General features: G+C 60.2%; 22 protein-coding genes and 3 pseudogenes. 11 read left to right on the forward strand and 14 right to left on the reverse strand.

What is annotated here, in order from left to right:
- The first annotated feature begins 39 nt into the window (after window positions 1–39).
- The 3 genes from H6973_20000 (at window position 40) to H6973_20010 (ending at window position 9,202) form a co-directional block, all read left to right on the forward strand.
- Window positions 40–1,005 carry an integron integrase gene (locus H6973_20000; protein MCP5127805.1) on the forward strand — a complete coding sequence of 322 codons (966 nt, stop codon included), beginning with the start codon at window positions 40–42 and terminating at the stop codon, window positions 1,003–1,005.
- Between the two features lie 97 nt (window positions 1,006–1,102).
- Entirely contained in the window at window positions 1,103–8,206 is a 7,104-nt protein-coding gene (locus tag H6973_20005) for an SDR family NAD(P)-dependent oxidoreductase (GenBank protein ID MCP5127806.1), read from the forward strand.
- Between the two features lie 105 nt (window positions 8,207–8,311).
- Window positions 8,312–9,202, forward strand: a complete 891-nt coding sequence (locus tag H6973_20010) for a hypothetical protein (protein MCP5127807.1) — start codon at window positions 8,312–8,314, stop codon at window positions 9,200–9,202.
- Window positions 9,203–9,376: 174 nt separating this feature from the next.
- On the opposite strand, the gene H6973_20015 is transcribed toward H6973_20010, so the two are convergent.
- The 4 genes from H6973_20015 to H6973_20030 form a co-directional block, all read right to left on the reverse strand.
- Window positions 9,377–11,725, reverse strand: coding sequence for a DUF1566 domain-containing protein (locus tag H6973_20015; GenBank protein ID MCP5127808.1), 2,349 nt, complete (start codon window positions 11,723–11,725; stop codon window positions 9,377–9,379).
- Window positions 11,722–13,530: an RNA-directed DNA polymerase gene (locus H6973_20020; GenBank protein MCP5127809.1), complete on the reverse strand. Its 1,809-nt coding sequence runs from the start codon at window positions 13,528–13,530 to the stop codon at window positions 11,722–11,724. Before H6973_20020 ends, H6973_20015 begins: the two co-directional genes overlap by 4 nt.
- Window positions 13,502–13,978 carry an endonuclease domain-containing protein gene (locus H6973_20025; protein ID MCP5127810.1) on the reverse strand — a complete coding sequence of 159 codons (477 nt, stop codon included), beginning with the start codon at window positions 13,976–13,978 and terminating at the stop codon, window positions 13,502–13,504. Before H6973_20025 ends, H6973_20020 begins: the two co-directional genes overlap by 29 nt.
- Window positions 13,979–14,217: 239 nt before the next feature.
- Window positions 14,218–15,027 carry a DUF1566 domain-containing protein gene (locus H6973_20030; GenBank protein MCP5127811.1) on the reverse strand — a complete coding sequence of 270 codons (810 nt, stop codon included), beginning with the start codon at window positions 15,025–15,027 and terminating at the stop codon, window positions 14,218–14,220.
- An 88-nt stretch (window positions 15,028–15,115) separates the two neighbouring features.
- Between H6973_20030 and H6973_20035 the strand changes: the two genes are divergently transcribed.
- The 4 genes from H6973_20035 to H6973_20050 all read left to right on the forward strand — a co-directional run bounded on the left by H6973_20035 (window position 15,116) and on the right by H6973_20050 (window position 29,446).
- On the forward strand, window positions 15,116–15,355 hold the full coding sequence (locus tag H6973_20035) for a type II toxin-antitoxin system HicB family antitoxin (protein ID MCP5127812.1): 240 nt from the start codon (window positions 15,116–15,118) through the stop codon (window positions 15,353–15,355).
- A gap of 313 nt (window positions 15,356–15,668) precedes the next feature.
- Entirely contained in the window at window positions 15,669–15,857 is a 189-nt protein-coding gene (locus H6973_20040) for a hypothetical protein (protein MCP5127813.1), read from the forward strand.
- 251 nt (window positions 15,858–16,108) lie between these two features.
- Entirely contained in the window at window positions 16,109–17,659 is a 1,551-nt protein-coding gene (locus H6973_20045; GenBank protein MCP5127814.1) for an ATP-binding protein, read from the forward strand.
- A gap of 75 nt (window positions 17,660–17,734) precedes the next feature.
- Window positions 17,735–29,446 (forward strand): SDR family NAD(P)-dependent oxidoreductase, encoded by an 11,712-nt coding sequence (locus H6973_20050; GenBank protein MCP5127815.1) that lies wholly within the window; start codon window positions 17,735–17,737, stop codon window positions 29,444–29,446.
- A gap of 139 nt (window positions 29,447–29,585) precedes the next feature.
- Here the strand turns inward: H6973_20050 and H6973_20055 are convergent.
- A pseudogene (locus tag H6973_20055) lies at window positions 29,586–30,513 on the reverse strand (IS1595 family transposase).
- A gap of 202 nt (window positions 30,514–30,715) precedes the next feature.
- Here H6973_20055 and H6973_20060 point away from each other — a divergent pair.
- Window positions 30,716–31,892 (forward strand): annotated as a pseudogene (locus tag H6973_20060) (IS630 family transposase).
- Between the two features lie 376 nt (window positions 31,893–32,268).
- On the opposite strand, the pseudogene H6973_20065 reads toward H6973_20060, so the two are convergent.
- The 3 genes and pseudogenes from H6973_20065 to H6973_20075 form a co-directional block, all read right to left on the reverse strand.
- Window positions 32,269–33,443, reverse strand: a pseudogene (locus tag H6973_20065) (IS630 family transposase).
- A 547-nt stretch (window positions 33,444–33,990) separates the two neighbouring features.
- Entirely contained in the window at window positions 33,991–34,710 is a 720-nt protein-coding gene (locus H6973_20070; protein ID MCP5127816.1) for an IS982 family transposase, read from the reverse strand.
- Window positions 34,711–34,830: 120 nt separating this feature from the next.
- The gene (locus tag H6973_20075; GenBank protein MCP5127817.1) at window positions 34,831–35,004 is read right to left on the reverse strand and encodes a hypothetical protein; all 174 of its coding nucleotides are present in this window, start codon (window positions 35,002–35,004) and stop codon (window positions 34,831–34,833) included.
- Between the two features lie 57 nt (window positions 35,005–35,061).
- On the opposite strand from H6973_20075, the gene H6973_20080 reads away from it, so the two are divergent.
- Together H6973_20080 and H6973_20085 are read left to right on the forward strand one after the other, a co-directional pair.
- A complete protein-coding gene (locus H6973_20080; GenBank protein MCP5127818.1) occupies window positions 35,062–35,922 on the forward strand; it encodes a helix-turn-helix domain-containing protein in 861 nt (286 codons plus the stop codon).
- 368 nt (window positions 35,923–36,290) lie between these two features.
- Window positions 36,291–36,467, forward strand: a complete 177-nt coding sequence (locus H6973_20085; GenBank protein ID MCP5127819.1) for a hypothetical protein — start codon at window positions 36,291–36,293, stop codon at window positions 36,465–36,467.
- Between the two features lie 123 nt (window positions 36,468–36,590).
- Here the strand turns inward: H6973_20085 and H6973_20090 are convergent, their stop codons facing one another.
- Together H6973_20090 and H6973_20095 are read right to left on the reverse strand one after the other, a co-directional pair.
- Window positions 36,591–37,346 carry an ATP-binding protein gene (locus tag H6973_20090; GenBank protein MCP5127820.1) on the reverse strand — a complete coding sequence of 252 codons (756 nt, stop codon included), beginning with the start codon at window positions 37,344–37,346 and terminating at the stop codon, window positions 36,591–36,593.
- A gap of 16 nt (window positions 37,347–37,362) precedes the next feature.
- Complete coding sequence (locus tag H6973_20095; protein ID MCP5127821.1) at window positions 37,363–38,892, reverse strand: IS21 family transposase; 1,530 nt, start codon at window positions 38,890–38,892, stop codon at window positions 37,363–37,365.
- A gap of 450 nt (window positions 38,893–39,342) precedes the next feature.
- On the opposite strand from H6973_20095, the gene H6973_20100 reads away from it, so the two are divergent.
- The gene (locus H6973_20100) at window positions 39,343–40,110 is read left to right on the forward strand and encodes a hypothetical protein (protein MCP5127822.1); all 768 of its coding nucleotides are present in this window, start codon (window positions 39,343–39,345) and stop codon (window positions 40,108–40,110) included.
- A 160-nt stretch (window positions 40,111–40,270) separates the two neighbouring features.
- On the opposite strand, the gene H6973_20105 is transcribed toward H6973_20100, so the two are convergent.
- The 4 genes from H6973_20105 to H6973_20120 form a co-directional block, all read right to left on the reverse strand.
- A complete protein-coding gene (locus H6973_20105) occupies window positions 40,271–40,792 on the reverse strand; it encodes a chromate transporter (protein ID MCP5127823.1) in 522 nt (173 codons plus the stop codon).
- Window positions 40,789–41,346, reverse strand: a complete 558-nt coding sequence (locus H6973_20110) for a chromate transporter (GenBank protein ID MCP5127824.1) — start codon at window positions 41,344–41,346, stop codon at window positions 40,789–40,791. Before H6973_20110 ends, H6973_20105 begins: the two co-directional genes overlap by 4 nt.
- A 30-nt stretch (window positions 41,347–41,376) precedes the next feature.
- Entirely contained in the window at window positions 41,377–44,511 is a 3,135-nt protein-coding gene (locus H6973_20115; GenBank protein MCP5127825.1) for a multidrug efflux RND transporter permease subunit, read from the reverse strand.
- A 7-nt stretch (window positions 44,512–44,518) separates the two neighbouring features.
- The coding region (locus H6973_20120; GenBank protein MCP5127826.1) for an efflux RND transporter periplasmic adaptor subunit at window positions 44,519–45,211 on the reverse strand (693 nt) is incomplete at its 5' end.

The raw sequence follows: 45,211 nt of genomic DNA on the forward strand, positions 1-45,211 counted from the left end.
TTGAAGCTTCCATAATCACAATTATGGGTGAGGAAAATGATGGATGTCAAACCAAAGTTGCTTGATCAGGTACGTCAAAAAATCCGCTTTAAACATTACAGCATCCGCACTGAACAAGCCTATGTGGACTGGATAAGACGCTATATATTGTATTATAACAAACGTCATCCACAAAATATGGGAAAGCAGGAGGTTGAACAATTTCTCAATCACTTGGCAGTGGAACGCCAGGTTGCCGCATCAACCCAAAATCAGGCGCTCAGCGCGATCCTGTTTCTCTACAAGGAAATTCTGGAAAAAGATCTTGGCTGGCTTGACGATTTGGAGCACGCAAAACGCCCAGCGCGCCTACCCGTAGTGCTCACCGCTTCTGAAGTGCGTACCGTCCTGGCGCATCTGCAAGGTCGCCATCGACTCATGGCTAATTTGCTTTACGGCGCAGGCTTGCGCTTAATGGAATGCGTCCGGCTGCGCGTTAAAGACCTGGATTTCGAATATCGACAACTGACCGTGCGCGACGGCAAGGGACAAAACGATCGGTTGACGATGTTGCCTGTATCGGTCATCGAATCCCTGAAAACCCATCTAGCCGATGTCAAAATTGTGCATGATCAGGACTTGCGCGAGGGATTCGGCGACGTGTATCTACCTTTTGCGCTGGCCCGAAAATACCCGAATGCTGGACGTGAATGGGGTTGGCAATACGTTTTCCCCGCCTCGAAACGATCCATTGACCCACGTTCCGATGTGGAGCGCCGCCATCACCTCGACGAACAAACCCTGCAACGAGCCGTCAAGGAAGCCGTGCGTCGCGCGAACATTGCTAAACCTGCCTCCTGTCACACGTTCCGCCATAGTTTTGCCACCCATCTCCTGATGGCAGGCCATGACATCCGCACCGTCCAGGAATTACTGGGCCACAAGGATGTAAGTACGACTATGATTTATACCCACGTCCTCAATCGTGGAGGACGTGGGGTGCTCAGCCCACTCGACGCGATCTAACCGGCTCGTGTGTTCAGGAAAGAAACTCAAATCTTTCCAACTACCTGCTGCTGGCAAAATTTCTTTTCGACTGATTTTAATCACAGCGAGGCGAAACGTGAGCGAAGGGATTGCCATTATCGGCATGGCGGGACGCTTTCCCAGTGCAGCGACTATTGACGAATTCTGGCGCATCGCCCGCGAAGGCGGCGACGCCATGACCGATTTCAGCGAAACAGAATTACTGGCCGCTGGCGTGTCCCACAGTGCATTGGCCGATCCGCGCTATATGCGTTCCGCCCCGGTGCTGGACGATATTGCCGGTTTCGACGCCGCCTTCTTCGGCTTCGGCACGGAACAGGCGGAACTGCTGGATCCACAGCACCGGCTGTTCTTTGAATGCGCTTGGGAATCGCTGGAAATAGCCGGTCATCCGCCAGAATGCTTCAAAGGCGCAATCGGTGTTTTCGCGGGCTGTTCAATTAGTTCCTATTTACTGTTCAATCTGTTGCCTAACCTGCGCGCTGGCGCCGCGCCAGCAACACTGTTGGCGATGATCGGCAATGAGAAAGATTATCTAGCCAGTCATCTGGCTTATCTGCTGGGGCTGACCGGCCCCAGCATCGGCGTGCAAACCGCCTGCTCGACTTCGCTGGTTGCGGTGCATCTAGCCTGTCAAAGCCTGTTGTCCGGCGAATGCGATCTGGCGCTGGCGGGTGGCGCGAATGTGCGGGTTCCACACCGGGTCGGCTATCGCCATGAAGAAGGATCGATTCTGTCGGCGACCGGGCGTTGCCGCAGTTTTGACGCCGCAGCGGATGGAACGGTCTTTGGTTCAGGTGTGGGTGTCGTCGCGTTGCGTCGCCTGAGCGATGCATTAGCCGACAGTGACCCGATCCAGGCGGTGATTCTGGGTTCGGCGGTGAACAACGATGGCGGGCGCAAGGCCGGCTATACCGCCCCAAGCGTGGACGGTCAGGCCGCAGTTATTGCCGAGGCGCTGGCGGTCGCCGGGGTCGATGCCGCTACGATAGGCTATATCGAAGCGCATGGCACGGGAACGCCGATTGGCGATCCGATTGAAATCCGCGCCTTGAATGAAGTTTTTCGAGGACTTCCCCAAGGCGGCATTGCGCTGGGCAGCGTCAAAGCTGCGTTCGGTCATCTGGAAGCGGCGGCGGGCGTGACTGGATTGATGGCGGCGACGCTGGCGGTCAAGGAAGGTCTGTTGCCGCCCATCGCCCATTTTCGGCAGGCGAATCCGCTACTGGGTTTGGAGAAGACGCCCTTCACGCCGGGGAGCAAAGCGCGATCATGGCCGGCTAAGGGACCGCGCCGGGCGGGCGTCAGTTCATTCGGGATTGGCGGGACTAATGCGCATGTCGTGATCGAAGCGCCGCCCCTTACTCCCAACCCCTCTCCCAAAGGGCGAGAGGAGTCAAACGCTCCTCGCTCCTCGCTCCTCTGTCTGTCAGCGCGGGATGAGGCAGCGCTGACCGCCTTGCGTCAGCGTTATCGGGAAGCGTTGACCGATGAGGCAGACTTTCCTGCGATGTGTCGAATGGCGGCGTTGGGGCGACGGCATTTTGAACAGCGGTTGGCCGTTGTCGCTGAGTCAACGGCAGAAGCTCGCAACGCTTTGCAAGATGCCCTATCAGTACGGACGGCAACGCAACCCCGTTTAGCATTTCTATTCAGCGGTCAGGGTAGTTGGGTCGCGGGCGCTGGACGAGGGTTGACCGCGTTGCCGGTGGCGGGCGCAATTCTTGAGCGGGCGGAATCGCAGGTTCCCGGCATTCAGGCCACACTGTTTGACCCAACAGGCGAGGGAACCCATACCGAATTGGCCCAACCGGCGCTGTTTGCGTTGCAATGGGCGCTGGTCGCGCAATTACAGGCTTGGGGAATTAAGCCAGTTGCGGTGACTGGGCACAGTCTGGGTGAACTGGCGGCGGCGGCGACCGCCGGTGTTTTGGACTGGGAAGCGGGCTTGCAGTTGGCGGCGGCGCGAGGACGATTGATGCAGCGTCTCCCCGCAGGAGGCGCAATGGCGGCGGTGTTTGCCGTTGCTGACGTTACACAGGCCGCGCTCGGTGCAGAAACCGCTGCGGTTAATCTTGCCGCCTTCAACGCGCCCCAGACCGTGGTGTTATCGGGAGACAGCGCGGCGTTGCAGCGTGTGCTGGAACGGCTTGCCGCCCAGGGCATTGCCCATCAGTGGCTGAAAGTAGCCCACGCTTTTCATTCGCCGCGCATGGAGCCGATTCTGGCGGAACTGAACGCGGTCGCCACCAGCTTGACTCATCAAGCGTCTCAACTCCATTGGGTTTCTACCTTGACCGGCGGCGTGATCACTCAGCCATCCGTTGATCACTGGTCCCGCCATGCCCGCCAGCCGGTGCGCTTCACCAAGGCGCTGGAAACGCTGGATAGTTTGGGCTGCACCGCATTCCTGGAAATCGGTCCAGGCGCGACCTTGACAGGACTGACGCGCATCCAGAACGACCACGCTTGCATCGTTCCGACGCTGGCGAATGCGGACGAACCGCGTGCGCTGCTCAATGCGGTCGCAGCGCTCTATGCCCACGGATTGCATGTCGATTGGGCGACGCTGCTCGGCCCTGGTCCTCGCGCGCCCGTCCCGACTTATCCCTTTCAACATCGGCGTTATTGGCGTGATCCCCCTTGCTCCTCTAACCCCGCTCTCACGAAAGGAAAGGAGGGTGCCAGGGAGGATGGAATTCTGCCCGGCCAGGAATTTTCCACACCGCTGGCCCAACGCCTGTTCATGGCGACCGTGCGCCCCACCGCGCCGGATTGGCTGGAAGAACACCGGATTGATGAGCAGGTCATCTTGCCTGGCGCCGTTCACGCCGTTTTGGCGTTAGCCGCCGGATTGCCTGGACTCTGTGCGTTGACGATCGAGGCGCCGCTGACGGTTGGCCAGGATGGCGTCGAAATGCAGACGATTCTTCAAGACGGACGAGTGCAGATTCATGCCCGTCCTACAGGAACAACCGTCTGGCAACGGTATGCCAGCGCTGAACCCGGTCCCGCTCCCATTGACCTGGGCAGTGACCCTCTCGCCGACTTGATCGCCCGCTGCGGCACAACCGTTTCCCCGCAAACCCTTTATCAGCGCATGGAAGCGGGGGGCATCGTTTTGGGGCCGCGTTTCCGCCGCATCGTCGAAATCCGCGCTGGTCAAGGCGAAGCACTGGCCCGGCTGTGCGCTCCCGATGACCTAGAGTCGAACGATTTGCCAGTGCATCCGCTGGTGCTAGACGTCCTGTTTCAAACTCTGGGCGCGGCGTTGATCACCACCGATTTACCCGCACATTTGCCGGTGGCGCTGGATCAATTGCGGTTGGGAACAGGCGCGAATCCCAATACCGCCGTTTGGTGTCACGCAACGTTGCGGCCAACAAAACCTGGCGCTAACGGCATCATCGGTGACTTGAACTTGCTCGCCGCGGATGGAACTCGATTGCTGCAAGTCGAAGGTTTAGGTTGTCGGCCTTCGGGGAAAGACTGTCGCCGTCATCTTTACACCCCGGTTTGGCGGCCTTGCGATCCTGACCACTGGCCTAAGCCATCGACTATCGCCCTTCAAATCGCTTGCCGTGTCGATCTTTCCGATTACCTCGACTACTTGCCGCAACTGGATGCATTGAGCACTGCCTACGTGGCGCGGGCGTTCATCGCACTTGGCGCACGCTTTGCCGTGGGTAAACCCGTCCAGTTATCGGTTCCCACCGCGCCCCGATTTACGCGAGTGCTGCCGCGCCTGTGGCGGATGCTGAAAAAGGACGGTCTGATCGACGCCGATCATCGGACTCTGCGCATTCCCGACGCCAACCCCGAACGTCGGTTGACGGAGATTCGCGCCCGCTATCCGGCTCAAGCCCCGGAAACCGGAATGCTGGCCCGCTGTGGCGCGGCGTTGGCGGATGTGCTGACTGGAACCGCCGAACCTTTGAATCTATTGTTCGCGCCTTCGGAACCGGACGACGCCAGTGCGGTTTACACTGAATCGCGCTACGCCAGCGCCCTGAACGAACTTGCTGCAAACGCATTAACTCGCGCCCTGCCGTTGAATCGACCCTTGCGGGTGCTGGAAATCGGCGGCGGAACGGGCGGGACAACGCGCCATCTATTGCCGATCTTCCCGACGACTACGGCGGAATACCGCTTTACCGACCTGTCCCCGGCCTTTTTGCCATCAGCGGAACAGACCTTTGCCAAATACCCGTTCCTGCGCACCGCCCTGCTCGATATTGAACAGGAGTTGGCGGCGCAAGGTGTTGAAGCTAGCGCGTATGATTTGGTGATCGCCGCCAATGTACTGCACGCCGCCCGTGATCTGGGCGAAGCGGTCGCCCACGCCGCTGAGGCCCTGACACCGGGCGGATGGCTGCTGCTGATTGAGGGTCTCCGGCCTTCGCGCTGGCTTGATCTTACTTTCGGCCTGACCGAGGGCTGGCAACGTGGCACGGATCGAAAACTTCGCCCCGATGACCCGCTAATCGACGCCGGACAATGGCGTCAACTGCTGACTACGCAGGGTTTCGACGATGTCGCGGCGCTCACTCCCGGTTCCGGTCGATTGGCCGATCAAGGCGTCATCCTGGCGCGCAAGTCGTCTCCCGCGCCAGCGCAGACCGTAATTTGCCGCGCGGCGCTGGATACGCCACTTAACCCGGCAGCGGCGGTATTGCCCGTCTTGCAAACTGAGTTAGGCCAGACACCGCGCCTGTTGGTTGCGACTTATGGCGCGCAGCGCCTGCGGCTTTGGGAAACGCCGGATTCCGCCCAGGCCGCCGTGCTGGGCTTGACCAAGGCCGCAGCGCTGGAATATCCGGGGACTCAGGTTCGGCTGGTCGATTTGGACCCGCTGGATGACCACGCTGAAGCCACACTAGCTGCTGAATCGGCCATTGGCGATGGAGAAAGCGAAGTCGCCTGGCGTGACGGTCAGCGTTACGCTTTGCGGCTCACCCGGACTGAAGACGAGCCACTGTTACCGGAGCGTTTTCGCCTGACCGCAACGGAACCTGGCCAGTTGGACTACATCGCGCCGACGCCCTTGCCGGAACAAAGGCCGGGTCCCGGCGAAGTTGAGATCGCCGTCGCCGCCGCCGGTTTGAATTTCAAGGATGTGCTGACCGTGCTCAACCTTTCCCCTCGCTCTTTGGGAGAAGGCGTAAGTTTGGGCGGCGAATGCGCGGGAACCATTGCCGCTTTGGGCGAAGGCGTCACCGAATTCCAGATCGGCGACCGGGTGCTGGCGCTGGCTGGGAGCAGCCTGGCCAGTCATGTTATCGCGCCGGTAGGTCGCGTCGCCCGAATTCCGAAGAACTTGACGTGTGCGCAGGCCGCCGCGTTGCCGGTCGCGGCCAGCACGGCCTGGTATGCCTTGCGCGAACTGGGACGTGTGCAGGCCGGTCACCGTGTGCTGATCCATGCAGCGACTGGCGGCGTAGGCGGATTTGCCGTAGCGTTGGCCCGTGCGGTGGGCGCAGAGGTGTTGGCAACCGCTGGCTCCTCCTGGAAACGCGCTTGGTTGCAACAGATCGGCATCCAGCACGTTTTCGATTCGCGCAATCCCGGATTTGCCGCTGAAGTGATGGCCGCTACTGCGGGCGCGGGCGTGGACTTGGTGCTGAACAGCCTGACCGGCGATCTGATCCCCGCCAGTCTGTCTGTGTTGAAACCGGGAGGACGCTTTATCGAAATCGGTCGCGCCGGCATTTGGAGCGCTGAACAGGTCGCCGCCCGCTTCCCCACCGTCGATTACCGGATCGTCGCGCTCGATACCGCCAGCGAAGCGGAAGGCGGTCGATTGCTGCGGGCGGTGCTGGACGCGGTGGCTTCAGGCGAGTTGCCGCCGCCACCGTTAAACCTGTTGCCAATGAGCCGCGCCGCTGAAGCGTTCCGGCTGATGCAACAAGCCCGGCATCTGGGCAAGATCGTTCTCACGCATCATCAACCGTTCCATTTCCGACCGGATCGTGGCTATCTGATCACGGGCGGACTGGGCGGATTGGGATTGGCGGTTGCGCAATGGGCGGTCAGCCAGGGCGCAAAATATCTGGCGCTGGTTTCCCGCCACGCACCCGATGCACAGATGACTCAATCACTAGAGAAACTGCGCGAACAGGGCGCGACCGTGCAATGCATCGCCGCCGATTTAGCGGATGAGACCCAGATTCACCGAATGCTGGCCGAACTGCACACTGTCCTGCCACCGCTGGCGGGCGTTTTCCACGCCGCTGGCTTACTCGACGATGCGCCACTTGCTGAACAAACCCCGAAACGCCTCGCCAAAGTCGCTGGCCCCAAGCTGACGGCGATTCCCCACTTGGCCACCCTCAATGCGGATCTCGACGCCTTCGTCCTGTTCAGTTCCGCCGCCGGACTGCTGGGTTCGCCGGGTCAAGCCAACCACGCCGCCGCCAGCACCGGTTTGGATGCCCTGGCGCAACGCTACCAAGCGCAAGGGTTGCCCGTAATGACGATAGACTGGGGGGCTTGGCGCGACGTGGGCGCCGCCGCCCGCCGCCAGGTCGGTGAACGGCTGGCGGAGACCGGCATGGGCGCGTTGACCACGGATGAAGGGCTGGCAGCGCTGGCCTGGACTCTGGAGCGTCGACCCTCGCAAATTGCCGTGTTGCCGATTGACTGGCCCAAATTGCAGGGTCATTTTGGAACCCATTTGCCCGCGCTCTTTCGTGAGCTATCACTGACTACTCATCCTGCTCCCACCCAGGAAAAGGGAGGCAACCCGCCATTCGCTGCTCGCTGCTCGCCACTCGCTACTGAAGACTTGGCCGCATTGCCGCCTGCTCGTCAGATCGAACGTATAGCCGGATTGGTCGAAGCCCAGGCGCGGGGGTTGCTGTCCATTGGCAACGCGCCGTTGCGCCATGACCGTCCGTTGAATGAACTGGGGTTGGATTCCCTGCTGGCGGTGGAGTTGCGCAATCGGCTGGGGGCGCTGGCTGGAGCTTCTCTGCCAGCGACCCTGTTGTTCAATTATCCCACGATCGCGGCGCTGGCCGAACATCTAGCGATGCTGATGGCGCTGGATTCATGGCCTGAACCTGTTTCCACCGCTCCGACTGACGAAGCCGAAATCCTGGAAGATGAGGATATTCTCTCGCTGGATGAAGATGATCTCGACGCCATTCTGCGTAATTTGGAACAGCGACATTTGCAGTAAAAGAAGCTCGGAGATGGTTCAAGGCCATCAACCGCTGCGCCTGAAGAGGCGTATACTTTGGCGAAATCCACCCCTTTCCATTGCCCGTGCGCAAGGAGCTGGCTGATGGTTTCCCTGGTGATTCCCCACATTGAACCCCGGTTGCGCCATGACCGGGACGCGCGTCTGGCGCAGTTGATCCCGATCCCGCACCCCCCCGAGGCGATGGACGGTATCCCCTATTTTGACGAAGAATTTCAGATGGCCGCCTCCCACGCCCACCGCAAGACGATCTATTTCCTGGGCGCCCTGCTCGATCGCGTGGCGCAGCGCGCTGGTCTGCAAGGCGTAAGCGATTACCCCGTCTGGTACTGGTTTCCCAAACTGGGCGAGCAGCGGGCGCTCTACCCGGATTTTGCCCTGACGGCGAATCCTGACATTCGGTCGCTGACCGCCAAAGAGTTGCTCTTCGCCCTGGAAGTGGTCACTACCTCACGACGGGAGAAGGAACTCAAGGACACGGTGCGGATGCGCGAGCACAATCGGGTGCATGGCGTCCCGGAATTTGTATTGATCTACCCGGAGCCGGATGATGAGCGGTCGGTGGTCTGGTATCGCTACGATCCGCGCACCGACGACTATCAACTGATCTCCTTGCCACCCGACCGGCGGTATCGCAGTCGGGCGATTCCCGGCCTGGAGATTGAGGTGCTGGAGCGGTGGAACTGGACGGAAGGTCGCAAGGTGCGGGTCTATTATCGGGGCGAAGAGCTGCGCGAAGGCGCCGTGGAGGAACAGGCCCGGAAGGCGGCGGAAGGGCAAACCGCACGAGAGCGCCAGGCCCGAATCGCCGCCGAACAGCAAGCAGAGCAGGAACGCCAGGCCAAGGAGCAGGAATGCCAGGTCCGAATCGCCACCGAACAGCAAGCAGAGCAGGAACGCCAGGCCCGAATCGTCGCCGAACAGCAAGTCGAACAATTACTTGCCCGACTCAAGCAGGCCGGCATCGAACCCTAGTGGACCGCCTGTAACCGTTCAGTCCCCCCTTTAGCAAAGGGGGGTGAGGGGGGATTTTGGCCCCGTCGCTCGTGCGAAATCCCCCCCGACCCCCCTTTTTCAAAGGGGGGAGACTCCGCAGTAACGTCATTTAACACAATGGGAATTGGTATTAGAGCGTGAGGACATTTGCGCTCAAAACCCCAGATACCCCATGAAGTCGGTGAATTCCTGAGAGTAGAGGAAGAAGGTCATGACATCGTTGCGGGGGTTGCCGCGGGCCAGGTCGGCCAGCCAGAAGGCCAGTCCGTCCTCTTCGGGTTCGCGCTGGAAGAAGGTGCGGTAGAGGTTGCCGATGAAGGCGGGGTTTGTGGTGTGGCGCGCCAGGTATTCGGGGCTGTTGAAGAAGAAGTAGGCCATGTTGCGGAACACCGGTTTGGCGTCTTGTCCCTGGGCTTGTAGAGCGGTGATTTGGTCTTTCCAGAAGGCGACGCCGTCGTCCTCGGGGGCGCGGTCGAGGATGGAGCGGTAGTAGTGGGTGATGAGGGTGACGGCGGGGTCGTCGGCGATGACTTCGATGCGATAGTCTTGTTGGACGAAGACCTGGCCGTGGGTGGGGTCGATGACCTGGAGGGTGAAGAAGTAGACGCCGACCTGGGTGGGGATGCCGCTGAGCAAGGCGTCGAGGCCATCGGGGGTGGCGTTTTCCAGGGTGAGGCCGGGCGGCAATGCGCCTTCCGTCACACTCCAGCGGTAGGCGGGGTCGTCCGCTGCGGTGGCGGGTGGGGCGGGGCCTTCGTAGCGGGCTTGCAGGGTGGCGCGGTAGGGTTGGTTGACGGGGGTGCGACTGAGGATGCCGCCGCTGATGGCCAGGTTGGGCAGGCCGCGCCCGCCGGGGTCGGTGATGTGCGCGTCGGTGAGTCCGTCAGCATCGCCGAGGTGGCCGTCGATGAGGGTGAAGGTGGCGGTGTTGCCGGCCAGGTCCGCGCCGTTCAAGAGATACCAGTGCGGGTCGGAGTCGGTGGCGGTGGGGCCGTATTTCCAGTATTGCGCACCGGCGGGTAACGGGTCGCCATAGGCCAGGGTGACGGTGGCGGGGATTCCGTTGGTGGTGCAGTTTTGCAGGACGACTTGCAGTAGGCCGTCGGTCAGGGTGATGCCGTCGGGGCCGGTGGCCGGGGCATTGGGGCCACCGATGGGGAGGGTGAGAATGTTCGGCTCGTCCAGTTCGCAACTACTCCCGTCGGAGTAGTGGACGGCGGCGCTCAGGGTTTGGCCAGGTTTGACGGGATTATCGCGGGTGAAGGCGACTTCACGAATAGTCAACCCGACTGGTACCGTGATCGTTTGCTCGTCCTGATCCTGGACGGTGACTTGAATCGGGGCGTTGTAGGCTTCAGTCGGCGTGCCGCTGATCGCGCCATTAACTGCTAAGGTCAGGCCGGGCGGTAAACCGGTGGCGGTGAAGGTGTACGGCGGTTGGCCACCCAAGGCGGTGAGGGTTTGTTCGTAGGGTGCATTCCGCACGCCAATCGGTAAGGTGCGCTGCGCCAGCACGAGTGGGGCGACGGTGAGGGCGTAGTCGCGGGTTCCGGTGTGGCTTTGGGCGTCGGTGACGGTGATGGTGACGGTGTAGTCGCCGGCGGTGTCGGGCAGGCCACTGAGGACGCCGTCATCGGCGGTCAGACGGAGACCGGGCGGCAGGCCCGTGGCGGTGAAGATATAGGGACTTATTCCTCCGGCGGCATTGATCACCGTGGCATAGGGGACGTTCGTGACCGCGCCGGGAAGGTCGCGGGCCGTGGGCACGGGGAGGGTGGCCGTGGGGGTGGGCGGCGGCGAAGCGGCGTCCCCGGAATAATCGCCAAAAGACGGTCCGCCGCGCGCGAGTCGCACATGGTAGTAGTCCGCCTTAATGTAGTTGTGCACGTCGCCATAGCCGAAGCCCACGTACCACGCGTTGCTCGGACCGTCGGCGTAGGTCGAGGAGGACCAATAATTATTTGTTGATGTTACAGGGAAAACCGTCTCATTAATGGCTGGACTGTAGCATTGCTCCTCAACAATCGTCTGTAATTCCTTGTAATTCGGTAGACGCCAGTCGTTGCGCCCCGCGAAAGCATAGCCCTGTGCGGCTTGCAGAGCGTCTCTCCAAGTGTAACGGAGTGCGGAACCGCTACAGGTTTGCGTGGCGCTTTCCCAGGTTTGGCCCAGGCTACAGCGCATCCAGGTCAGGCCGGTTGGGGTGTGCGTCGCCACGCCATTCACATCGTCCAGAGTAAAATCTGCGGTGGGCGTCGTGGGCCGGATGTTCGGATGGCAGGTTGCGGCTATGCTGACTGGGGCAACGATCCACAGCAGCAGAAACAGTATCCATCCGGGCCAATCAGTCCCCCCCTTTAACAAAGGAGGGCTAGGGGGGATTTTGGAGAAGTCGCCCGTGCGAAATCCCCCCCGGCCCCCCTTTTTCAAAGGGGGGAGGTGATGGTGTCCCTTTAGCAAAGGGGGGAGGTGAATGCAGATGTTCCAACCGAACCGTTTCACTTCGTCTTCTCCTCTTCACTTTGATTAATCGAAATCTTTTGCAAAAGAGGGGCATAAACCGCCGCCAGAACGCGCCGCTTCAGGCCCCCTTTCAAGTAACCTTCTTCCACGACATACCGATACCCGACCCCGGTTTTGACCAGCCGCGCCAAGAACTTCGGCACAGCGCGCGGCGGTAGGGCGATGCACGGTCCCAGGCCAGGCCGCCGCCGCTCATCCAGCCGCAGGCCGAATAAGCGCCGCAACAACAGGGCGTCTTCGCCATACGCTTCCACTTGTCGTCCTACGCGCATCAGGACAATACCTGGTCCTTGCCGATGAAAGAAGCGCCATTGACTGACCAGGGAACTGACGCTGAGCGGTTGCCAGAGCGGGATGAGGCGGATGGATACAGGATGAGAGCGAAATTCCCCCCGGCCCCCCTTTTTCAAAGGGGGGAGTCTCGAATCTTTGCGGCGGCTGTTGACCAACGGGGGGAAATACGGTTTGGCGATCAGCGCGAGCCAGGGATACCGACACCATAGAGATTGTGTCAGACGGTGCGCATCCGCGTGGCTGAAGTGGCCGAGATAGCTAGCCAGCACCGAACGCAATTGTTCACGCTGGCGACGTGGCAAGCGAACGAGTACCGGCGAGTGGTCAAAATCCCCCCCGGCCCCCCTTTTACAAAGGGGGGAGTTCTTTAACAAAGGAGGGTGAGGGGGGATTTTGGCCCCATCGCCCGTGCGAAATCCCCCCCAACTTCCCTTTTTCAAAGGGGGGAGTTTGGAATGCGGGGGGTGAGGGGGGATTTCGCCAAGGAGGCCATTCAACCGCTCATGCAGGTTGCCGATCACCCGCCGCCGCACCAGGCGATGATGGACATGCACGATGTAGCCGAGAAAATCGACGCCGTTGCGTGCCGGACGCGGTTCAGCCACTGCTTTTAAGGTCAGACGCAGCCGCGCCGCCAGAAAATCCATAATGGCCGCACGCCAAATAAGCAGTTGTTCCGGGTCTTCATGCACCAGCACAAAATCATCGACATAGCGGACATAGCCACGCACCTTGAGCTGATGTTTGATGAATTGATCCAGTTCGTTGAGATAGACATTAGCGAAGAACTGGCTGGTCAGATTGCCAATGGGAATGCCACAGCCCGGCGGGGCGTTCGCCAGGCGCTTGTGCGGCGGTACTTGCTGGTGCAAGCGTGGATCACCCCGATACCGGACGTTGGCTGCCGGGTCCGGCTCCAGGATTCGCCGCACCAGCCAGACCAGCGCACGGGCGTCTTCCGCCGGAATGCGGCCACTGCGCACCGCCTTGGTCAGCCGGCGCAACACCAACCGGTACAGGGTCGGCCGGTGGATGGTGTGAAAGAAGTTGCGAATATCCAGTTGCAGAAACCACGCCGGGCGACTGCCATTGCGGCTGACCTGGCGCAGAAACTGCTGCAAGCGATCCGCCGCCGCATGGGTGCCCTTACCGGGGCGGTTGGAATAGCTGTCGTGGATAAAGATCGGCTCAAACAACGCTTCCAACCGGGGTACCAGCAGGTGATGCACCACCCGGTCACCGAAATCGGCGGCATGGATTTCCCGGAGTTTGGGCCGAACCGTGACAAAGCACAGGGTGCGAGAGGGGCGCCAGGTGCCGCTCATTAAGGCATCACGAATCTCGATCAGGCGATCCAGCGCCTGAATCTCGAATCGCTGGGCATTGCGGGTGTGGCGCTTGCGCCGCCGACAGACCTCGTAGGCCCGCCAGAGGGCGGCAAAGCTGAAGACACCCGCCGCATCACTTTCCACCGCGCGCGAGACGCACATGGTTGTTGTTCGCCTTATTGTTGGCGTTCACGTTCCAAGGACTCCCCCCTTTGAAAAAGGGGGGTTGGGGGGGATTTTCACCCTCACACACCAGTCGCGCTTTCACTTCGGCAAAGATCACTCCGACCACTGCTTCCAATTCTTGCAACACTTGCCGGTTGTCAAAGCGTAGCACCCGTAGCCCCATCACCTCCAAGGTTTGTGTACGCATTGCGTCATCGTGTTGCGCGTCTCGGGTGTAATGCTGTGAACCATCAAGCTCGATGACCAACCGGGCAGCAGAGCAGTAAAAGTCAACGATATAGCAACCCAGTGGTTTTTGCCGGTAAAAGGACACACCTAAAATCTGCTTGCGGCGCAACCGCTTCCACAAAATCTGCTCGACATCCGTCATGTTATTACGTAATTCGCGGGCCAGTGGTTTGTGTTTAATGGAATAAGGCAACATTTTGGTCTCCATTAAAATCCCCCCCAGCCCCCCTTTTTCAAAGGGGGGAGTTTGTAGTGCGGGGGATTTGGTCAGTCCCCCCTTTAGCAAAGGGGGGTGAGGGGGGATTTTGGCTCCAGCACCGCCAGCAACCGTGTTGCGTCCCGCCAAATGGGCAATTGGCCATAATGAGTATGCGCCATCCCAGGTTCTCCAGAAAATTTATTGAATCAAATATGAGCTTGTGTCAAAAATCAAAATCACTGTCCACCGCGCGCGAGACGCACATGGTTGTACCTCGCCTTACTGTAGGCGTCCACGAAGCCAGGGTAGAAGCCCACGTAGCACGCGTTGTCCGGATAGTGGGCGTAGGTCGAGGAGGACCAATACCATGACGAACGAGTGTTCGGAAAATAGACACTCTCAATCGTCGGCCCCGGAGAGGGAATTTCAACATCCACCAGTTGGAGCAACTCCTTTTTCGTCGGCAGACGCCAGTCGGTGAAGCCGCATAGCCCTGCCGCATTCACCGCCGCCGTGTAGGCCTGGGTGTTGCATTGATTGTTAGGCAAGGTTCCGCCGCAGGTGTTGGAACCCAATGAACCGGGGTTGCCGCCGTTGTTGTCGATATGAATATCGTCGTACCAGGTATAACGCCAATCCCGGTCCCGCAAGCCGTCGTCATCGGTTTTCACTTCCCAAAGTATTCCCGTCACATTGTCGCGGGTGCAGGCCCAGTCGCCGGGGCCAGAACCAAGTACGGCATTGGCGGGCAATTCCCGGCCATCGTTAGCGATCTTGGTGTAATCAAAGCCCGCGCGGCCACCCCCCACCTTGGTCAACGCGCCTGCCGCTGCCGCCGCATCCCGCCCAATCGTACAATCCTGGCGGGGGTGAGTGCTGGGTTCCGGAGTCACGGCCTGGGTTTCGTCGTAACAAGTGGTCTGGCCAGTGTCGTTCAGGCCGGCAGCGTGGGCGGGGGTGTTCAGGCCCAGCCCTATCAGAAGGCTCAAGCTGAGGGCAAAGGTACGCAGGGCGTACTTTGCGAGAATAGGTTTCGATACAAACATTAGGTCAATACTCCAGATGGAAGGTGTCGTTGTGTCTCAGTCGTTGAACGACTATATTGATCATCCGAATCTATGCGAGGTCCATCACATGCTCTGTAGCTACACCGCTAAATATACCCGACTTGTAGAGGGTTACATGGGTCAGCTTGTCGAATGGCCGGAAGTCGTCACCGAAGGTGCTGATCTCGATGAATGTAGAGCCATGCTGCGTGATGCCCTCCACGAAATGGTCTTGGCGTATCGTGATCTGGGTAAAGAAATTCCTCCTCATAATGCCTTGATTGAGCAACTCCCTGTGGAGATCGACCTTGTCAGTGAATCGGCGTGACTTGGTGAAATATCTCGAATCTAATGGATTCCGTCTACTCCGCGGTAAGCGTTCACTTCCCCCCTTTGAAAAAGAGGGGAGGTGAACGCTTACACCACGACATCATTGAATATAGTCACCGAATCCAGCAATGAGAAGGAACCTTATCTCACTCGATACAATCCTTTCTACCGTCAGCGTTTTCTCAATCACGAGGTCTATCAAAGCACCTGCATAACCTGCTCACCCTCCATCATCAGCGGCATGAGGAGGCAGTGGAAGCGGAACGATGAGAACAGGGACACCCTATAACGATCCTGCTGGAAACGCCCCCATGAACATTCGCCTGCGAGACGATCTGCCCTTTGTTGAGGTCACTCTGGATCACCAGAATCCGCTGCGCCGGATTCGCGGCGTGGGCGGCTCCGAATTTGTGTTCATCAAAACGCTGGATCGTTTGACCGTCGGCGCATTATCGGCGTCGGCCTTTACGGTCGAAGTCGGCGCACTCGATTACGGGTAACCGTTCAGTCCCCCTCTTTGGCAAAGGGGGGTGAGGGGGGATTTTGGCCCCGTCGCCCGTGCGCAATCCCCCCCCGGCCCCCCTTTTTCAAAGGGGGGAGGTGAACGCTTACGATTACGGTTTCTCCCTGCAGGGCATTCTCGGTATGGATTTTTTGCGGCACACCAAAGCCCTCATTAATCTCGATGCCTTGACTCTGACCTAAAGATACAATCCTTCCTTGCAGAAATATCCACCGAGGGACCCCGCCCATGCCCGACACCCGCCGCAAACTGCCGATCGGCATTCAGACCTTTGCCCAAATCATCAGCGAAGGCTACTACTACGTAGATAAGACGCCGTTGGCTTGGCGTCTCGCTGAAAACGGCAAGTATTACTTCCTTTCCCGTCCGCGCCGCTTTGGCAAAAGCCTGTTTCTCGATACCTTGAAGGAACTGTTCGAGGGTAATGAACCTTTGTTCCGGGGTCTGTACATCCATGACCGCTGGGACTGGTCGATTCGACACCCGGTCATTCGTCTGAGCTTCGGCGGGGGCGTGCTGAAATCGCCGCAGCATTTGCAGGAATCCCTGCATCGTCAACTGGACGAACAGGAGCGCTGGCATGAACTCCCCGCGCGCTATCCCGACTTGCGCAGTCGTTTCCATGACGTGATCGCGCGCCGCTGCGAACAAACCGGGCAACGGGCCGTCATCCTGGTCGATGAATACGACAAGCCGATTCTCGACAATCTCACGAACCGCGAAACCGCCCTGGCCATGCGCGAAGGCTTGAAAGACATTTATAGTGTGATCAAGGATTCCGACGCTTCGATCCGTCTGGCTTTTCTCACCGGCGTCTCCAAATTCAGCAAGGTGAGTCTGTTTTCCGGGTTGAACAACCTCAATGACCTGACGGTGGATCCCCAGTACTCCGCCATTTGCGGCTACACAGAAACCGACGTGGATACGGTGTTTGCGCCAGAGTTGAACGGGCTGGATCGGGATGAAATCCGGTCTTGGTACAACGGCTATCACTGGCTGGGCGAATCAGTCTATAACCCCTTTGATCTGCTGCTCCTGTTCGACAAGCGCCAGTTCCGCCCGTGGTGGTTCGAGACCGGCACACCCTCCTTTCTGATTCAATTGCTCACTGAACGGCAAACCTGGTTGCCGATGCTCGGGCAACTGGAATCGGACGCCGAATTACTGGCTACCTTTGACGTGGACGACATGCCCACCGAGGCGTTGCTGTTCCAAACCGGCTATCTGACGATTGACCGGGAGGAACTATTAGGCAGCACCTATTTCTACCGCCTGCGCTTCCCCAATCACGAGGTCTATCAAAGCACCTACAACAGTTTGTTACGGGCGTGGACCGCCAACCCCCAAGCCGAGGTGCGCAACCGGAAAACCCTGTACCGCTTGCTTCAGGCGGGCGACCTGATGGGATTAAAAGACCTGTTTCAGGCGTTCTTTGCCACCATCCCGCATCAGTGGTGCGACAACAACCCGATCAGCCGTTACGAAGGCTACTATGCCAGCGTGTTTTACACCTACTTCGCCGCGCTCGGACTGGACATCATCCTGGAAGATGCCACCAATCACGGACGGATTGACATGACCGTGCGCTTTGAGGGACAGATTTATCTGTTTGAGTTCAAAGTCGTGGAGTTGACCGCCCAGGGGAGCGCTTTGCAACAGCTCAAGGACAAAGGTTATGCCGAGAAATACCGGGCGCCCAGTCAACCGATTCATTTGATCGGCGTGGAGTTCAGCCGCGAAAGTCGCAATATCGTCGGGTTTGCGGTCGAGGCGGCGTGACCATTCATCAACGGCGCAGGATGGCGATCCATTCGGCTGTTATAGTTATTAAAAACATAGCGCGTCTGCGAACTAATGAACGAACAAACATTAACCGACAAGCAACGAACCGTTCTGCTGCTCAAGCAGATGCAAGCCAAGCTCGATGCGGCGGAACGCAAGGCTCGGGAACCGATTGCCGTCATTGGGATCGGTTGCCGGTTTCCCGGCGGCGCGGATTCCGCAGACGCCTTCTGGCAATTGCTGGAATCCGGAACCGACGCCATTACCGAAGCGCCGCCGGAACGCTGGGACGTTGACGCCTGGTACGACCCGGACCCGGACGCGCCGGGCAAAATGAATACCCGCTGGGGCGGTTTCCTGCGCGATATCGACCGCTTCGACGCCGAATTCTTCGGCATTTCCCCACGCGAAGCGGTCTCCATGGACCCACAACAACGGCTGACGCTGGAAGTGGCCTGGGAAGCGCTGGAACACGCTGGCATTCCTCCGCTCGCCTTGAGCGGCAGCCGCACTGGCGTGTTTCTTGGCATTTGCACCAGCGACTATGCCCGACTCGGCGAAGCCGTCAGCGATAGCAGCGCGCTGGATACCTACTCCGCCACCGGCGGTGCTTGCGGCGTCGCCGCCGGTCGCCTGTCTTACACCTTGGGCTTGCAGGGTCCCAGCCTGGTGGTCGATACCGCCTGTTCCTCCTCGCTGGTCGCTACCCACTTGGCAGTGCAAAGCTTGCGCCTCGAAGAATGCCGGTTGGCGCTGGCTGGCGGCGTGAACCTCGTCCTGCTGCCTGACGGAACCGTGTCTCTGTCGCGCCTGCGGATGATGGCCCCCGATGGACGTTGCAAGGCGTTTGACGCCGCCGCCGATGGCTTCGTGCGGGGCGAAGGTTGCGGTATTATCGTTCTGAAACGCCTGGCGGATGCTTTAACCGATGGCGACCGGGTGCTGGCGGTGATTCGCGGGTCGGCGGTGAATCAGGATGGCCGTTCTGCCGGTTTGACCGCGCCCAATGGCTTGGCCCAGGAAGCGGTGGTGCGCGATGCTTTGACCAATGCCGGTCTGAAGCCGGCGGAAGTCGCTTATGTCGAAGCGCACGGCACCGGCACCGCGCTCGGCGACCCTATCGAAATGAATGCGCTGGCGCAGGTAATGGCGGCTCATCGCACCCAGCCGTTGCACGTCGGTTCGGTCAAGACCAACCTCGGTCACCTGGAAGCCGCCGCAGGCATTGCCGGTCTGATCAAGACAGTGGAAGCGTTGCGTCATGGCCGCATCCCGCCCAGCCTGTATTTTCGCCAGTTGAACCCCCACATTCGGCCTGGCGACTGCCCTATCCAAATACCGGCAACGCCTGTCGATCTGCCTGCGGATTGCCGACGGATTGCGGGCGTTAGCTCTTTTGGGTTCTCTGGAACTAATGCTCACCTGGTGCTGGAGGGACCACCGGCGCCGGTTCGCCTTTCGCCTTTCGCTTTTCATCTTTCGCCTCGCGCTTTTGAGGTCTTGCCACTGTCCGCCCGTGATGCGAAAGCGTTGGACGCGCTCCGCGAGCGCATGAGTCATGCGGCAGCATTGGATGATTACCCCAATGCCTGTTTCACCGCTGGTGTGGGGCGCAGTCACATGGAATGCCGTTTGGCTGTGGTCGCTGCGGATGGGCGTGAGGCGCGGGAGCAGCTGACTCGTCCGGCAACGGGGCATATCGTTACGGGGCGACCGCGCATCGCATTCCTGTTTACCGGCCAAGGCAGCCAATTTTCCGGTATGGGCTGCGGACTGTACGAAACCGAGCCGGTGTTTCGTGAAACGCTTGATCATTGCGCGACAGTGTTGGACCCGCTACTGGGCCGGTCACTGACCGATCTCTTATTCTCTGGCGGTTCCGACCTGGATCGCACCGAATTTGCGCAACCGGCGCTATTGGCCTACGAGATCGCCATGACCGCATTGTGGCGGAGCTGGGGCGTGGAGCCGGACGCCTTGCTGGGTCACAGTCTTGGCGAATATGCGGCGGCGGTCGTCGCGGAAGCGGCAACGCTGGATGAGGTATTACGGCTGGTCGCCCAGCGCGGCCAGTTGATGCAGGCGCTACCCGCAGGCGGCGCAATGGCTGCAGTCATGGCCGATGCGTCGCGTCTGACTTCATTGTTGAATGCTGATCCACGATTAGCGCTGGCGGCGGACAACGGCCCGAACGCAGCCACTCTTTCCGGCCCGGAAACCGCCGTGGAAGCGGCGCGCGCCACGCTGGACGCGCAAGATATTGTCAGCCGCCGACTAGCGGTGAGCCATGCTTTCCATTCTTCGCTGCTGGACCCGATGCTCGATGCTCTGGAACATGCAGCGACTCGGGTGAATTGGCGGAGGCCGCGCCTGCCGGTCATCGGAAATCTTACCGGTGGGAAAATCGAGCATTTCGACGCCGACTACTGGCGTCGTCACAGTCGGCAACCGGTCGCCTTCGCCGCTGGCGTCCGGCAACTGGCGGCGCTTGACTGTGAAGCGTTTCTGGAAGTTGGTCCACAAGCCGTATTACTAAGCCTGGGCCGGAGTTGTATAAAAGGCGGTGAATGGCTTGCTTCGGCCCGCCGCGATGACGACCGCGCCCTGATGGCGGCGCTGGGCCGGTTGTTTGAACTCGGCGTCAACATTAACTGGCGCGCGGTTCACGCTGGGCGTGATCGACGCCTGATCACCTTGCCGAGTTACCCTTTTCAGCGTCGCCGTTACTGGCGGGCCACTAAGAAGACGACGGGGGACGATGCCGCCGCAATCCATCCCTTACTGGGCGAACGGCTGGATTTAGCCGATGGTTCGGTGGTTTTCCACAGCCGTCTGCCTGCACCCGGCGCCGCTTATCTCATGGAACATCGGGTTGGCGGTCAACCGATGGTTCCCGCCGCCGCCTGGCTGGAAGCTGGCGCTCATGCCGCCATGCGTTGTGGCCATGCCCCGGCGCTGGCGGCGATCCGCTTTGAAGCGCCATTGATTCTCGATGTCCCTCATGAAATCCAGATCGTGTTGAACGATGCTGAAATTCGCATCCATAGCCGACCGCTTGACCAGGAGACTTCCTGGACCCGCCATTTTTCAGCGCAATGGGCCGAAATCCAGTCCCCTCCTTTGGCAAAGGGGGGTGAGGGGGGATTTTGGCCCCGTCGCCCGTGCGGAATCCCCCCCGGCCCCCCTTTTTCAAAGGGGGGAGGTGAACGCTTACCAACGGACGTTCCACCCGAGCCGGTTCAATCGGAGCAATGCCCGGAATCGGTTGATCCCACCGCGCTCTATGCCTGGCTGACGGCTGGCGGTTTGGAATACGGCCCGGTTTTTCGCCGCATCGCTGCCGCCTGGCGCGGACCCAACATCGCAGTAACTCGTCTGATTCCCATAGAAGCCGCCGAATATCAACTCTATCCAGCGCTGTTGGACGCCGCCTTACAAACCCTGGCGGTAGCGACTTTCGAGCAGGGCGATGGCGTGATGCGCATTCCCGTCGAGTTGGAAAGCTTCCATTTGGAGGTTGCCAGCACTGAAGCCAGCGAGTGGTGGGCGCAGGTTCGCTTGCAGGGTGCGGGTGATGATCTGAGCGCCGATTTGCGGCTGGTCGATGCCGAAGGCCGCTTACGGGCCTGGGCGCGTGGCCTGCGGCTGGCGCGTCAGGCTGGTGATGAACCGTGGCGTCATTGGTTATTGGAGCCGGTCTGGCGCGCTAGGCCGCTGCCGTTAGCACCCGCTGAAATCATTGAACAATTGGCGGCGAACCTCCCGGCGGCGCTCGCTGCCCCGGAATTGATGGCCTTAACCGGCCTGGGTGAACGACTCGATGCAGTGGCGGCGTCCTATGCGGCCCAGGCGCTGACTTCCCTGCCGCACGAAGCGGTTGCGCCGCGTCATCTTGCCCTCTATGACCGGCTGGCCAGTATTCACCTATCCAAAATCCCCCCTGACCCCCCTTTGTTAAAGGGGGGAACTGTGGATACTCCTTTATCAAAGAGGGGAACTGTGGATATTCCTTTATCAAAGAGGGGAACTGTGGATACTCCTTTGTTAAAGGGGGGAACTACAGACACTACCCCCCCCTTTGAAAAAGGGGGGCCGGGGGGGATTTTGGACGCACTGGCTGCCGAGTATCCGCGCAGCGCTACGGAAATCGCCCTGCTGCGGCGTTGCGGCCAAGCGCTAACTGAAGTGTTGCGCGGCCAGCAAGACCCGTTGCCGCTATTGTTCCCCGAACGGGAAGCAGGCAATGTTTACCGTGATTCCCCGGTTTCGCGGTTATTGAACCGATGCATCGAAGATGCCGTTCTCGCCGCGCTGCCGGTTGATGGGCCGTTGCGCCTCCTGGAAGCAGGTGCGGGCACTGGCGGGACCACTGACGGTCTGTTGCCCCGGTTGCCGACGGAACGCATGGCTGAATACGCCTTTACCGACATCGCGCCTAGCCTGTTAGCTCAGGCGCGCGAACGCTACGCCGATTATCCGTGGCTCGAACCTCGACGGCTGGACCTGGACGCTGACCCCGAGAAGCAGGGTTTCCAGGCCGGATGCTACCATCTGATCCTCGCCGCCAACGTTATTCACGCCACCGCCGACCTGCGCCAGACTTTTGCTCGATTGCATCGGTTGCTGGTTCCTGGCGGCTATCTGGCGCTGTTGGAAGGCGCTGGCCCTCAAGGCTGGATCGACCTGGTTTTTGGTCTGACCGAAGGCTGGTGGCGGTTCACCGACCGGGATTTACGTCCAGAATATCCGTTGCTTGATCGTCAAGGTTGGCTGGCGGTTCTTGAAGACGCGGGTTTTGCAGCCGCTTTACTGCCGACCGATTCAGCAGGATTGCTGGCGCGTCAGGTGATACTCGTGGCGCGTCAGCAGCCTGTGCGCATCGGCTCCTGGCGGCTGCTGGGCGACAATGACCCGGTGACTCAGGCGCTGTTCAAACAACTGAGCGACGCAGGACAGACCGTGACTCGCATCGCGGCTGACGATCCGCTGCTAACTGATGCTGAAGAACTCTCCCCTTTGCAAAAGGGGGGCCGGGGGGGATTTCGCATCGACGACGGGGTCGCAATTCCCCCTAACCCCTCTTTGCAAAAGGAAGGGATTGAATGGATACCTGGGGAAATATGCATTTACACCGGCGCATTAGCGATTGCCGAAGCAGATAGTCTGGATCAACTCTGGTTCAGCCAGCGTCAAATGCTGGAACCATTGCGTCGGCTGGCAGTGGAGCTGGTTGACCGTGGCGTGCAGTTGGTGGTTGTAACGCGCGGCACATTGGGAGCCGCGCCGGAACAGGCAACCGTCTGGGGACTGGCCCGCGCCATTGCTCAGGAACTACCGGAGCTGGCGACGCTACGCATGGACCTGGACCCGACGCTGCGTCCGGAAAACGCTGCCGCCAGCATCATCCACGAGCTGCAATCTGGCGCTGGCGAAGATCAGATCGCCCTGACCGCCGATGGTCAACGCCAGGTCGCCCGGTTGATTCGCCGGGAACCTGAAGCCGTCGCCCTCTCCACGCTGGATACCAAGGCCAGTTACTTGATTACCGGCGGCCTGGGCGGTCTGGGTTTGCGCAGCGCTCAATGGCTGGCGGAACGTGGCGCACGGCAAATCATTCTGATGGGGCGTTCCGCACCCTCGACTGAGGCGCAGGCCGTTATCGCCGCCTTGGAAACCAGCGGTGTTCGCGTGATGATCGCCCAGGGCAACGTGGCGCGTGAAACCGATATCCGCGCGGCGCTGGCTCTCGCTCCGGGACGGCTGGCCGGGGTAATTCATGCCGCTGGCGCGCTTGACGATGGCGGGTTGGCGCAACTCGATTGGCCGCGTTTCGAGCGAGTGCTGGCCGCCAAATTGGCCGGAGCCTGGCTGCTGCACCGATTGACCGAAAACCTGGATTTCTTTCTACTGTATTCATCAGCCGTTGGACTCATTGGCGCACGCGGTCAAGCCAATCACGTTGCGGCTAACGCCTTCCTGGATGCGCTGGCCGCTCATCGCCGCGCTTGTGGACAACCTGCTGTCAGCCTGGCGTGGGGCGCATGGAGTGACATTGGTTCGGCCACAGACCCGGCGCTGGCGGAACGTCTGCGAAGCGCCGGAATAGATTTGATTCCGCCGGAACAGGGCGTCCGGGCGCTGGAATGGGCGCTGGCGAACGGCCCGGCTTGCATCGGCGTGTTACCCGTGCGCTGGACATCTTTCGCCCAAGCCCTTGGCGAACGGATTCCGCCGGTGTTACAGGATGTAATAGGGCAACCGCGCATTGACCGGAGACCGTCGGTTCATTCGCCCATCGCCACCCAGAAGGAACCGCCGAAGCACGTCATTGACACCGTGCTGATCGAAGCGGCGGCCGTATTGGCTGCCGAGGGACCGGAATCTCTCGACCCAAACCGTAACCTATTCGACCTGGGTCTCGATTCGTTGATGGCGGTGGAGCTGCGTAACCGGTTGCAGAAACGCCTGGATCGAAAACTGCCGTCCACCTTGTTGTTCGATCATCCGACCTCGGCGGCTCTGGCGAAATTCCTTGGCGATGCCCCGGATGCAGCGATCGAGCGCAACCCGGTAACGACGCTGGAACGCGGCGTGGAACCGATTGCCATCATCGGCATGGCCTGCCGTTTTCCCGGCGGCGCGGACAACCCGGAGCGGTTCTGGGAATTGTTGTGCGCCGGTTTCGACGCCGTTAGCGAATTCTCTACCGACCGTTGGGACGCCGAGGCTACGCACGGCGCGACGACCCGTTGGGGGGCGTTTTTATCGAATGTCGATCAGTTCGACGCCGCCTTTTTCCGCATTGCTCCGCGTGAGGCGGCGTCGATGGACCCTCAACAGCGTCTGTTGCTGGAAACCGCTTGGCACGCCCTGGAACGCGCCGGTCAGGCGCCCGACCGGTTGGCAGGCAGTCCCACCGGCGTGTTCGTCGGCCTGTGCAATTATGATTATTCACAGATCGCTGCGGCCAATGGACGCATCGACGCCTGGTCCGGCACCGGCGGTGCGCCCAGCATCGTCGCCGGACGGTTGGCCTACGTGCTGGGACTGGAAGGCCCGGCGATGGTGGTCGACACCGCCTGCTCGTCATCGCTGGTCACGGTGCATCTGGCCTGCCGCGCGCTGCTGGCGGACGATTGCCGCTTAGCGCTGGCTGGCGGCGTGAATCTAATCCTGGCCCCGGCCTCCACGCTAGCCCTGTCGGAATTACAGATGATGGCCCCGGATGGCCGTTGCAAGGCGTTTGACGCCCAGGCCAACGGTTTCGTGCGCGGCGAAGGTTGCGGATTGGTGGTGTTGAAGCGGTTGTCCGACGCCCAGGCCGATGGCGATCCGATTCTGGCGGTCATTCGCGGCAGCAGCGTTAACCAGGACGGCCGCTCGTCCAGTCTGACTGCCCCCAATGGTCGCGCCCAGGAAGCGGTGATTCGTGGAGCGTTAACCCGCGCTGGCCTGGAACCTGCGCGCATCGGCTATGTCGAGACCCACGGCACCGGCACGGCGCTTGGCGATCCGATTGAAATTCACGCGTTGAAGGCGATCTTTGCCCCTAGCCGCCCACCGGATACGCCGCTGGTCATTGGCGCGGTCAAGTCCAATATCGGTCACTTGGAAGCGGCTGCCGGTATTGCGGGCCTGATCAAAACCGTATTGGCGCTGCGCGCGGGCGTGATCCCGCCGAACCAGCATTTCCATACGCTGAATCCGCATATCGCCCTGGACAGCTTCCCGATGATCCTGCCGACTGCTTGTCAACCTTGGCCAGTGACCGATGGCCCGCGCGCCGCTGGCGTGAGTTCGTTCGGCTTTAGCGGCACCAACGCTCATCTAGTGCTGGAGGAAGCGCCAGACCGTGGACCGTGGACCGTGGACCGTGATCAGCCGCTCACGCCTCACCTGCTGGCAATCTCCGGCGCGACGGCCAGCGCCGCCCGAACTTTGGCCAATGCCTGCGCGGATTGCCTGATCGCGCCTGACGCGCCAACGCTTGGCGATCTGGCGCATACCCTGCTGGCCGGACGGGCGCAGTTGGCTTATCGGATGGCCGTGGTCGCCGATGATCCGCATGAAGCGGCGACGGCGCTGCGCACCGCTATCCCGACCCTCGCCCCGTTGCAACCGCCTGATTCAGACCTTCAGCCATTGCCTCCAACGCCCCGGAATTCGGCGGAAAGACGAACCAGGCTGCAATCTCTGGCGCAACGGTTCATGGCAGGCATCGCGCTTGACGGACCATCGATCACCGGCGGGCGCGGCTATCGGATCGTGCTTGCGCCGGTCTATCCCTTCGAGCGGCAACGTTATTGGGTGACGGATCAACCGACCAAAATCCCCCCTAACCCCTCTTTGCCAAAGGGGGAAACTGAACGATTACAGGGCGTTCATCCATTGCTCGGCCATCGCCAGCGTGGCCCTGGCTCAACGCGCCGTTTTGCCAATCGCCTGACGCTCGATGATCAACCCTGGCTGGCGGATCATGCAGTAGGGGGAGAACCAGTTCTGCCTGCGGCGGCGCTGCTGGAGATGGTAGCGGCCACCGCGCCCGCCGATGCGCCGCTAGTGCTGAAACACATCCATTTCCGGGAGTTGTTGCGCCTGGATGAACCGAGACTGATGCAAACCGAACGGGATCAAACCGGTTTTGCCATTCACGCCTCGCCGGTCGCAACCGATGACTGGTCGCGGGTGGCCGATGGTCAGATCGGTTCAACCACGGTTCCGGCAACAACCCTTCCCTCCCTGGACGCATTACGCCAGCGCTGTCGGCAGACGGTTGACCTTGAAGCATTCTACGACGCTTTCACCGCGCAGGGATTGAGCTATGGCCCGGCCTTCCGTTCAATTGTCGAGCTCTATCAGGGCGCTGGCGAAGCGTTAGCCCGGTTGGTGCTGCCGGATGATCTCGATGAAACCGGAATGCGTCTGCATCCCTCCCTGTTGGATAGCGCATTCCAAAGTCTGGGAGCGGCGACCGAATCCACTTCAGGGGATGCGCATTACCTGCCGGCGGAACTGGAGCGGTTTATCTGGACGGGCGCGCCAGCGCCGCGGGAACTCTGGGCCTGGTCACGATTGGCGCGCCGCGCCGATGGAATCCTGGCCGGCGACGTGCAACTCTTTGACCTGAGCGGCCTGCTCATTGCCCATGCCGACGGTTTGTTGCTGCGTCCTGTCCGTGCGCCCCGTCGTCGCGCTCAGGTCTATCAACCGGTTTGGCGGCCATCCTCGGCGACCGGCGAAGCGTTCCCTGCCCATTGGCATCTGTGCGGGGATGCTCAACGAGTCACTGCGTTCACTGAAAAGCTGACGGCGCAGGGCTATTTCCTGGTTCCTCTGTCCGAGTCGGATGGGGTTCTGTTCCTGGCCGGGCCGGAAGCCGCGAGCGACGCGCTGCTTGCGCTGACGCAAGCCGTGCTGGCGTTACCTCATCCCTGCCGGTTGTGGATCATCACTTGTGGGGTTGCGGTGTTGCCCGGTGAAATGCATCTCCCACCCGTGGCGGAAGCAGCGCTTTGGGGTTTCGCGCTGGCGCTGGGCCAGGAACATCCCGAACTGAAGCCGACTGTGATCGACGGGCTGCCAGACACGGAATCAGCATCGGAGATTATGGCCGCTCTGACCCATACCGGCCCGGTGCTGGCGGCGCGACAGGGCCAAATCTGGCGGCGGGATTGGGAAAACCGTCCCATCGGTCCCGGCGCCTGTTTCGCGCTGCAACGTCCTCGCGATGGCCAACTCGCCGAATTATCCCTGGCGTCCGCAGTGCGTCGCGTTCCCGGTCCCGGTGAAGTCGAAATCGCTGTGTTGGCCAGCGGTCTGAACTTCCGCGATGTGATGAACGCTCTGGGAGTTTATCCGGGCGATGCCGGTCCATTAGGCGGTGAATGCGCGGGCCTGGTTTCCGCGCTCGGTCCCGGAGTGACTGGCCTGGACATTGGCCAACCGGTGATCGCGGTGGCACCCAGCTGCCACGCCAGCCATGTTATCGCCCGTGCGCCACTGGCGTGGCCCAAGCCAGCATTGTGGAGTTTTGAACAGGCAGGCGCGTTGCCCACTGTATTTCTCACTGCCGCCTGGGCCTTGCGTCATCAGGGACAAATCCGTTCTGGCCAGCGGGTGCTGATCCATGCCGGAACAGGTGGATTGGGTCTGGCTGCAATTCAGATCGCCCGCGCCGCTGGAGCAGAGGTGCTGGCCACTGCTGGAACTGAGGAGAAACGCGCCTGGTTACGAAATCAGGGCGTTACCCATGTATCGGACTCCCGCTCGCTGGCGTTCGTCGACGCCGTGCGGGAACAGACCGGCGGCGCGGGCGTCGATCTCGTCCTCAATTCATTGAGCGGTGAACTCATTGCCGGTGGTTTCGACCTGCTGCGACCGGGTGGCTGTTTTCTGGAAGCGGGGAAAGCCGGCATCTGGGACGAAGCGCGCGCCGCTGCCTATCGCCTGGATGTGCGCTATGAGCATGTGGCGCTTGACGAAGTGATTGATCGAGACCCGGAAACCGTAGGCGCATGGTGGCGCGATCTATCGCAGGAATTCGCCGATGGGCGTCTGCAGCCGTTGCCGGTGACAATCTTTCCGCTGAACCAGGCCGAAGCCGCCTATCGCTACATGCAGCAGGCCCGGCATATTGGCCGCATTGTTCTCACACGCCGCATCCTGCGCACCGATGGCCTCTGGCTGATCACCGGCGGCACAGGCGCGTTGGGATTGGCGGTCGCCCACTGGCTGGCGGAGCGTGGCGTAACGCACATCGTTCTGGCGGCCCGCCGGTCTCCCGACGCCTCAGTGACCGCCGCGTTGGCTGAGTTAGCTGCTATCCTCGGGGCGCAACCGCGAGTTATTCAGGCCGATGTCAGCCGCCGGGATGAGGTGGAGCGATTGATTGCCAGTCTCGACCGACCGTTGACCGGCATTATTCACGCCGCTGGTATTCTCGATGACGGCGTGGCGGTGCGACTGACCCCGGAGCGCTTGGCGGCGGTGTTAGCGCCCAAGCTGGACGGTGCATTGCACCTGGATGCAGCAACGCGCCATCAACCACTGGAACACTTCGTATTGTTCGCCTCCGCTGCGGGCGTCCTTGGTTCAGCAGGCCAAACCGCCTACGCAACCGCTAACGCCGGACTGGATGCTCTGGCCTGGCGTCGTCAGGCTGAAGGATTACCGGCGCTGGTGGTGGATTGGGGCGCTTGGGCGGGGGGGGGCATGGCGACTGAACGAAATGACGCAGCATTACCTCCCGACGAGGCTTTAGCGACGTTGGAGAACTTGCTGGATACCGATGACGTCCAGGCGTTGGTGTTGCCGCAACCGCTGATTACCGGACGGGAATTCCCTCAGCCCCAGCCGCGCTCCCACGACGGGAGCGGGAAACCCATAGTTGTGGGTTTACGCGCTGAACTTGCCGCCGCGCCCGCTGGAGAGCGCCATGCCCTGCTACTTGCGGCGGTGCGTCGTCAAGCGGCGGCGATTCTCTCGCTGCCTGAAACTCATCTCGATCCAAGCCGACCGCTCAATGATTATGGCCTGGATTCATTGATGGCGGTGGAGTTGCGTAATGCACTGGCGGCAGTAGTGGGTGAACGGCTGCCCGCCAGTCTGTTATTCGATTATCCGAACCTGGAGGCGCTCAGTTGCTTTATCGCCGAGCGGTTGGGTGTAGTTGATGAAGAACCCGCGATGGAAGCGCCCACTCCGCCGAATTTAATGGATGCAGAGCCTTCCTTGGAAGACCTCACTCACGCTTTGCAACAGGAGCTGGACCAGGCGGGCTATTGATGCCGAATTTCACGAAAACGCTTGGGATGCCCTACCGCTTGCGGCGGGGTTCAGTGGTCACCACTTCCAAGGTCAAGAGTAGTTCTGACCGATCCACTATATCATTTGGCTCAATATGGATTCCAGTCAGTTGGCGTTGTTAGGCGACCAGCAGTTCCAAGAGAGGTCTGAGCAAGCCTTTGCCCCGAATGCGGACGTTATGCACGAACTGAAAGAAGCCCAGGTAGAGCGGCAGCTTTTCTTGCGAAATTCCTCGATGGGGTCGCAACCAGGAACGCAACAGGGACCAGAAACCCTCAGCGGTATTAACATGAATCTCATGGAAGCCATCGCCATCGTCGTCGCGGGCGTATTCACCCCGGCTGTGACACACCGTATGATGATCAAAGCCCCAATCCTTCAATGGGTTATAGATTGCATATTCATCGGTATAAATCCGGGTTCCCGGGGCGATGAAAGTCTGAAGGAGCGGTTGGATGGTCGCTTGCTGGACATTATCCAGCATCCGGACGACCACCGCGCCGCCGCGCTCAATCATGCCGAGAATCGGCGGCTTTTCCTGCTCCAGGGTGCCTCGACCCCGTGCCCCCTTCAGCCGGCGACGCCGCCCGCGGCGGCCTTTTTTTTCACCGCGTCCGGATGCCCTTTATGCCCGGCCACCACATAGACCTCGTCGCATTCCACTTCCCCCGCCAAGGTGGGTTCGGGTTGGCGGGCGACGATACCTTGGCGCAGTTGCTCGGTCATCCGCTGCACGTCTCCGGATTCAACGCCAACTCTTGGGCAATCTGGGCATTGGACAAGTTCAAACCCATAAAATATAAACATAATATCCAAATTCGTAACGGCGGGTGGTGGCCGGCCAACACCGTCCCGGTTAGATCGTCAAAAGAGCGATGGCACCCGGCACACCGATATTTCTGTCGCGCCGGTTGGGTCGTGTCGTGACCCTGCTTCGTCACGTTCGCCGCCCCACAATGGGGGCAGTGAACCCCATCGGGCCAGCGCAGTTGGCGGACCGTTTCGTAACACCGGACATCGTCCAGTAGATTCTGAAGGTTGATCATCGACGGGAAACCTGGAGCGCGGCGGTTCAAAACCTCTTCAGTGTAGCTCCTGTCCCTTGGCAGGGCGAGCCATCTTCAACAGCCTGGAATCCATATTGAGCCTATCATTTAACGGTAACCGTTCAGTCCCCCCCTTTAAATGATCTTTAAAAATTTAATCCGGTATAGTAAGGGAGCGATTCTACCCCTGTCCGAGGAGCCGATGATGCCGCGACGCCAGCTTGTGTTGAATGAGACCGAACGCCAGGAATTGGTTCAGATGCGGGATCATGCCCGTCAGCCCTATCTGCGCGAGCGGGCGGCCGCGCTGTTGAAAATCGCCGATGGGATGCCGGCGGCATTCGTAGCGCGACATGGCTTGTTAAGGCCGCGGCGACCCGATACGGTTTATGACTGGTTAGATCGCTATCAAGCCACCGGCAGCGCCGGCATGAAGGTCCATCCAGGCCGCGGGCGAAAGCCTGCTTTTTCCCCCTCAGCATTCGACGGCGGCGGTGGCCCATACGGAGTTGCAACACCTTTGTCAACGGGATCCGCGGGTCTGCGGCGTGGCGCAGACCCGCTGGACCTTGGCGGGCCTCCAGCAGGCGTGTGCGTGGCTGGGCGGTTTGACGCTGGCGGGGGTGCATACGGTGCTGCGGCGCGCCCGCATTGTGTGGAAGCGGGCGCGGGCGGCCATCCGCAGTCCTGATCCCGACGATGATGCCAAATTGGCCGATGTCCAGGCGGCGGTCGCCGCGGCGCAGGCCCAACCGGGGCGGGTCGTGACGGTCTACCTGGATGAAGTGACGGTGGAACGGCAACCGACGGTCGCGAATGCCTATGCACCCAAGGGGTCATCCGAGCAAGCCCAGGCGGTGCGCAGTCCGAAATCCAATACGGTCACCCGGGTGCTCGGGGTCTTGAATGCGCTGACCGGTGCGGTCTTCCATCAGCGTGCCAGCAAAATCACCGTCGCCTTTTTGGTGATGTTTTATCAGGCCCTGTGCCGGGCCTATCCCGACGCGGAGCGTATCTACGTCATTCAGGATAACTGGCCCGTGCATACCCATCCGGACCTTCTGGTGGCCTTGGAATCTCAAGAGACCCGCTGGCCGTGGTATCGCCCACCGAATTGGCCCACGGAACCGAGTGCCGCGGCGATCCGACGATGGGGCGAACTGAAACTGCCGATCCAAATCGTTCCCCTACCCACCTATGCCCCCTGGTGCAATCCGATCGAAAAGCTCTGGCGCAAATTGCGCCAGGACGTGACCCACCTGCATCGCTGGGCGGAGGACCTCGACACCCTCCGCACCGAGATCGACCGCTTCCTCAATCAGTTTGCCCAAGGTTCCTTGGAACTACTGCGCTACGTGGGGCTAGAAGTACCGGATTAAATTTTTAAAGATCATAAAAAGGGGGGTGAGGGGGGGATTTTGGCTCCGTCACCCGTGCGGAATCCCCCCCGGCCCCCCTTTTTCAAAGGGGGGAGGTGAACGCTTACATTTAACGTAGTGAGAATTGATACAACAGGAACGACAGACTGAGAATAGACAACAGGGTAGAAAGGAAAACCGTCGAGATCGCGGTCGGAAGGCACGCCTGATAGCGCTGGGCGAACAGATAGGAGGTCACGCCCGCCGGTAACGGCGCGTCATCGTTCGCTTCGGGTACACGAAATGAAATCGCTCATTAAAATGCCGATCACAATCGGGACAGTAAAATTGCCGTTGGCTTAAATGCAGGTAGTGTCCCTCAACTGCTGTGGTGAACCTAGTGGGCTGACACAGAAGTTTTGACAGGTTCAGAGGTTTCTAGGTCCACCGGGGTTTCAGAAGATTTCAAGGGAGGATAGAGGCGCTTGAGTTTGACCCGGGCCAAGTCGGTGCCGAACTGCCAGTGGATTTTGGTCTGACGTAGGTTGCGTGGGCCTTGCCAAGCGGCGATTTCCTTCCGCAAAGTTTCGAGGTTCGCAATGCGGCGATTCAAACACTGGCCGGCGAGAACAGCGAACTCACATTCCGCCATATTGAGCCAACTGCCATGCTTGGGGGTGTAATGAAATTCGAGCTTGCGGGTGATCCGGCGGGCTTCCTCTGGAGAAAAGACACTATACAAGGCCGCAGGAGTGTGGGTATTGAGGTTATCCACGACCAACCGGATTCGCTCCGCCTTCGGAAAGTACACATCAACGAGTTGCTGCATTTGCTGGGCAAAATCGCGTTTGGTGCGCTGTTTCGTGACATTAACATGACGCCACCCGCGCAAGGGTTGTACGAATAGAAATAAATTGGCGGTGCCTTCGCGTTTGTATTCACAGTCATAGCGCGCCGGTTGACCCGGGCGGGCGGGTTGAGGACAGCGGGTTTCGCTGGTCAATTGCACCGGACTTTCATCGAAGCACACTTGGGGGTATTGAGGATCATCGGGTTCGGCGTACAGGTCCAACACATCCTCCATATGCCAAACATAATCGGGACTGACACTGGGAATACACCATTCTTGACGTTGCCAGGGTTTGAGGTCGTTTTTTTAAGGATGCGCCGCACACTCTCACGGGAAATGGCTTCGATGGGCCGGAGTTCCATGAAGCGGTCCGCTAACAATTGGAGAGTCCACTGACAACGGCCAGCGGGCGGGGTACTACAGGCCAAGGCGACCAGAAAGGCGGCCTGTTTGCCGGTCAAGGCCGGGGGCAAACCGACTCGTGGCCGCTCGCTTAACGCCGCCAGCAACCCTTCGTCGACAAACCGTTGACGGGTACGATGAACGGTCGAAATCCCCAAGTGAAGGCTTTGGGCAATGGCCTCATCCGTCGCCCCTTCCGCAGCCTGCAGCAACACATGGGCACGGGCAACCTTGCGCGCCGCTGCCTTGCCTTTATGAATGACCTTCAGCAGGTCTTCCCGCTCCTCTTCAGTTAGATCAACCAGATACTTGTGGGCCATGGTGATTCCTCCTGTTGATCTCAACCATAGGGCACCCACCGCTACCTGTCAAAACTTCTGTGTCAGCCCACTAGATGCTACTTTGATCATGCTGGGGCATCCGCCTCTGAGCTATGGTACTCAGCGGGGAGATCAGCATGGAGTGGGAGTCGTTGTATTGCCCAAACCGGAACTGCCGTCACTATGGAAAGCCCTTTAAAACAGGACAGTTGATCAAAGATGGGAGTAGCCGTGGTCATCCAAGAGCGCTCTGCCGAGCGTGCGGGAGACATGTCGTCTTGAGTTATGGAACGGCCTATTGTGGTTTGGATGCTGAACCCGCCGTTTTCGAATTGGCGGTACGCGCACTGGCGGAGGGGACTTCGCTGCGGGCGACCGCCCGGATTGTCCTGACGGACAAAGATACGGTGTGTGCCTGGTTGGACCGGGCGGCGCGCCAGTGTCGGCGGGTGATGCTCTATCTGTGGCATGATTTACATGTACAAGAGTGTCAACTCGATGAATTGTGGAGTTTTGTGCATACCAAACAAGACGCGATGTTCGACTTTCAGGCGATCAGGCCCTCAAACTGGAGGTCTGACCGACCGACTTGTCGGTTCATGAAAATACCCAAGGTGTGCGCTAAGACTTTTCGGGCGATCCGACTCGTCAAGTGCCACACATCCCGCGCCCGGATTTTCTCAAAATGGAATGGCTCGGTGAGCTGACCGATGACCGTTTCCACGAGGCGGCGGGTTCTCGTAAGCTGCTGGACAGCCCACGGGGGACGCGGATCGATCATGTTGGCCCGCAAGGGGGTTTGCAAGTCAATCCCGGTCGTGGCCAGTTCCGTCTGAAGAAAGGCGCTCAGGTAACCTTTGTCGCCGATCACCCAACCCTGAACACCTTCGGTCAAATCCCACAACGCCTCGCGTTCATCACCCGTAGCGGGCGTCACCGTCCACGCCGTGATGACGCCATGGATCGTGACCATCAGATGACCGTGAAGCCCGTAATAGTACTGCTTCTTTGCCGCACAATAGCTAAAATCCGCCACCGCAGGAAATAACCGACAGTGCGGGGCACGGGTCAACACACAGAGGGGCAGAGGGCAACCATCCACCAAGCGAATCGGGTCCGTCGCCGCCCCCAACTCGATCAGCAGCTGCTGATGAAGCCGCTGCTTGATCACCCACAGATTCGCCGCCTGCTGGGCAAACGTCGTCCGCGATCCGAGTTCCGGGAACCACGACGGCCAATGACGACCGAAGTACTTCCAGATGCCCACATCCGTATCCAGCCCTAAGAATGCGAATTAAGAGCTTCATCCTCAACTCGTTGAAAACCCGATTTCTGGATTTTCGTCAGCAATTCGATGAGTAACGTAACATATTTATATTTAAGGATATTAGTTAGCTCTTAATTCGCATAAGAACTCGCCGACGACTTCCATCGTGATCACTTCACTATCATTCAGCTTGGGGGCGAAGCCTCGCGAGCGTAAGCAGTGATCCCCGAGCAGGGCATTCAGGTGTTCGTCTACCCAACAAAACACCGTGATGATAAAGTCTTCGAGCGGCATGGCGGTCTCTCCGTGCGGTTGAGGCGGTTGGTTCCTCTCAGCTTAGCTCACATCGCCATGCCGCATCCGCCTGCTCTCATCTCCCCTCGGAAAAGTCGAACATCGCGTAAACAAGCGAATCTGCCGGGCACCAAAAGTTATCATGAAACGTATGGCGATGCGTGGGTCTGGCTCGCTTTTGCGCCGGAATGGCGGTTGGTATTGGCGTTTGTGATCGGCAAACGGACCCAAACTTATGCGGATCAATTGCTGGCACGCGTTCGACAAGTGACTGATCTACATATCCCTTTTTTTACCAGTGATCAATGGCCCGAGTATGAAAAAGCGCTGTTGATGACCTATGGGGAATGGTATCAACCGGTGCGTCGCGGTTCGCGAGGTCCTCAGCCCAAACCCCGGCGCCGACCGCTGCCCGAGATGCAGTATGCCCAAGTCATCAAAATCCGCCAGCAGGGTCGGGTCGTGAAAGTGAAGACCCATGTGGTGTTTGGCGATACCCAGACCGTGGCGGCCTACGTGCAAACTTCCCCCGTTAGCGGGGGGATCAATACCAGTTTTGTGGAGCGCGATAACCTGACCCAACGACAAAGCAACCAGCGTCTGACTCGGCGTACGATCAGATTTTCTAAAAATCTCAAATGGTTTGAGAAACAATTATGGGTTTCATTAGCCTACTATCATTTGGTGTTACCCCACCGCAGCTTGCGACAACCGCTCGTATCGCCCGAACCGACGCGCGGACACGGAACCCTGCGTCGATGGTCCCCCGGTACGCCCGCGATGGCGGCTGGCATGACCGATCATGTCTGGACCACCGCAGAATTGTTATCCTATCGTGTCCCCGCTGAAGTCATCGATCAACTACCGAAACTCGAACAGGTGTTTCCCGACTTCGCCCAGATTCACCACAGCAGTTGAGGGACACTACCTAAATGCAAATAAACGATCTTTTCCAGTGATCGATAAATCTCGAAATTGTCGCACATAAGTTTGGTTAACAACTTGAGTCGGCCTCGGAGGCGCTACCGCTGCCTGTCCGGACCCAGCAGTTTGGGCCGGTCAAAATGAGCAGGTGAGCGGCTCACCGTGAGCGATGTACCTCGTTCAGGGTGTGGACCCGATCGACGCCGCCGCACCGCCGCTGCAGGCCACCCTCGGGATCTCCCGCTCTCTCTTGAGAAGAATCATGAAGTTGCCGTTAAATACCGAGCGTTTCTCTAGGTTTTGGCAAGGAATATGCTGTTCGGTATCCTCGACTGAGAACAAGCAACCCAGGAGACGCTGCGATGTTGATCGAACAACTATATTGGAAAACCCTTTGGATCTGTGCGGTTCTCGCGGTGGAATCGAGCATTCGTTATCAGGAGTCCAGCGCGCAGGAATATGCGGCTTTTCAACGCTGCCGGGCCAAGAGGGCGAAGGCCCAGTTTATTACCTACGCGCGTACAAATCCGACCCGGTAGGCCCAGCACTGCGTATTTCACTGATGCCGGCCATCCATTTCACGGGATGACGGCCGGCGAGTTCAGTCGAAGGCGGCAGCGTATTTCACTCGGTCGGAGCGCAGCGACGCAGTGGATGAGTGTTTACTGTTCCGTGATGGAGTTCGTCAAGGGGGTTTTACGTTTTCGTAAGGATTCTCCGGTCAGGTTGAGGGTGTAGGCGTTATGGACGAGCCGATCGAGGAGGGCATCAGCCAGAGTGGGTTCGTCCAGATAGGCGTGCCAGCTTGCCACGGGCAACTGGCTGGTCACGAGGGTGGATTGACGGTGATGCCGGTCATCGAGGATTTCCAGAAGATCACGGCGGCCCTCGCTGGTGAGCGGTGTTAAGCCCCAGTCATCGATGACCAACACGTGTGCTTTAGCGTACTCGCGTAGCAGCTTGGGATAGCGGCCATCGGCGCGGGCCAACGCCAGTTCAGGGAGCAAGCGGGGCAAACGGACATAGCGCGCGGTATAGCCCAGACGACACGCATGCTGAGCCAAGGCACAAGCAATCCATGTTTTCCCCACGCCGGTGGGGCCGGTAATCAGGCAGTTGAGATGCTCCACAAGCCAGCGTTCACCGAGCAGATGCTGGATGAGGGTTTTATCCAGGCCCCGGGGATGTTGGTAATCCAGGTCTTCCCGGCAGGCTTGCTGGGGCAAACGGGCTTGCTGTAAGCGGTACTGGAGGCGACGATTCGCGCGTTCGGTCAGTTCGCGATCAACCAGGAGACTCAAGCGATCCGTAAAGCTGAGCTGATCGCTATCGGGCATCTGGAGTTGCTCGTGCAAGGCCTGACGCATGCCGCTGAGTTTCAAGGTGTGCAGTTGATCGAGAAGGGGTTGTTTCAGCATGGCGGAGGCTCCTGGGTTATTGGTAATAGCGTGCGCCGCGCACGTTCGCGTGGGTCGCGGTCGAAGGGATGGGCGGTGGCGAAGTCCCCGCATCCGGGAGGCGTTGCTGGTCCAGGCCATGCTTGAGAATCGACTCGATGCTCTTGTAACTCAGTCCCCCAATGGCTAACGCGCGCTGACAGGCGGCCTCCAAGCGGTCGGCGCCATAGGCTTTGCCCAGACGCAAGATGCCCAAGCACGAGCGGTAGCCCTGCTGAGGATGGGGCCGCGTGGCCAGGATACGTTCCACTAGAGTCGCCGTGTGGGGGCCGGTCTGGTGAGCCCAGCGCACTAACCGTTCGGGCGTCCATTCGGCGTACTCCCGATGGGCTTTGGGCATGTGGGCGGTTACGGTGGTATGGCGACCAGGCTGCGGATGGCGGCGATGACAAGCCACCCGCTGACGTTGATGGAAGACCTCGACCGTGGTGGCGGTCAGGCGCACCTCCACTTCCTGGCGCACCAGGAGGTAGGGGACCGAATAGTAATGGCGCTCGATGTCAATGTGATAGTCAATGTTGACGCGCGCTTTTTTCCATTGCGCGAACACGTAGGGTTCGGCCGGTAAGGGACGCAACGCCGGTTGTTCCAGCGTTGCAAACCAATGCTGACGGGAACCGGGGAGTTTTTTGAAGGCGCGCTGATTGAGGGCGTCGCGCAGTTCGCGGATGACCGTGTTGAGTTCGTCGAGACTGAACAGAGTCCGATGGCGCAAGCGGGCCAGAATCCAGCGTTCCACCACGAGCACGCCACTTTCCGCTTTGGCTTTATCACGCGGTTTTCGGACACGCGCGGGGATCACCGCGACGCCATAATGGGCGGCTAACTCCAGATAACTGGGGTTGAGGTCGGGCTCATAGCGGTGCGGCGTCTGGACGCCGGTTTTCAAATTATCTGGAACCACAATTTCCGGGACACCGCCGAAAAATGCAAAGGCCCGGACATGCGCCATGAGCCAGTCATCCAGTCCTTGGGTCCAGGTCGCCTCCACATAGGTGTAATTGCTGGCGCCCAGCACCGCAACAAACACTTGGGCCTGGCGGAGTTCACCCGTGATGCGGTCCACGATGGGCACGGTGGGACCGGCGTAGTCCACAAACACCTTCTCACCGGCCCGATGGGTCTGGCGCATCACCACATCGGTATGCGCCACCCAAGCCCGATACTGCTGGCAGAACCAGGTGTATTGATAGCCCTGGGGATGCGTGGCTTTGTACTCTTCCCACAAGAGCCACAAGGTGACGCCGGGGCGGCGTAATTCCTGGTGGACGGTGGCCCAATCCGGTTTTCCGCGATCCGCAGACCCAGCGGCGGGGCGCGGCGGAAACAACCGTCGTTCCAATTCATCGGCCATCATGCCCTTGGGCAGGGGCCAACCCAGGCCCGCTCGTCGGGCGCGTTGCAGATACTCTCCGACCGTGCTACGGCCGATCCCGCAACTCCGGGCAATTTGTGGTTGGCTATGGCCCGCCGCCTGCAAACGAAGCACTTCTTGAATCTTGCGCATGGATAACCTCTCAGTCGGCATGAGTTCCTCCTCGGAAAAAAAGGAACCAGCCTACAAGTTGTTAACCTGCGTCGCTGCTCATTGGCGAAACAACCCGCCGCCTTCCGTGTAATGGCCTGCCGCCTTCCGTGAAACGACCTGCCGTCATCCCGTGAAACGACCTGCCGTCATCCCGTGAAACGACCTGCCGTCATCCCGTGAAATACGCACAGCACTCCTCAAACTTGCTAGGAGAACCTTGCTCATGCATCCCTATATTACTTTTTGTCTGATCACCCGTGAGGCGCATCGCGCCAATGCACGTCTCATGCAGGTCCGTGGGAGGGGAGCCTTCCGGGCGCGGACGCTATCTTGGTCCCGAGAGATGCGTTTCCTGCAAAGAAAGCTCTTGTAAAGTGGGTTGATTTAGCGCAAGCATAAAAAATTTCGTCTTTCTCAATGGAGAGCACCATGACCAATCCGACTGTGAAATTCTGGATTTCGGCGTTTATCCCCAAGACGGTGAAGGGCTATACCCAGGTTATTCCCAAAGGTGTGCACGCGGGAAAAACGGCCGTACCCTTGCCAGGCGTTGCCCGGACCTGGCCAGGCAACTGGGGTAAAGATTGGGATGCCGGCTACCTGACGGACCAGCGAGGTTTCAGTAGCTTACAAAGCGCCAGCCATCGCATGCAGTCTTCCGCGGTTGTGGATCTCGTCACCAAACGCCTGATCCATTCCGCGCACACGACCTCCGGAACCACAGAGGTGAACCTCGTCACCGGTAAACAAACAGGGTTCAAAAACGCGGATATGTCGCGGTGCTCGCTGGAACAGAAGGCGCCGGTATTCCGGGGTCCGCCGCCTTTTGGCGGTGTGGGCGCACATCTGCGCGCCACTCAGGGTGGGACGACGTTTCCCGGTCAAATCCGGCCGGATCCACCCGCCACCGGCCCGGCGGTATTGAGTCTCGTCGCCAAAGCGGGCGATCCCTTAGTCGGCATGGCGGCTGATATTGACTTCGTTGGGATCTTTACGGTGTCACCCACCGGGGCGAACGGTAAATTCAGCGTCTCGTTTGAGGGGAAAATTGACGATTTTCCTGCCTATGAATGTTATGTGACCTTCAATGGCGTCACCAAGAAACTGTTTACCAACTCGCCGCCGCCCGGGAACACGGTGGTCGATCTGCTGGGCTTTGCCAAGAGACCTGTTTCGGGTTCAATGTCGTTTCCCTGAAGGTCAATGACGCCAAAATGGCGGTGGGATCCGCCCTGGGCCGGAAGCTCCTGGGGTATGCTTTCTGAAATGGCCCAAGAGGCCAGATGAAATGCAAGGTGGCTTCCTATACCTTGCTTGTTGATAGCCTCACATTTCAGAATTCCCTGGTCAATCAGGATTAAAGTCCCCCACTCAGTCCGATCACGGCCCCGGCGGCCATCAGCCACAGCGGATGCAACGCCGGGTAGCGTAGATTCAGCACGACGGTAACCAGCACAATGACCCAAGCACCCCCGTGAAAATCGGCGGCTTGCGCAATAAGGGTGGCCCCGGACAAGACTAGACCAACGGCCAACGGCGCGACGCCCAAACGGATCGCTTGTTGCCAGCGTTGACCGGAATAACGCTCCCAATGGTTCACCAGCCCGTAAATCAGCACGCTCATCGGTAGACACAGGCCCAGCGTAGCCGCCAGAGCGCCCCCCAAACCGGCCACTTCCCAACCGATAAGCGTGGCCACCAGCACATTCGGCCCCGGCGCGGCCTGCGCGATGGCATAGAGATGCGTGAAGGTCGTATCGTCCAACCAGTGATGATGGTCGACCGTGACGCGATGCAGTTCCGGCAGCAACGCGGTTGCGCCGCCAAAAGCTACGAAGGACAGCCCGGCAAACTCAAGAAATAACGTGATGAGAATCATTTGCGTCCGAGCGTCCAGTACGCGAGGCCGCTGGACACCAGCAGACCGGTGGCCATCACCCCAGGCAGGGGCCAGTGCAGCAGGGCAATAGCGCTCACCGTGAACACGGTGAACGGCCAGAACACCTGTTTCTGCGGAATCGCCCGCGCCATGCGCCAGGCCATGGCGAACAATAAACCGCATCCGACCGCTGCCAAACCGCGCAACAGGTTTTGCACCGGAGGCCACGCGCCGTAATGGTCATACAGCCGGGCCAGCACCAACACGATCAGCACCGGACCCGCAAGCAGCCCCAGCGGCGCGACCAGCGCGCCCCATAGTCCCTGATAACGTTTGCCCACGATCACCGCTAAATTGACCACGTTCGGACCCGGCAGAAACTGGCACAGGCCGAGCTGCGCATTAAATTCTTCGGCGGTCATCCAGCGGCGCTTTTCGACCAACAGACGCCGGGCGAACGGCAAGACTCCGCCAAAACCCGATAGACCGACTGACGAAAAGCCCCAAAACAGCGCCGTCAAGGTGGGGGCCGGTTCGGTTGCGGAAGGCGGAATGTTGTGCTGTGCCGTGCTCACGGGAATACACTACTGGCGTGTGGAAAATCCGTTGATGGCTGCCCGATCCATCTTGTCCCCGAGCAGGCGCCGCACCACGACGAAGAAGACCGGCACGAACAGCACGCCAAGCACGGTCGCGCCCAGCATGCCGCCCATGACGCCGGTGCCGATGGCGTGCCGGCTGTTGGCGCCTGCGCCGGTGGAAATGGCCAGTGGCGTCACGCCGAGAATGAAGGCGATGGAGGTCATCAGAATGGGCCGGAAGCGTAACCGGCAGGCTTCCAGGGTCGACTCGATCAGGCCACGGCCAGCCTGGCGCAAGGTGTTGGCGAATTCGATGATCAGAATGGCGTTCTTGGCCGACAGGCCGATGACCGCGATGAGTCCGACCTTGAAATAGACGTCGTTCTCCAGGCCTCGCAGCCAGGTAAGGCCCAGGGCGCCAAGCACGCCCAGCGGCACCACCAGCATAACCGCCACCGGGATCGACCAACTCTCGTAAAGCGCAGCTAGGGCCAGAAACACCACCAGCAGCGACAGGGCGAACAGCATCGGGGCCTGCTGGCCCGAGATGATCTCCTGCAACGAGGCGCCGGCCCATTCGTAGCCGATCCCTGCCGGCGTGTCCTTCTCTACGATGTCCCGCATGGCGACCACGGCTTCGCCGGAGCTGTGTCCCGGGGCGGCGCCGCCGTTGATCTGGATCGCCTCGTAGCCGTTAAAGTGGTCGATGGCCGGGGCCGCAAGGCTCCAATCGGCCTTGACGATGCTGCTCAGGGGAACCATGTCGTCGATGCCGCCCTTGCTGCTGGGGATGTAGTAATAACTCAGATCCTCGGGGCGACTGCGGAATGGGGCTTCGGCTTGTAGCAGAACCTTGAGAACCCGCCCCTCGTAGTTGAAGTCGTTCGCGTAGACCGGGGCCAGCATCAGCTGGATGGCGGCGTAAATGTCCGACAGGGATAACCCCATGGCCTGGGCCTGAATCCGGTCGACGCCCAGATGCAGTTGGGGTGCGTCCTCCAACTGGTTCGGACGAACCCCGGACAGGACTGGGTCCCGGGCCGCCGCGCCCAGCAGGGCGTCGCGCGCTTCCATGAGTTTGGCATGACCGAGTCCGGCGCGGTCCTCGAGACGAAAGTCGAAGCCGCCAAAGCGCCCCAAGCCGCGCACGGTCGGCATGTTCACCACGAAAATTCGAGCCCCCTCGATGGCCTGCAGGGCACCGTTGGCCTGCCTGATGAACGCCTGGATCTGTTGGCTCGGGGCGGTCCTTTGACCCCAGTCCTTGAGACGGATGAAGCCCAAACCGACGTTCTCGCCTTGGCCTACGAAGCTGAATCCGGCGACGTCCAGCACTTTCTCGACCGCCGGATTCCGCTTCAGGATCGATTCCATCTCCCGCAGCACCTGGCCGGTACGCTCCATGTTGGCCCCCGGCGGCAATTGGATGATCGCGAAGGCGTAGCCTTGATCCTCCTCAGGCAGGAAGCTGGTAGGCAAGCGCATAAACAGAAATCCGGCAAGAGCGGTGAGGGCAAGGAAGGCGACCATCCAGCGTGGGGTGTGGCGCACTGCCTGGGTGACTCGGGCCAGGTAGGTGCGCGAGAGCCAAAGGTAAAAGCGGTTGAATGCGCGCAGGAACCTGTTGTGCTCCGCCTCCGGTGGCTTGAGCAGGCTCGCGCACAGGGCCGGCGTGAAGCTCAGGGCCATGAGGGCGGAGATCCCCATGGAGATGGCGATGGTCAGGGCAAACTGGCGGTAGATGACACCCACGCTGCCGCTCACCAGCGCCATGGGGATGAAGACCGCCGCTAGCACCAGGGTCATGGCGATGACCGCCCCGGTGATCTGGTCCATGGCCTTGCGCGCCGCTTCCTTCGGAGGGAGACTCTCTTCGGTCATGATCCGTTCGACGTTTTCCACCACCACGATGGCGTCGTCCACCACCAGCCCGATGGCCAGCACCAGGCCAAACAGGCTCAGCACGTTGATCGAGAATCCGAACAGGTACATGCCGGCAAAGGCTCCGGTCAGCGCCACCGGCACTACTAGGGTCGGGATCAGGGTTGCCCTCAGGTTTTGCAGGAACAGCAGGATGACCAGGAACACCAGCACCACCGCCTCGAATAGGGTGTAGACCACCTCCTCGATGGAGATGCGGATGAACTGGGTGCTGTCGTAGGGCGTGATCCAGGTAACGCTCGCCGGGAAATAGCGCTGCAACTCGTCCATCTTAGCGCGAACCGCATCGGCCACCTGCAGGGCGTTCGCCTCGGGGGCGAGCTGGATCGCGAAACCGGCGATCGGCTCTCCCTCCAAGTGCACATCGTGTCCGTAGGCTTCGGCACCCAAGCCGATGCGGGCTACGTCCTTCAGGCGTACATTGCTCCCATCGGAATTGGCCCGCAGGATGATGTCGCCGAACTCCTCGGCAGTAGTGAATCGGGTCGCGGCGCTGACCGATGCGGTAAAACCCTGCCCCGGTACGCTGGGCTCCGCGCCGATGGCTCCGGTGGCGATTTGTATGTTCTGCTCGCGCACGGCCTTGAGGGCGTCCGCAGCGCTCAGGGCATGGCCGTGCAACTGGTCTGGCCGAAGCCAGATTCGCATCGCGTAGCCCGAGCCGAACTGAGTTGCCCCGCCCACGCCGGGCAAGCGCCGGATCGGGTCCAGCACTTGCGCCGCGATCAGATTGTTCAGGGCATAACTATCGATGGCCGGATCGGACGATTGCAGGGCGACGACCATCAGGAAGTCGTTATTGGCCTTGGCGACGATGATGCCGTTTCTCACCACCTCCTCGGGCAGGCGGGGCGAGGCGACGCTCAGACGGTTCTGCACCTGCACGGCGGCGATGTCCGGATCGGTGCCGTTCAGAAAGGTCAGGGTGATCTGCACCGAGCCATTGGAGCGGGAAGTGGAATCGAAGTAAATCAGGTTGTCCACCCCCGTGAGCTGCTGCTCGATCACCGAGGTCACGGTTTTCTCGACCACCTCCGCGCTCGCTCCTGGGTAACTCGCGCTGATGCTGACCTGGGGCGGTGCGATGGGAGGATAGGCGGAGACGGGCAGATTGAGCAGAGCAATCGTTCCCGCCAAGGTGATGAGAATGGCCAGCACCCAGGCAAAGACAGGCCGGTCGATGAAGAAACGTGGCATGACTACCTCAGGACTTGGCCGGGGCCGTGGGAGCGGTGTCGGCTGCCGCCTCGGCCTTCACCTCGGCGCCCGGCTTGACCTTCTGAAGCCCGAGGACGATGACCTGGTCGCCGTCCGCGAGCGCGCCGGTGAGGATCCAATCCTCGCGCGTCATACCGTGAGTCTCGACGCGCCGTTGCTCGACCTTGCCGGCGGCGTTCACGATCAACACAAAGGCGCCGCTTGAGTCCCGCTGTACAGCCGCCTGGGGGATCAGGAAGGCGCGGTCGATCCGGCCTGCTGTCAGCCGCAGGGTGACGAACATGCCCGGCAACAGGTGCCTCGTGGGGTTGGGCGCCACGGCCCGCAGCGAGACCGCTCCCGTGGCCGGATCCACGTCCTTGCCCGAGAAGTCGATGGTGCCCGTATGGGGATACGGGGCGCCGTCGGGCAGCACGATCTCCACCTTGGGCTCGGGCCGCGAGTCCACCCCTTGCCCGAGCGAGTTCCCGGTATCCTCGAGCCGTGCCAGCTCCGCCACCGACTGGCTGAAGTTCACGTAGATCGGATCGATCCGCTCGACGGTCGTGAGAGGGGTTGCCTCGTTCAGACCGACCAGCGCTCCTTCGGTGACCAGTGCGCGACCGGCGCGACCGGCGATAGGAGCCGTGACCGTGGCGTAGGAGAGATTCAGCTTGGCGCTCTCGACATTGGCCAGCGC

This window comes from Gammaproteobacteria bacterium (genome assembly GCA_024235095.1).
Taxonomy (GTDB): Bacteria; Pseudomonadota; Gammaproteobacteria; order Competibacterales; family Competibacteraceae; genus UBA2383.

What these genes read in the sequence shown, in the direction of transcription:
- H6973_20000 (MCP5127805.1), top strand. Translation starts at nt 40, where the DNA reads ATGGATGTCAAACCAAAGTTGCTTGATCAGGTACGTCAAAAAATCCGC.
- H6973_20010 (MCP5127807.1), top strand. Translation starts at nt 8,312, where the DNA reads ATGGTTTCCCTGGTGATTCCCCACATTGAACCCCGGTTGCGCCATGAC.
- H6973_20020 (MCP5127809.1), bottom strand. Translation starts at nt 13,530, where the DNA reads ATGTGCGTCTCGCGCGCGGTGGAAAGTGATGCGGCGGGTGTCTTCAGC.
- H6973_20025 (MCP5127810.1), bottom strand. Translation starts at nt 13,978, where the DNA reads ATGTTGCCTTATTCCATTAAACACAAACCACTGGCCCGCGAATTACGT.
- H6973_20030 (MCP5127811.1), bottom strand. Translation starts at nt 15,027, where the DNA reads ATGTTTGTATCGAAACCTATTCTCGCAAAGTACGCCCTGCGTACCTTT.
- H6973_20035 (MCP5127812.1), top strand. Translation starts at nt 15,116, where the DNA reads ATGCTCTGTAGCTACACCGCTAAATATACCCGACTTGTAGAGGGTTAC.
- H6973_20040 (MCP5127813.1), top strand. Translation starts at nt 15,669, where the DNA reads ATGAACATTCGCCTGCGAGACGATCTGCCCTTTGTTGAGGTCACTCTG.
- H6973_20045 (MCP5127814.1), top strand. Translation starts at nt 16,109, where the DNA reads ATGCCCGACACCCGCCGCAAACTGCCGATCGGCATTCAGACCTTTGCC.
- H6973_20050 (MCP5127815.1), top strand. Translation starts at nt 17,735, where the DNA reads ATGAACGAACAAACATTAACCGACAAGCAACGAACCGTTCTGCTGCTC.
- H6973_20075 (MCP5127817.1), bottom strand. Translation starts at nt 35,004, where the DNA reads ATGCCGCTCGAAGACTTTATCATCACGGTGTTTTGTTGGGTAGACGAA.
- H6973_20080 (MCP5127818.1), top strand. Translation starts at nt 35,062, where the DNA reads ATGCCGCATCCGCCTGCTCTCATCTCCCCTCGGAAAAGTCGAACATCG.
- H6973_20085 (MCP5127819.1), top strand. Translation starts at nt 36,291, where the DNA reads ATGTTGATCGAACAACTATATTGGAAAACCCTTTGGATCTGTGCGGTT.
- H6973_20090 (MCP5127820.1), bottom strand. Translation starts at nt 37,346, where the DNA reads ATGCTGAAACAACCCCTTCTCGATCAACTGCACACCTTGAAACTCAGC.
- H6973_20095 (MCP5127821.1), bottom strand. Translation starts at nt 38,892, where the DNA reads ATGCGCAAGATTCAAGAAGTGCTTCGTTTGCAGGCGGCGGGCCATAGC.
- H6973_20100 (MCP5127822.1), top strand. Translation starts at nt 39,343, where the DNA reads ATGACCAATCCGACTGTGAAATTCTGGATTTCGGCGTTTATCCCCAAG.
- H6973_20105 (MCP5127823.1), bottom strand. Translation starts at nt 40,792, where the DNA reads ATGATTCTCATCACGTTATTTCTTGAGTTTGCCGGGCTGTCCTTCGTA.
- H6973_20115 (MCP5127825.1), bottom strand. Translation starts at nt 44,511, where the DNA reads ATGCCACGTTTCTTCATCGACCGGCCTGTCTTTGCCTGGGTGCTGGCC.